Below are 57,671 nucleotides of genomic sequence, written 5' to 3'. Positions count from 1 at the left end.
AGTTGGTCACCACGCTGACCGAGGAAAGCCCCATCGCCGCACCGGCAACCACTGGGTTCAACAGGCCGAATGCAGCCAGGGGTATCGCGGCGGTGTTGTAGCCGAAGGCCCAGCCCAGGTTTTGGTGGATCGTGCGCAGAGTCTGGCGGGACAGCTGGATCGAGCGCACGACACCGTCGAGGCGGTCCGACATCAACGTGATGTCTGAGGCTTCAATCGCCACATCGGTACCGGTACCGATCGCGATGCCCAAATCGGCTTGCACCAGCGCGGGGGCATCGTTGACGCCGTCGCCGACCATGGCCACCAGCCGCCCCTCGCCTTGCAGGCGGCGGACCTCAGACATCGAGGTCGCGCTCGCGGGCGCCGGCGACGATAGCCGCGCCGATGGGATGCTCGGAGCCGGCCTCGACCGCAGCGGCCAGCCGCACGTGCAGCGGCTGGCTGACCGAGTCAACCATCCGAGTGACTCCGGCCGACGGCCCGTGCGCCCTGGGCCTCGCGACCCCGACGGCGATGCCGGTGATGCCACAGTTGCGCGGGTATCGCAGCCGACGTGTGGTGCCAGAGCGCATTCCGCCGTCGGCCGCCTCTGCGGGAGTTGCTACCACATTGCCGGCGACGTCGTTTGTTGCCGCGCCGATCCAAAGTGTCCAGCAGCGGATGCCAATCAGGGTCGCCAGGAGACCCGGGCTCGTTCAATCACGGCCGGGAGCCAGCGACGACATCGACTGTTCTTGGACAACCATGACTGTGAGGAGTGAAGTAAATGTCTTTCGTAATCACACAGCCTGAAGCGTTGACCTTCGCGGCGAGCAAGCTGGAGGGTCTCGGTTCTTCGATGGCTGCGCAGGGCGCGGCAGCAGCAGCCGCAACCACTGATGTGATTCCTGCAGCCGCCGATCCGATATCAGCGCTGCAGGCCGAAGTATTTTCTGCCTACGGCACCCGGTACCAAGCGATCGCCGCCCAAGCCCAGGCAATCCAAGAGCTGCTGGTGAGCACCCTGGGCAGCAGCGCGGGTGCGTACGGCACAACAGAAGCCGCCAACGCGGCCGCCGCCTCGTCCGACTCTGAATTTTCCAGTGATGATGGTTATCGGATGCCGGCCCGAGGATCTGACCCCGAAATTTCCTGGCCGATCGAGTGCCTTTCGTGAGGACCTGTCGAGGGGTGTCGTCCGTCGCGTAATTCCCCAGGGGTTGCCGTCACGTAATTCCCCAGGTGTGGGCCTCGGTGTAGGTCTTACCGGCTCGCGGGGGCGGTGTCTAGTTGGCGGGTCGGCCGGGTCGTTTCCGGGGCCGGTAGCTGGGTCCGTCCATGAGGATTTGGTGGCTGGTGTTGATCAGTCGATCGAGCAGTGATTCGGCTACGACGGGGTTCGGGAACAGTGGATACCAGTCCTTGGGGGCACGGTTGCTGGTCAGGATCACGGGTTTGCTGGCGATGGCCCGATCGGAGACCAGATCGTAGAGGTCGTCGGATTGGGTGGTGGTGTGTTCGCGCATGGCGAAGTCATCGATGATGAGTACCAGTGGGCGGGTGTATTCGCGCATGCGTTGACCGATGGTGCGGTCGGCGTGGCCGCCGGCCAGGTCGGCGAGCATGCGGGCGCATTTGACGAAGCGGATGTCGCCTCCGCGGCGGGCGACGTGATGGCCGAGTGCTTGTGCGACATGGGTTTTGCCTACTCCGGGTGTTATCGAGGGTTCGAGCGCAGAATAGCCGTGTTCGCCCTGTTCAGGACGTTGTTGCGATTGATGCGACGTTGGGCGAGGGGTGGATTCCGCGGCGGGCCAGTTCGCGTCGTAGGTCGAGGTTCTCGCCGTGTGCTCGTTCGAGGGCGTCGCGGAGGGCTTGCAGTTGCTGGCGGTGCTGTTTCTTGAGTTCGGCGATCTGGCGGGTCAGGGTGATGACGAGGGTGCTGTTGGTGTTGACGGGCTGGTCGGCAGATGCTTTGCGGCGGGTGCCGCGCAGGTGCTCGATGCGTGTGCGCAGTTCGGGATGGTTGTAGAGGAAGGCGTGGGAGACGCCTGCTTCGCGTTGCACGGCTTGAAACGTGATCGGTTCGCCGCGTTTGACCAGTCGGCGGATGGCTTGTTCAGCGTCTCGGGTTTTGTTGTGAGACTTGGCTTTCGCGGCTTCGTTGAGGGCGGTGATTCGGCGTTCTCGAGAGTCGGTCATCGGGTGCTCCTGCGGTGGCGGGTGAGATCGAGAGTCAGCGGGACTGGTGCAGCGCTGGGCCGATGACAGGCGGTCGTCGCGCCGTGGGCCGCGGAGTCGGGCGCGTGGTTGAGGGCGGCTAGGAGCCGGGTCAGGGCGTGGTGTTCAGCGCGGCGCCGAATGAGCCATACGTTGTCCTCGGGCATGGGATGGCCGTGTCGTTGCTCGAATTCTGTTGTGGCCCGGTCGATCAGGTCGGTGGTTTCGCGGAGTTGACGTTGCAGCACGTCTCGGTGGGTGTGGTCGGTGACGAACACCGAGCAGGTCAGGCAGGCGTTGCCTTTGTCGCAGGACTGCAGCGGTGGCAGCATGCACCATCCGTTGGGCAGGAACCGGTCTGCGCGGCGGAATAGATGCAGACTGTCGTGGTCGTCGCTGCAAAGTTGGATGCGGGTGCCATCGGATCGGAGCTTTGCGGTGGCCAGGAACGCTTGCTCGGCGTGTTCGTCGCGGGCGGCGATGTAGTGCATGGTCATAGTGGGAGTGGCGTGTCCGGCGTAGCGCTGCAGGACATGAACCGGCAGACCGAGTTCAGCCAGCCGGGTCAACCGGGTGTGGCGGAAACGGTGGGTGTGGCTTAACCGCACGACCTGACCCTTGGCGTCGGTGATTCGAACGAGGTCGCTGAGGGTGCGTAGCACCCAGTTGTAGGTGCCTGCCGGATAGGGTTTGTCGCCGCGGCGGTTGCCCAGACGCCGAGCGAACAGGAAGTGTCTGCTGCTGTCGGGGTGCTGACTTTGTATCCAACGTTGTTGTTCGGCAATGACTTCGGTGACCTCGTGGTCAACGATGATGGTGTCTGGTGCGACGTCGATCTTGCTTTGTGCGTAGCGAAACCTGCTCAACGTTTGGTCGTCGCCACCGCCAGATGCGGGGGTTCTCGGGGCGGCAAAGAGGCAGTCGAAGTCGCAGGTGCGTATCTCGCTGGCTCGGCGGCCGGTGAGGATCTGCAGCAGGATCATCCGCATCGCTTGCGGGTCATCAAGCCCACTGGCGGTGATGGTGGTGCCATCGCCGCGGGTGATGGTCATCTGCTCGGTGCGTGGCAATCCGATCAACGGCAATGCCGTGGTGATCTGAGCGAGCGCGTGATCATCGATGTAGTTCGCCTCGTTGAAACCGCGTTGATGCGGTACCCGACTGACCCGACCGAACCAGCTGGAGGCATGTGCGACGGTCACTCGTTGCCAAGGACCAGGCCCAAGAACTGCACGCGCTTCGGCGGGGTTGGCGGCGACGAAGTCCAGTAATCCAGCCACGGCCCGCAGGTCGTCATTGATACCCCGGATCGGCACCGGTCTTCCGAGGTGGCGGGTGTCGGATTCGCGGGTGACGCGGTTGGCGGCCACGGCGGTCCACCGCGCGAACGCAGCTGCCTGCTCGACCGCTGCCGTAGGTTCACCCAGGATGTCGGTCGGGTCATCGAAGCTGGTGGTCAGCCACTTGTCGAAGCGGCGGAAGCTTCGCATCCGTTCCTGGCTGACCGTGGTCCAACGCAGCACCCCCGATTCCAGCGACGTGCCCAGGTGCCACTTCATCGCGGCCCGCAGCCAGGGCAGCTGGATGTGTCCGGGTGAGCAGCCGTAGTTGGCGACCGGCTCACGGTCGGTCAGCGGAATCCGCGGATCGCAACGTGGGTGCCAGAAGTCCAGTTGCCACCACGGCCCGTCGTGACAAGCGGCGATCAGGGCGTGTCGTGCAAATCCGAACAGGCCGTGAACTCGGCCGCGGCCTCTGGGTGAGGGCAGTCGTTTGCCCCGGCTGGCATAAAACCAGCTTTGCAACGCCGCGGCGGCGTTGTAATCCATCTCCCGGACCGACGCGGGGAAAGCACGGCCCTGGGCTACGGCCCGCCGAATGATGTTGGCCAGCTGCGCCATCGCCAGCACCGACACGCGAGTGCCGTCACCGGCCTGCCAGTGCGCCATCCACGCCAGCTCTGCGGCAAAGGGGTCCGGTAATCCGCTCAGATCCAGACGGGGCCAATCATTCTCGGTAATCGATGCCCAGTTCTTGATGCCAGGCCCGAGGATCGGGCCCCGCCACTGCGCCGGCAACCCATCCCAGAGTCGCCAGATCGGGTCGAGGTGTTCGGTTCCTCGCAGGTAAAGATGCCCACGCTCGTCGATCATTCGGCCACCCGCCAGCTGCTGGCATAGGAAGCCCAGTTGGCCGCCGCTCGCAATGCCTCGTCGTCGCGGACCCACCCATACAGGTCAACAGTGGTTTGCACGTGGGCGTGCCCGAGGCGCCGAGATACCACCCACTCCGGGGTCCCCGCGAGCAACAGGGCAGTGGCATGAGTGTGGCGAAACCAGTGCGGTGTCCACCCGGGCGGCCCGAAACCGCGACGACGCAGCGCCGCGACTTTTTCCCGTACCGTCGTCTCACGCAGCGCGGCCAACAATGGTGGTCGCGCGACGTTCACTAGCAGCGGACGCGTGTTGGTCAGAGCGATACCGGATTCGGCTGCCCGGCAGGCGATATCGGTGAGATAGTCGGCGAAAAGCCGCTCAAGGTCAGCACCGACATAGACCCGCCGCGGTCGCATCATCTTCACCCGCGCCCCGTTGGGGTTATCTGAGCGCGGCACGATCTCCACATATGCGGTGCCGCCGCGTCCGAGCACGAACTCGCCGATCCGCAGGCCCAGCGCCTCCCCGAGACGCATCCCGGTCTCGGCCAGCAGGGCGAACACGAACCGGTCTCGCAGGTTTCCTTGCCACGATCTGGACTCGGTATCGAAGACCGCGCAGCCATCCAAGATCGCCTGGATCTGTTCGGGCAGCAGCAACGGAGGTCTGTCCCTGCGTCGGTCGCGTCGCACGCGCACCAATGACGATGCCGCCGGATCCGAACGCGCATCAAGATGAGCCAGCAAGCCTCGTGCTGGTCGGCGGCGCGGTGTTCCTCGCAGTAGCCGTCCCGCCAACGAAACCCCGGACACAGCCTGATACCAGCGGTAAAACGAAATCAACGCTGCCAGGCGAACTTCCAATGTTGCAGCAGTCGGGGCCTGGTCCGACTCAGCCAGTCGATGTTCAACCGTGCGGCCGTTGCGCTGCCAGGACAGGAACCCTGTGAAAGCTGGGACACCGACATCGCGCCAATCGTCGGCTTGTCCGCGTTGCTCGAGGAAGCTCCACCACTGGGCCAACGAGGTCGCATAGCCACGCACCGTGTTGGGCGACCACAGGTGTCGGTGAGCTTCTATCCATTCCTCAATGGGACCGACCGTTGCGTAGTCCTCACCCAGCACGGTCCATGTCCGCTGCCCACCCGTGGGAGACACTGCCACTGGATACGCCATCGTTGCCGTTCCTTCACGTCGAAGAACACCCGCCGATTAATCGGCAACAACGATGACTTGCCCAGCATCAACCCCCCTGTCGCATACATAGATTCGAGCGTGTTGCTACCCGTTGATAACGACTGGGCCGTAGAGGATGACTGATTCGCCGGCGTCCAGCCATCGCAACGCGGCCAGGTCGCGCAGCATCGCGGCGGGTAGTTTGGGGTTGGCGGTGAAGTCGAAGTCTTCGAAGGTGGCTTGTTCTTCGAATTTGGCGCGGCGCAGTCGTTTTGTCAGCGCGGCCGATTCGCGGCGAGCGATCTCGTCCTCGCACAGGGTTTGCAGGAATTCGAGGTGACCGAGCCCGCCGTCTCGGGTTTGGGCCAGTCGAGCGTCGAGGGTGTCGAGCATGCCGGACAGTTTCAGGGTGCGCAGGGCATTGCGCAGCGCCGGGTCGCAGATAGTCATGAGTTACTCCGTAAGGGTGGATTAGCTTGTGGCAATCGGTGAATGGGTTGATCGGGCGACCGGGGTGTCGAACTGTTCGGGGCCGCGCAGATACGCCCCAGTGGCAGCGGCGGCACCGCCGCCGACTGGTGCGTCGGCGCTTTGTTCAGTGCCGGCGATAAGGATGCCCTTGATGGTGCGATAGGACGGGTCGCCGGCGGCGATGGCGCGGGCGCAGGCGGCCTCGAGCCGCTCACAGCCGTGCTTGTCGCGCAGCCCGAGTACTCCTTGCGCCGAGCGCAGATGGTGGATGGCGTTGTCGGCCATGAAATCGGTGATCACCTGCTCACACGCCGGGCCGATCAGCTCGGCGGTGCGCCGACACCAAGCCGGGGTTTTCATGTGGAAGGCGATCTTTTCCGGCGGATAGTGACTGAAGTCGGTCGAGCGCCCACTGGGGCGGCGTAGGTGGGTGGCCACCACATCGGCGCCGGTGAAGATCTGCACCACATCGCCGGCGGTGCGGGCGTGTAGGCGTTGTCCGATCAGCCGCCACGGGACCGAATACAGCGCCTTGCCGACCTTGAGGTGGGCATCGACTCCGACGGTGCCAACCGACCAAGTGGTGAGTTCGAAAGCGGTGCGGGGCAGAGCGATCAACGCATCTGCTTCGACCGCCTCAAAGACCCGCACGGGCGCGGCGCCCTCCAGAGCGCGGCAGTGCCGGCCGCCGGCCACCTCGGTGCTCCAGCGCGCCGCGTCGACCTGCATCACCGCCAGCGAGGTGAAGTCGCGGCCCTTCCAGAACGAGTCCCGGACGTAGCTCATGGGCCGTTCCACTCGGGGCTTATCTTTCGGTTTGAAGGCCCGCGCCGGGTCGACCAACGTGCCGTAGTGCACCGCCAACTCAGCGTAGCTGCGGTTGATCTGCGGATCGTAGAGGTCGGGTTTGTCCACCCCGGTCTTGAGGTTGTCACACACCAGCCGGGCCGGTACGCCACCGAAGTACTCGAATGCCGCGACATGACAAGTGCACCAGGTGGTTTGGTCCATCCGGATCACTGGCCGGACAAACAGGTGCCGCGAGCACGCCAGCACCATCACGAACGCCCACACCGCCACCCGCCGGCCCGTCGAGGGATCGAACCACATGCCCAGCTTGCCGTAGTCGATCTGAGCCTCGCTACCAGGATCCACCGGACCACGCGGCACGGTGACCTTCTCGCGAGCCGCTTCCTCGGCGAAATGCGTTGCGATCCAACGCCGCACCGATGATTCCGAGGCTGCGAGCTGATGATCATCACGCAGCCGCTGGGCGATCGTGGCGACCGTGACATCGGCGTCCAACCAGACTTTGATCTGATCGCGATACGCTGCGATCAACGGCCACGTGTGCGCCCGCAACCCCGGGTCATTGAGTTCTGGGAACCAGCCCTCGATCAGCTCCGCCCACGATTCGGCGCTCAACGGCGGCCCGCCCGGCTCGATTCCCGCCGCGATCGCCGGTGCCAAATATTTGCGGATAGTTTTGCGGTCGATCTTCAATGAGTCCGACAACTGGACCTGTGAGCGGCCCGCGTGCCAGTGGGTGAACAGCTCGACCAAATCGAGCATCACGATGTTTCTCCTCGCCATCAGCGCCCTTCCATCCGTCAGCCAACGGATGCCGAGCGAACCTTGCTGCGAGGCCCACACCGGGCAGACACACCGCCCAGGGTGGGGAATTACGTGACAGCCAGGGTGGGGAATTGCGTGACGGACGACCCCTCAAACCTGGGGAAATACGCGACCGCTGACATTGGGGCGGCATCCACCACATGAGAACTCGGGCTTCGGCGCGAAGCGGTGTGACCTGATAGCGCCTCTGTGTGTCAAGCGGCTTCGGGAAGGAGTTTCCGTTGATCACGCTTGAGCGTGCGGTAGACGGCGTTGGAGAGCCTGCGTTTGAGGGCGCGGCGTGCTTCAGCGGGTGTTTTTCCTTCTGCGATTTTGCGTCGGTAGTAGTTCTGTCCGATTCCGGGGTCGCGGATTTGGCAGGTGGCGATGATGTGCAGCACGCTGTTGAGGGCACGATTGCCTCCAGTGTTGAGTCGGTGGCGGACCGTGTTGCCGCTCGAGGCTTCCAGCGGGGCACTGCCGGTGTAGCTGGCGAAGTGATGTTCGGTCGGGAAGCGGTCAATGTTTCCGACGTGACCGAGGACTTTGGCGGCAAGGACGATGCCCATTCCCGGCAGTTCGGTGAGCGTAGTTCCGGTGGCGTTCAAAGCACACGCATCTGCGTTTCGCTGCCTTTGATCAACCGGTCGAAGCGCCGCAGGTCGGCGACAAGGTCACGGACGAGGTCGCGCCGACAGCAGTCGGTCGCGGTCATCGGCCTGATCCGCTTGAGAATGTCGGCGGCCTTGTCAGTAGACAGCGCGGTGGGCGCTCCTCCGGGGACCAGGTCGCGCAGCAGGACGTGGAGCCGATTGAGCAGGCGGGTGCGCTCGCTGACCAGGTCATCGCGACGTTCGGTAAGCAGCCGCAAGATGGTGGTCTGGTCTTCAGAGCAGACGCGGCGCAAATCCGGGCGGAACAACGCGACATGGGCGACGTGCAGCGCGTCGGCAGCGTCGGTCTTGCGGTTGCCGCCGGTGGCAAGCATCCGGGCTCGCGCCGACAACGTGGAGGGAACATCGACGACGTGCTCGCCGGCCGCAGCGAGCTGCTGGGCGATACCGCGGCCCAACCCGGCGGCGCCCTCTACGGCGAACCTTCTCTGCGGCCAGTGCTGGCACCAGGAAATCAACTGCCGGAAAGTCCCGGCGTTGACCGGGAGGCGGCGTTGAGCAATCTTTTTGCCCGAGCTGTCGATTGCGACTGCGGTATGGGTGGACTTGTGCGGATCAATACCGATCAGAATCACGGGTTAGCGGCCTTGCGCTCGTTGGGATGGGACGTGCGCGGTGGGCACCCTGACTTCAAGTCGATCTACTTGCATGCCTCTGTCGAGCCACACCGCACGGGTGCCAGACGGCGGCGGCACGCTATCAATGAGCCAGCCCTCAGGCGGCAAGGAGCAGTGCGAGCCAATGCCGTCCGGCACCCTCGGACACTGCGAAAAACAAAGATCTTCGCGGTATCCGGTTGTCATTCAACAAGTCAGGAGCGTGCTCGCCCGCGGCCCATCACTGGCTGTCCACCCCTTTCCGCACGGCCCAACTTACGGAAAGGGGCTACCGCGCACATGGCCGGCAGCAAACGACTCGTTAGCGGCGGCGTGGACACACACTGCGCCACCCATCACGCCGCGGTCATCGATCGCAACGGGCGGCTGATCGCTGATGCCGAATTCTCCGCCACACCAGCAGGTTACGCATCGATGCTCACATGGATGCGGTCGAAGGGGAAACTCGGCCAGGTCGGTGTCGAAGGAACCGGCGCCTACGGGGCCGGGCTTGCCCGCTACCTGCACCAGCAGTCCATCGAGGTACTCGAAGTTCCCCGACCTGACCGACGACTCCGCCGCCAACGCGGTAAGAGCGATCCGATCGACGCCGAAGCAGCAGCAAGAACCGTACTGGCAGGCAAAGCGAGCGGAGCGCCGAAGCTCGCCGACGGCCCCATCGAAGCCATCCGGATGTTGCGCGTCGCCCGCAACGGCGCCGTCAAAGCCCGCACCGCCGCCCTCAACACCCTGCGCTCGATAGTCATCACCGCACCCGAACCCCTGCGCACCCAGCTACGTTCTCTGTCCTCGGCGCAGCTCGTCACCGCCTGCGCACGTCTGCGACCCGACCCGACCAACCTCCTCGACCCCGCCCAGTCGGCCAAACAAGCCCTACGCTCGATCGCCCAAACGGCTCAGCATCTCGACACCGAAACACGTTCCCTACGAAAGCAACTGGACGAACTCACCCAGACCGCCGCACCGGCCACCACCGCCATATTCGGGCTCGGCCCAGAGACCGTGTCGGCACTGCTGGTCACCATCGGCGACAACCCAGACAGGCTGCGCAGCGAAGCCGCATTTGCCCACCTCTGCGGCGTCGCCCCAATCCCAGCGTCCTCAGGCAAAACCCACCGCCACCGGCTACACCGCGGCGGCGACCGCGCCAGCAACAGCGCGCTGCACATCGCCACCGTCGTGCGACTGCGCTACGACCCCCGCAGCCGCGCCTACGCCGACCGCCGCACCACCGAAGGTCTGTCCATGCCCGAAATCATCCGCTGCCAAAAGCGCTACCTGGCCCGCGAGATCTTCCACGCACTCCGCGCCGACTACGCCCAACTCAGCACTTGACATCTATAGGAGCGTCATCATCGATCAGTTGACCCAGTTTGGACAGTTTGGTCTCATCCCGGGAGCGCTGAATAACGGCAGCCTCATCGGAATACAGCAGATGAATACGTTTGGGAGCGGTGCGTCGGGTCTGTTCTCCTGGACATCGCTGGGGGGCAACGGTTCCGTGGCTGACGGCGCCGAGACTTTGGGCGCCGGAGGGCTCGCTTCGGGCGGGCTGGGCGGACTTTCTCCGGCCGCCGGTGCGGCGGGGCCGGTCGGCGCATCCGGCGCCGGTGGGGCGCCATTGCTCGCGGGTGTTGCGAGCCAAGCATCGTCGGTCGGCGGGTTGGCTGCGCCCGCCAGTTGGGCCGCTGAAACCGCACCAGCGGGAGGCGCGGCCCCCGGCGGCGGGGCAGGCGCGGCTTCGGCCAGCGCGGCGCCAGGGGCTGCAGCGGTGACAACTTTGCCAGCCGGCATGTGCCGTCGGTGGCAAGGGCAGGGACGTCCGGCGGCTTGGGTGCGCCGCGCTATGGCGTTAAGCCCACCGTGATGCCCAAGCCGGCAGCCGTTTAGGGCGCCTGGCGGGCGACGCCGGCACTGAACGGAACGCAATCGTTCAATGAGCAAGAGTTAGGTGAAAGAAATGCTTGTCGATTTCGGAGCGCTACCCCCGGAGATCAACTCAACATGGATGTATACCGGCCCGGGGCCTGGGCCGATGATGGCCGCTGCGGCGGCTTGGAACAACCTGGCCGCCGAGTTGACTACCACAGCCTCCGCCTACGAGTCGGTGATCTCTGAGCTGACGGGCGGGCCGTGGGTGGGCCCGTCGTCGGCAGTCATGGCCGCCGCGACCGAGCCCTACATCGGGTGGATGAACATCACCGCCGCGGCAGTTGAACACGCAGCCAGTCAGGCCATGGCATCCGCGGCTGCCTACGAGGCAGCGTTTGCGATGACGGTGCCCCCGGCCCAGATAGCGGCCAACCGGGCTCAGCTGGCAGCCCTTGTCGCCACGAATTTCCTGGGGGTGAACACGCCGGCGATCATGGCGACCGAGGCCTCCTACGCCCAGATGTGGGTCCAAGATGCCGTCGCCATGTACGGCTACCAGGTATCCTCGGCAAGCGCCGCATCGTTGAACCCGCTGACCTCGCCGACACAGACCACCAACCCGGTCGGGCCGGGCGCCCAAGCCGCAGCAGTCAGCCAAGCCGCGGTGCAACCGGTGGCGTCCCCCCTGGCGGGCTCTGCCGAGTCTTCTTCTGCGGGACTCGTTTCCAGCACCAACGGTTTCTTGAACGACCTTGTTGGCTCGGGATCGAACATTGGTATCTGGAACGACGCCTATAGCATCACCGGCCTGATAGGAGGCGTCGGTTCTTCGGGCATGTTCCAAGCGGTTGCCGGTGGGGTCAGTCATGGTGTGTCGCAGAGCGCTTCGGCCGCTGCCGGTGCTGTCGTTCCGCCGAGTTTCGGAACGATTCTGGCGGGCACGGCGGGGCCGGCAGCCGCAGTTTCCGGCGGGTCGCCGGTATCTGTGGTTATGGGCTCGGCGTCCTCGGTCGGGAAATTGTCCGTGCCGACAGCGTGGACGACGGTCACCTCGGCTGCGCCTGGTGGCGCCACCCTGGTCGGCTCGGGATGGACGGCCCCCGTGGAAGGGGGCACGGCGACGACGGTCGCAGCCGGTATGCCGGCCTTGGCCGCGGCCGATCGCGCAGGCTATGGCGTCGCGCCACGCTATGGTGTCAAGCCCAGGGTGATGCCCACGCAGTTGCTGGGCTAAAGAACTGCGAGTGAGTCTTATTCAGCGAGTGTCGCCGCCGAGTGCGGCCTCGCACTGGCCCGGCCGAGAAACGCGCTTGTGCCCAAGCATTCATAGTGGCGGCGCCCCGCGAGGTCGAGTACCCTCGAGGGGTATGGGGGCAGTGCGGATGCGAACGGACGCGGGTCGCGTCGGCGTCTTTGGGCGGCCTCGGTGGCGGGCTGCCGCCGGTGTGGCGGTCGTGGCGGTCGGCGTCGCGATGTGGGTGCTTGTCTTCGGTGGGCACTCCGTGTTGCGGTCGCAGGTTCCTGCCTCCCACCCGCCGCATGCTCTGGTTGCCTCGTTCGGCAGTCAATTTGCCGTCAACGTCGACCATCCGCATGTGTCGAAGGGGTCGCCGACGGTAGATCACCACGAAGCGTTTGCGGTTGGCGTGCTGCCTAACTCGCCGGGCGCTGCCATTGCCGCTTTGGGTGTTGTCGTGGCGGCGGCTGCCGGTGCGAGTCCGGGGTGGCAGCAGAACATACTGGCGGGGCGGGGCCCGCCGCGCGGGCTTCGCGCTGTTTTGACCGGTCAAGATCTCTTGATTCGGTTGCGCCTAATTCGTCGCTGATTGGTCAGCGCCAGGCCGTTTGTGCATGTCACGACGGCCGGTGGCCGCTGCCCCTTGCCAATGGCCGCGTCTGTGGCCTGTTGCCAGAAAGCGACGATCAGATGGACAACAACTTCTCCCGCTCACCATTGAAATCTTTGGAATCTCGCCTTTCGTGCACTCCACGGTCAACGGCGTTGGCGAAACGCCAGAGCAGCCCCGTACAGTGCCAGCCCGCCGCCGAAAGTCACCGCCAGCCCGCCGGGTTGGTGGGCAATACTCCGGTGTTGCGGATCTCGGAGCCGTTGACTCCGGCCGATCGGGGGTTCTGGGCCAAGCTCGAGGGATTCAATCCCGGCGGCAGCATGAAAGACCGACCCGCAGTACACATGGTGGAACGCGCCCGCGCCCGCGGTGACCTGCGCCCGGGAGCGCGCATCGTGGAATCCACCAGCGGATCGTTGGGTTTGGGACTGGCACTGGCCGGCATGGTCTATCGCCACCCGGTCACCGTGGTCACCGACCCGGGCATGGAACCGATCGTGCAGAACATGCTGCACGCCTACGGCGCCGAGGTGGACCTGGTCACCGAGCCCCACCCGCTCGGCGGATGGCAACAAGCCCGCAAGGACCGCATTGCGGAACTACTGGCCGCTGACCCCGACGCCTGGTCCCCTGATCAGTACAGCAACCCCGACAACGTTGACGCCTACCGACCGCTGGCTTTGGAGTTGCTCGATCAGCTCGGCGGTGTCGATGTGCTGGTGTGCTCGGTGGGCACCGGTGGTCATTCGGCCGGGGTGGCCCGGGTGCTGCGCCAGGCCAACCCCGGCCTGAAGGTGATCGGGGTGGACACCGTCGGCTCGACGATCTTCGGTCAACCCGCGGCCAGCCGGTTGATGCGGGGTCTGGGCTCGAGCATCTACCCGCGCAACGTCGACTATGCGGCGTTTGACGAGGTGCACTGGGTGGCACCGGCCGAAGCGGTGTGGGCGGCGCGTGCCCTGGCGGCCACCCACCACGCCAGCGGCGGCTGGAGCGTGGGCGCGGTCGGGTTGGTGGCCGGGTGGGCCGCACGCACCATGCCCGCCGAGACCACCATCGCCGCGGTCTTCCCCGACGGACCACAACGGTATTTCGACACCATCTACAACGACGACTACTGCCGCAAGCACGGCCTGCTCGACCACCTGCCCCCCGCCGAGCCGGCCCTCATCGAGGACCCCACCCGACAGGTGGTGCAGTCTTGGACCCGATGCACCAGTGTCGTCGACCCGACCGCACTGACGCCCCAGCCCGCAGCCAAAGCACAAGGCGTCCTGAAGGTTTCGGGCGGGCACAACGAAGAGGAGTTCCCTGGAAAAGGCGGGCGGCCATGACGTGGGCGTGGAGTCGATTGATTAGGCAAAGCACTCCATCGGTTGCATTTGGCCGTGCCAGCGCAGCGACAGATGGTGCACAGCATGGGGATGCCCCGGTGACGCGGGTTGTGGAGCTACACCGCGCGGACAGCGCTCGCGGGCAGTTACCGAACGAGTGCAGCGAATACGTGATGTGGGACGCCGCCTATGTGCTGGATTCGCTGTCGGAAGATGACCGCCGCGAATTCGAAGCCCATCTGGGCGGCTGCACGGTGTGCCGGAAGGCTGTTGTTGAACTCAGCGATATGCCAGCACTTCTGGCAGTCCTTAACCGTGGCGAGGTGGCGGCGATCGTCGGAGGCTCGCGTTCCGCGGAGAGTCGCACCGGCACGGGCCGGACCTGATGACGTGAATGCTCGGCCAGGCACATGCGTGCGCTCCTGCGTCGAACGGCAGGCGGCGCGGGCGTGTCCGGTGAGCCAAGTCCACGGCTGGGCGTATAAGGGTCCAACGGCAAGGTTTCAGGGCCCAAGGCCACTACAGCCAGTCGCCGAGTGGTCGTACGTTTGATTTGGGGGCGTTGATTTGCACCTTTCGTGGAATTGCGGTCAATGGAAAGAGTTATAAAAATGTTCGTTACATCACCCAAGGTCCCGCGTTACTTGCGTAGCGGGCAGGAAATGCGTTGCCATGATGACGGCGCTATGCGTTTCCTGCTCGCCGATCGCAGTATGGTCACTGAATTCCAAGCCGCGGCAACCGTTTTGACAGTTACGACCGCGAGCCGACCAGCTCGGGGCAACACCAATCACATCGATGCCGCAGAAGCACAGGTTAGTGGCAACGGCGCAGTGTGGCTGTCGCATCGTAGGCCGCATGCCACTGCTGGCTGGCAACAGAGTTTGGAGCAGTGATGGATACCGTACTTGGTGTTTCCATGGCACCCTCGAAGGTTCAGATGGTGCTGGTAGAAGGCGAAAACGCTGACGGTGTCACGGTCGACCAAGACAACTTCGAGATCGAATCAACCGACGACGCGGCACCCTCCGCGGGCGTCGACCAGGTTATCTCGGCCATCCTCGGTACCAGAGAAGGCGCCGCCGAGAGTGGCTACCAGTTGCTCACGACCGGGGTCAGCTATAGGGACCAATTCGACGCAGCGGCGCTGCGCGATGCGCTGGCCAGTCGCAAGATCGAGAACGTCATGTTGGTATCGGCGTTTCTGGCTGCGGCCGCTTTGGCGCAGACGGTCGGCAATGCAACCGGCTACACCCAAACCGCGCTGCTCTTCGTCGAGCCCGATACCGCGACGTTGGCTGTGGTCGATACCGCCGACGGTTCCATAGCCGATGTGCACCGACGACCGCTGCCCGACGATGATGACGAGGCCATGGCCGAGCTGGTTCAGCTGGTTTCGGACGCTGAGGCGCTGGACGAACATCCGGATGGTGTGTTCCTGGTCGGTTCTGGGGTGGATGTCCCGCTGATCAAACCGGTACTGCAGACCGCGACCTCACTTCCGTTGTACGCACCCGAGGAGCCGGAAACGGCGCTCGCCCGCGGCGCGGCGCTGGCGTCGGCGAACGCACCGTTGTTCGCGTCGTCCACTGCAGCGATGGCTTATGCCCAGGATCCTGATTCCGGTATGTTGGACCCGAATGCGATTGCGCCTCCGCCGATTTCCGTCGCGGACACCCTGGGGCCGGTTGACGAGGGCGTCGCCTACAATGCGGGCGCCGACGACGAAGCCGACACACATACGGCCGTCCGGGGCCAGCAAAACTCGATCACCGGCCCGGTGGCCGACACCGGTGCTGATGCCGATGAGCAAGGGCGCAAGTTGTTTTGGCTGCCTGGGAGCGCTTTCATAGCGGTCTTCGTGGTCGGGGTCGTCGCGCTGGTGATGGCGCTGGCGATCAGCGTCCGGCCGATGAACAATCAGCACCCCAGCCCCGGCCAGAACATGGTTACCCCAACGAAGCAGGCCCCGCCAGTGCCGGCAGCTCCGGCCCCTGCGGCCCCGGCTCCGGCTGTTCCAGCCCCAGCGGCTCCGGCTCCTGAGGTTCCGGTCCCCGCTGCTCCTGCTCCCGCTCCCGTGCCGGTAGCGCCTGCTCCAGAGGTCCAGGTGCCGGCGGCTCCGGTTCCCGCTCCGGCCCCGGTGGCTCCGGTTCCCGCTCCGGTGCCGGTGGCTCCGGTGCCGGTAGCGCCGGTTCCTGCTCCGGTGCCGGTGGCTCCCGCAGCTCCGCCCCCCTTACCCGTACCGCCCATCATCGTCCCGCTGCCACCGATCTTTGGTCCTCCTGGGCATGGAGGTGGGGGACGCGGCGGTGGGGATCGCGGTGGCGAAGGTCACGGCGGTGAAGGCCGTGGGGGAGGCGGATTGATCCCGGGAATTCCGGGTCTGCCGGGATTCACGCATTGATTTGTGACCAGCTAGGAGAAGGTGGGTAAGCTCTCTATCTTTGAGAAGGCCACGCCCGCAGCTGAATCCGGCGTGCGGGCGGGCCCGGGAGTCGATGCTAGGCCATTGCGCGGCATTGTTCAGCGCAGGCTCGACAGGCTTTCGCGCAGGCGCGGCAATGCTCTGTATCGAATTTCTCGCACTCGGCCGCGCACGCGTCGCAGATTTCCGCGCACAGTTGGCACAGCTTGGCTGCCCAACTGGAGCCGCGGGCGAGCAGGCTGGTGCAGGTCTGGCAGATGGCGGCGCAATCGAGGCACAGTCGGGCGCAGTCCGCCATGGCGGCTTCGCCGACACAACACGTGTACGCACATGCCTCACACGCCTGGCTGCAGTCGCTGCACGCGTCGATACAGGCGCGGTTTGATTGGTCAACGAGGTTGTTAGCCATCAGGATCGTTTCCTCTCGGATCGGTATTCTCTGTTTCTCTCCCCCCTGGCAGTAGGTGCCGGGGAAGCTTCGGTTGCTCACCAGTCTCATCGTCCGTGGAGGTATCACGGCGTCGACTGGCACTCGTGGGAAGCCGGTTCAGACCAGGCTGCCGATAACCGACCCCGCACACTGCAACCAGTCGGACGTGTCCTTGCAGCGTCGGGAGGAATGCCAGGCCACTGAAGTTCCAAGCGTTGTGTGCTTCCGTCGCCACCGCCATCGCCACATCCTTGCTCGCGGGCTATCGAATCGACAGCCGATTCCCGCCGTAGATATGGCTCTCGGACTCCATCGCCGGCGGTCGATCTTCAACGTAAGGGCTGCCCTTAGGGCAGGGTCAAGCGCTGCATCAGCTAGTGTCGCGCGTCTGAAGTTTGTTGACGGGTGTGGGGTAGGACTTCGTCTGCGCTCTTGGTCCATGAGAACGGGTGGCAGCGTTGGTTCCAGCCGTTGATGAAGGCACTGATGGCAGCCATGAGTTCTTTGACGCTGTTGAATGAACCTCGCCGGATGGCTTGGCGGGTGATGATCGAGAAGAACACCTCGACCAGGTTCAGCCATGATCCTGAGGTCGGGGTGAAATGCAGTGTCACGCGTGGGTTCTTGGCGAGCCACGCGGTGATGTCGGCGTGTTTATGGGTGTGGTAGTTGTCGCACACCACATGCAGTCGCCGCCGCGGGTAGGCCCGGGCGACCGCCTTGAGGAAGTCCAGGAACTCGGCCTTGCCATGCCGCTCATAGCAGCGGTCGGTGACCTTCCCGGTCGCGATCTCCAACGCGGCGAACAAGGTGGCGGTGCCGTTGCGCTGGTAGTCGTGGGTGGCTTTTTCCGGCAGGCCCGGGCGTATCGGCAGGATGGGTTGGGTGCGGTTGAGCGCTTGAATTTGGCTCTTTTCGTCAACGCAGAGCACGACCGCCTTCTCGGGAGGGTTCAGATACAGCCCGACCACATCGCGCACCTTGGCCTCCAGCTCGGGGTCGGTGGAGAACTTGAACGTCTCACGACGCCAGGGCTTGACACCGTAGCGCCGCCACGCGCGGGCCACCGTGGCGTCCCCGATACCCAGGTAGCGGCCTAGTAACCGACTCGACCAGTGCGTGACCGCCAAGGCATCCGGCGGTGGTTCCAGCGTCGCGGCGATGATCGCCGCGTCATCGACCGTTTTGGGCCGCCCACTGCGGGCTTCGTCGTCGAGTCCCGCAATTCCGTTGGCGGCGAACCGGTCCCGCCACTTAATCACCGTGGGGCGCGACACCCCCAACATCCGCGCCACGCTCGAGGTACCGGCGCCATCAGCCACCGCCAAGACGATTCTCGCGCGCTCGACATGGCCGGCAGACACCGTCGAGGACCGAGTCCACGACTCCAACGTCACACGATCTTCAGGACTGATTAGCAGTGCAGATGACGGCATACACCATCATCCCACACTGTAAATTTATTAATGACGCGCGACACTAGTCCCGCAAGTCCGTCATCGCCGGCGCCGCCGAGACGAGCGGTTCGATCACGGAGCGAGAGGGCTCAATTTGGGGCGGCAGCCTTCTTGATGATCTGACCCACCACCCTGTCCTCCGATTGGTGGTTGCACTCGTGTGCGGTGGCGAGTGCATCCGCCAGCCAGCGACGTCGGCGGTGCAATTCCATGATCGCGTGGTCCACCTTGGCGATATGTGCATCAAGGATGGCCGCTACACGCCCGCAGGGGGCACAGTAGCCGCGGCGCATATCCAAAATTTCCCTGATTTCGTCGAGCGAGAAGTTCAGTAATTTCGCGTGGCGGATAAAACGGAGTAGTTCTACGTCGTCTTCGGTGAAGAGCCGGTAGCCGGCCTCAGTGCGCGGCACTGGTGGCACCAAACCTTTGGCCTCCCATAGCCGAATCGCCTTGATGCTTACTCCGGCTGCCTGTGCGGCGGCGCTCACTGTCATAACCATTTAAGGTTTCCATTCTTGTCTGCGATTCCCCGCCATAGTCGCTGGTGACGGGTATGCGGTTGCTGCGCGCCGCTGTGCGTTCGGCGAGAATTCCCCCAGAGGTCGAGGAGTTCCGGCGAGGCGGGATCAGCTCGCCGATTGCGGGCCGTCCTTCATTCGCACTGCCACGGCGTAGTTCAGTACCCTCGCGGGCTTTTGCGGCTAAGTGGGGGAGGCCCGACGATCCTCTGTGGTGACTTGTCGCGAAGTTGTTCCCCGGCCGTGGACCGCATCTCATCCGCCGAGGCGAGAACCTCTCTGTACCAGTGCATTCTGATTGAGCGCAGTTCGCCTGCGGGTGGCTCGCGATCGGTACCTGCCGGCGAAAGAGCGCATTATTGACACGGGTGATGCCCGAACTCTTGGGGGCCTCGGCAGCACCGCGGACACGCACTGTTCGCGGGTGATGCCGGGGCGCGGTCACGCTGATCGCGCTCGTGCATTGCACTTTCGCAAGAGTTTGCATGTGCGCCTAGCTGTCGTTCCGAGATATGAAATGCCCCACCCGGGTATACTATCCCATGCCGCGGCGGTGCTACTGAAAGGCGAAGACCCATGTGATCGCTACTGTAGCCGCAGGCAAGTCGGCTGCGCCCGCATTGGCACCGAAACCCGTTGCCCTTCAGAGTGAAACCACGTTGTCCCGCCCCACTGGGTGCGTGGCGGCCGCATGCCTTCGCGGCGAGGCGACAGCACTGTCGACGATGGTATTGGACGACGTCGGCCGACGCTGGTTGGCCGTGAGACTCGGCACAGACACTTGCCGACCGCGGCCGCCTCCGCCCCGGCACCTGGCAAGCCTGGCGCAACGCCAACGACGCTAACTGACCGCACAGGAGCGTCCAGGCACTACGCACACCATCAGGTCGGAGAATGACCTCCGTCGCACAACACAATTCCTGCATGGAGCCTGAGATGCTCCAGTTCAGGACTTAGTGCCCTAGTTGAGTCGTGGAGATCGCGCAAGGCTGAAGACGTTGCTCTGTCAGCAATTTGCTCATCGAATCGACTGGAGGGGTGATCACGGTGGGAACGTTGAAGGACGAATTGACCGCGAAGGTCGTGGATTACGAGCATTGGGCCAAGCGGCGTCGGTTCGGCCGCTTCGGGTACACCGACCGCAGACTCTGGGTGCTGGCCTGCATGGATGAGCGCCTGCCAATCAACGAAGCACTGGGCATCCAGGTTGATTCACCCATAGGCCACGGAGACGCGCACTGTTTCCGCAACGCCGGCGGGATCGTCAGTGACGACGCGATTCGATCAGCGATGCTGTCGACGAACTTTTTCGGCACCACTGAGATCGTCATCGTCCAGCACACCCAGTGTGGGATGTTGTCAGCCAACGCCGAAGACGTCGAGGCCTACTTCAAAGACAAGGGCATCGACACCGGCCATCCCGTATTGGACCCGACGCTGCCCGAGCTCAGGCTTGACGAGGGGGCTTTCGCCAAGTGGCTCGGGATGATGGACGACGTTGACGAGACGCTGTTGAAGACGATCGAAGTGTTTGACAACCATCCGCTGATTCCCGACCACGTGACCGTCAGCGGTTGGGTATGGGAGGTGGAGACCCGCCGCTTGCGGCCTCCGACGCGTGATCCCGCGCGGCGCGCGCGCACCGACGCGACGGCGTCCGACTACGGCGTCAACCAGCCACAGCCTGCGCGGTGGCAGTTGGGCGACAGCGAAACCGACGTCGTCACGGCAGCCGACCCGGTCTGCGGAATGGAGCTGCTGATCGACCGCGCCGCGGGGCACCGCGACGTCGACGGGCAGACGCTGTACTTCTGCTCCCAGCTGTGCCTCGACAGCTACGACGCCGAACCCGACCGGTATCTGCCGTCCAGCACGTGAAGGTCGGCTCCGATTTCTCCGGAGCACCGTCGAGGTCGCGCTCATAGCGTCCGTTCACGCACCGCCTTGGCGACGTCCATTCGCCCGATCACGCGAAACGCCGGGATGGCCGTCAACAGTGCGGCCGTCAAGACGGCCGCGGCGACGAGTAGCGGAGTTGTGGTGTGCATCATCAGGTGCCATCGATAGCCCTGCGTCACGTAATTGGACATGAACCATTCAGCGAGCCACGTCCCGGCGATCAGGCCGGCCGGCACACCGATCGCGACGAGCGTCATATTCTCGACCGCCACCAGTCGGCCCAGCAGAGGGGCACCCATTCCGGCGGCCTGCAACGTGCTCAGCTCGCCGGTGCGCTCACTGACGTTGGCCGACATCGCGTTATAGAGGAGCGCCATGGCCATCACACCCGCTGACAACAAGGTCAGCGCAACCAGCACGTTGTACAGGGCGAACGCCTTGCGGATGGTGGCTGAGATCGACTCGGTGGGCACGTAGGCGGCCACGCCATGCAACGCCATCACATCCTGGCGCTTCACGTTCTGGTTGACGCCGGGAGCCAGCTTGAGCAAAACGCCCGACGGCGCAAGAGCGGGCACTTGGGTGGACGAGACATATACGACCGGGTTCATCGGCTCGTCGACGAAGCCGGCGACGGGTAGGTCAAGACGAATTTGGTTCTGGGCGTTCGTTATTGAGATCCGGTCACCGACGGCGACGCCGAGAATCGCCCGCAGGCCCTCTCCCAGCAACACGCCGTCGGGCGGAAGACTGCGGCCCGACGGGCCCGATGTGAAGCGGTGCATCTGGGTTGCCGACGCCAAGCCGATCAGCAGGGTGTCGGAACGGTTGTCGCGGTGTTGCACCGTGACATCCAGCCGGGTGAACGGTTCTGCGGCAGCGACTTGCGGGTCGGCTCGTAGAGCACTCGCGACGGCGTCGGCCCTGCCTGCGGCGGTAATGACTTGCGCGTCTTGAAGTTCGACCTCTCCGTACTGTCGGTCGATGACGCCGTTGACGGTGTCGCGTAATCCGGCGAACACCATTACGAGGCATACCGAACTGATGACCCCGGCGACGGTAAGGATGGTGCGGCGACGGTTGCGGGTGATGCCGCGCAATGTCATTCGCCAGCGAGTAGGCATACGCCCCAGCGGCGGCAGCAGTCGTTCCGCGACGCTCACGCCGCCGCGCACGCGTGGCGGCAAAATCCTCATCGCTTCCGCCGGGCTCATCCGCGATGCGGCGCGCGCCGGGGCCCAGGCGGCAAGCGCGGATGCTGCAGCGCCGGCCACGGTTCCGACGATCAGACTGCTCGGGTACACCGACGTCGCCCGCAGCGGCAGTCCCATCGTCTGGGTGTATTGGGCGGTATACCAGCCACCGAGAAGGTAGCCGCCGATCATCCCGGCCATGGCCCCTGCCAGGCCGACGGCCACACCGTACGTCAGGTAGTGGCCGAGTATCTTTCGGCCGGACACTCCGTTGGCCGACAGTGTGCCGATCACGGCTCGTTGAGCGGCGACTAGTCGAGACAAGAGCACATGCGTCCCAACCACCGCTGCCACGAGGAACACCCACGGCATAAATCTTGCGAACTTGCGTACCGATTCCATGCCGTCGCGCAAGGAACTGTAGGACGGCAGCTCGTCGCGCGACGTCACGATGACTCCATGCGAGCGACCCAGTTCCGTTGCCGCGCTGACCAAAGCGGCTGCTTGGTTGCGATCGTGTGCATACACCTGCAGCTGGTCCGCCGGCTGGGCCGCGAATTCAACCATGTCTGGTGCCGGCACGAACACCACGCCGAAGTACTCCGGCGTGGTCACGGTCTCCGCCCGGGAGCGGGCCGGCCACAAATATTCTGTCGACACGGCGGATCCGGAAACGGACACGGGATGCCAGCCGGACGGCCCGAGGAGTTCGACGGTGCTCGCCGGGTGCAGACCGTAATGCGCGGCGAGGTGCTCTTCCACTAGAACCGAGCCGCGGGGCGGCAGAACACCGGATCGCAGTGCCAACTTCGATACCGGGGGTTGGGTCTCAACGGGCACGCCGACCGCGCGGCCGAACAGGGTGCGCCCGTTGATGCGGATACTCACGTCGGCCTGTTGTCGAAGGCCAACCTCCGGATGGCCGGGAAGTTTTAGGGCACTCTCGTACAACCCCGACACACCGGTTCCGGTGATGACCACATCTGGCAGCAGTTGCGTCGCGTATACCCGGGCGAACGACTGCTTCAAGTTGGCATAGGCGTCTGTGGCCCCGACGAAGACCGCCACACCGATGCCCATCACCAATGCCGCGGCAAGGAACTGTGAACGTTGCCGCCCCAGGTCCCGACGCACCTTGCGGAGCAAGATACGGTTCACCAGTCGAGTTCCTGCGCCGGCAGTGGGGCACCAACCCGCTCCTGACGGGCGACCCTTCCCGAGCGCAACCACACCACGCGATCGGCGATCTGGGCGATCGCGGAATTGTGCGTCACCAAAAGGACGGTGTTACCGCCTTCCCGGGCCAACTCGTGCAGCACCGCCAGCACCTGCCGCCCCGTGGCCAGGTCGAGGCTGCCGGTCGGTTCGTCACACAGCAACAGCGGCGGCCCTTTGACGATGGCGCGGGCGATCGCTACTCGTTGCTGCTGACCACCGGACATTTGCCCGGGAAACCGGTCGGCGAGGTCGGCCAGGCCGACTTTCGCAAGCGCCTCACGACTGCGCCGAGCACAATGTCCGCCGGCGAGTTCGGCAATGATCTCCACGTTCTCCTGCGCCGTCAGAGTCCCCACCAGGTTGGATATCGTTGCCTGACAACAAGATCCGTCCATCAGTGGGCGCTTCGATGCCGCCGATCAGATTGAGTAGCGTGGTCTTGCCCGAACCGGACGGACCCAGGATCACGACGAACTCGCCGCACTGAAACTCGAGGTCGATGTCCTTGAGCGCCTCCACCGCTGCGGGTCCGGAGCCATAGGTTCGGCTCACCGCCTCAAGCCTTAACACGGGAGGCGCAGAGGCTACCGCTGCCTCAGCCGATGCGGTGTCGTCCGACGACGGGGAATGTCCGCTCATAACGCATGCCCGGAACATTCGCTTGACGAGTGCGTCGCCCCTTGGCGTTGGCCCTCGTGGACATGCCTCCCGGCAGTCCAGAGACCGGCACGCGACCACCTGACGTCGGGCGTCGTGCAGGCAACAAACTGGTCCGACACGCACACGGGATCGGAAACGTCGGATGCGCCACCTCGCGTCAATGAATCCTTCAGTTTTTCGCCGTACATATCCAGCGATCCGTGAGTCAGCATTTCTTGATGTGTAGCGTCGACCGAATACACGGTGATATTGCCGGCAACGTACGGCCGCCACCTTCGCTGAAGAGACGCGCCCCGATCGCTTGCCTCCCGCGCAGCGGAAATAATGAGCACATCACCGTCGAAGACCGCGGGTTCGTGAGTTCGATACAACGACATACCACTCGTGACGTTTTGGACGAACATATCCAGCAGCTGTCTATAGCGAGGGTATTCTGCCGGGCCCTGTTCTCGGGCAAACTCGTCGATCTGCTCGTAGGTAAGCGGTTCGTTCACCTCCGGAAGCCCTATGTCGTAGAGCCGCAAGGCTTCTAGCTGCTTCCGCCAGTCGTCTAAACTGTGGTTTTGGAGGCTGTCGATAGTGGGATCGGCGTCGAGAAGGATGAGGTATGCGACGACATATCCGCGCCGCCGCAGCTCGATCGCCACTTCGTGGGCGATGACGCCTCCAAACGACCAGCCGAGAAGATTGTAGGGACCGGTCGGATAAACCGCTTGCAGCCCGTTGGCATAGTTTCTCGCCATATCGCGAAGTGACCGGGGTGCGGCTTCCTCGGGCTGCAATATTTGCTGTATCCCGATGATCGGACAGTCCAAATAGCTGCCAAGAGCGTGATATGGCCAACTTATCCCGCCCCCTGGATGAATGCAGAACAGCGGAACGCCGGAACCCTTCTTCAGGGTCTGGACCGGAACGACTTCTTGCACAGAGGTGAAATCTGTACGCCGGTGTAGGTGGTTGGCGAGGTCGGTGACGGTGGGGGTGTCGAAGAGGGTGCGGATGGGGATTTCGGTGTTGAGGGCGAGTTGGAGGCGGGTGGTGGCGCGGGTGGCCAGCAGTGAGTCTCCGCCGAGGGTGAAGAAGTTGTCGTCGAGGCCGACGCGGTCGAGGCCCAGGACCTCGGCGAAGGTGTCGGCGATGATGTGTTCGGTGGGGGTGTGTGGTGGCCGGTATCTGGTGGGGGTGAACACCGGTGGGGGCAGGGCGTTGCGGTCGAGCTTGCCCGAGGGGGTGTGGGGGAATTCGTCGAGCACTATCACGTGGGTGGGGGTCAGGTAGGCGGGTAGCCGCCGGCTGAGTTGGTGGCGGATCGTGGTGGGGTCCAGGGGTGCGGGGCCGCTGATGTAGGCGATGAGGTGGTCGGTGCCGGTGGGGGTGTGGTGGATGGTGGCGGCGGCTTGGGTGACGTGGGGGCAGGCCAGTAGGGCGTTTTCGATTTCGCCGAGTTCGATGCGTTGGCCGCGCAGTTTGATTTGGGTGTCGGTGCGGCCCAGGCATTGCAGGGTGCCCTGGGGGGTCCAGCGGGCCAGGTCCCCGGTGCGGTACAGGCGCGCCCCGGGCGCGCCGTGGGGGTTGGCGATGAACCGCTCGGCGGTCAATTCCGGTTGGCGCACATAGCCCGTGGGCCAGGGCGGGTCCGGCCAGGTACAGTTCGCCGACCACCCCGATGGGGGCCGGGTGCAGGCGGGTGTCGAGGACCAGCGCGCACACTCCGGGGATCGGGGTGCCGATGGTGATGGGTTGTCCGGGGGACAGGGCGGTGGTGCAGGTGGCCCAGATGGTGGCTTCGGTGGGGCCGTAGGCGTTGAACATGCGCCGCCCCGGCGCCCAGGTGGTGACCAGCTCCGGCGGGCAGGGTTCGGCGCCGGCGATCAGGGTGTGCAGTTCGGTCAGTGGGGTCGGGTCCAGGGAGGCCAGCACGGTGGGGGTCAGGATGGCGGCGTTGACCCGCTGCTGGTGCAGCAGGTGGGTCAGCGCGTGGCCGGCGTAGGCCTGGGGTGGGGCCACCACCAGGGTGGCCGCTGATCCGGCGGCCCACAGCCATTCGAAGATCGACAGGTCGAAGGTGGGTGCGGCCACCATCAGGATCCGCGCCCGGGGGCCGGCCGCGAACAGTTCGCGTTGGGCGGCGGCCACCCCCAGCAGGCCGGCGTGAGCGTGTCAAGTTGTCTGTGTAAGTCGTTGTGCGTGATGGTGTTTGGGTTGGTGTGCTTATAGGTAGGGTTCGATGCGGTCTGGGTAGACCAGCGCGAGTTGTTCGAGTGCTTTGTTCCAGTTGGTGACCACCAGTCCTTCCACGAGTCGTCCGGGGGCTGTTTGGCAGCGTTTCTGGGCGCGTTGCTTGGCGCGCTCGGCGGCGCGTCGGTCTTCGATGTTGCAGATCGCCAGCCACAGCAGTTTCACCACGGCCGCGTCATTGGGGAACTGGCCGCGACTTTTGATGATCTTGCGCATCTGATAATTCAGCGACTCGATCGAGTTGGTTGTGTAGATCACCCGGCGCAACTCTGGCGGGAAGGCCAAAAAAGGAATGAACTGGCCCCATACCCGGTCAAAGGTCTTGGTCACGTTGGGGTTCTTTTGGCCAAGCTCGCTGTTGGCGAACGCGTCGAGCTCGGCACGGGCGGCCTTGGCATTGGGGGCGGTGTACACCGTTTTGAGTGCCACGGCGACGGCTTTACGGTCGTTGTAGGACACGAACCGCAGCGCGTTGCGGATCAGATGCACCACGCAGGTCTGGACAGCGGCCTGAGACCAGGTGGCCGCGATCGCCTCGGGAAACCCGGTCAACCCGTCGCAGCACACGACCAGAACGTCCTTGATGCCCCGGTTAGCCAGATCAGCGCACACCTAGGCCCAAAACGACGCTCCTTCTTTCTGCTGGACCCAGATGCCCAAGACGTGCTTGATGCCGGCCATATCGACGCCCACGGCGATGTGAGCGGCCTTGTTGCGGGTGTGACCGCCGTCTTTGACCTTCACGATCATCGCGTCGAGGTAGATCACCGGATATAGCGGCTCCAGCGGCCGGTGCTGCCAGGTCAGCACCGCCTCGGAGATCTCATCGACGATCTTGGAGATCGTTTCATGCGAAATCTCCGTGCCGATCGTCGATGCCAGGTGAAATTGGATGTCGCGCAACGTCATTCCACCGGCATACAAGGAGATGATCATGTCATCGAGGCCGCCCAGGCGCCGCTGGCCCTTGGGCACGAGCCGCGGGGTGAACGAACCCTCCCGGTCGCGCGGCACGTCCAGGGGTACCGGCCCGGCCTCGGTCTGCACCGTCTTGGGCGTGCTGCCGTTGCGGGCATTCGGCAGCGCCCGGCCGGCCGGGTCGCCCTTCTCATAGCCCAAGTGATCGGTCAGCTCCGCAGCCAGTCCCCGCTCCAACGCCAGCTTGATCAGCCCCGGCAACAACCCGCCCTGGCCGGTCAACACCACCTCGCCGGTGTCGATCTGGGCCAGCAGATCATCAACCGCCCCCGAAGCCCCAAGCGCCTCAGCCATCTCCGCCGTCGACCCAGCCTCAGCCAGCCGCCGATTCAAGTCCATGTCCGTCATGTCCTGAGATCCTTCCGCTTCCAGGACCTACACAGACCATCTGACACCTCCGGGCGGCGGCCACCCCCAGCAGGCCGGCGTGGCCGACCGCCACCCCTTTGGGGGTGCCGGTGGAGCCGGAGGTGAACAGCACATAGGCGGTGTCGCCCACGCGCAGCGGCGCCAGCCGCTCGGCGTCGGTGATCGCCTCGGCGCGGCGATCGGCGAGGTCGAGGGTGTCCAGGGACAGCACCGGGCGCCCCCCGGCGCCGGCCACGGTGTCCGCGCCGCGGGTCAGCACGCACACCGCCTCGACCGCGTCCAGCACCGTGGTGAGGCGCTGCACGGGGTGGGCCGAGTCCACCGGCACATAGATCCCGCCGGCCTTGATTACCGCCCACCACGCCACCACCAGCTCCGCGCACCGATCCAGGGCCACGCCCACCGCCCGCTGCGGGCCCACCCCGGCCTCGATCAGCACCCGCGCCAACCGGGTCGACCACTCATCGAGCTGGCGATAAGACACCTGCCGGTCCCCGTCGATGACCGCGACCGCCTCCGGATCGGCGGCCACCGCCGCCGCCAACACCTGCCCCACCAGCCCCACCGGCGCCCCCACCGTGGCCCCCGACCACCCCGAGAGCACCAACTCACGCTCCCCGCCATCCAGCAACGACACCTCACCCACCACCACCGACGCATCCACCACCAGCAGCCGGTCGAAGAGTGACTCCAGACGGGTTATGTGCAAGGTGATGTCGTCGGCGCTGTAGCGATCGGGATTCCAGGCCAACTGAATTCGCGGCGCGCCGTGACCCAGCCGCGGATAGATGTTGACCGCTATGTCGTGTATCGGCCCGTTGGTCAAGATGTTGTACACCGGTTCGGAAGGCCCGAATTCGAACGGGGTCGCGAAATCGAGGATGTTGATGATCGGGCCAAAATCGAGATTGTCGAGATGGGTGGCCCCGGCGATGACGTCCGGCCAGCGCCGAAACTGTTGATGCCGAAGCGCACCGACCAAGGCCTTGGCGACCTGATCGGTCAGTTCGCCGATGGTGTCGCCATCCTCGACGCAGATGCGCAGCGGCACCACATTGGCCACCATGCCCGCAGCCTTTTTCAAGGCCGCAGTCGTGCGCGCCGAGACCGGCAGCGACATGGAGACATCTTGTCGCCCGGTGGTTTTCGCGATGAACACTGCCATCGTCGCGATAACCCTGGCGACATCGAGTTGGTTGTTCTCGGAAAGATGCCGGCACGCCAGTTCGCGCATCTGCGGGTGGCGGGGTGCCACTGACGTCCGCGTCCCGCCCAAGTCGGTGACATCGACGGTACCGCGCAGGATGTTTTGCCAATACTCGGCATCGGCGTGGCTGCGTGAAGACTGCTGATATTTCTGGTCGGCGTCGCGGATCAACGCAAACTCGGATAAGTCGACGTCGGAGGTGTCCGCGACCGATCCCGAGTAGGCGGCCGCGATGTGCCGGATGAAATTGTAGGCGCCATACCCGTCGAAGAGGACATGGTGCGCGCGCAAATAGAAGTACGACAGGTTGTCGGTGATTCGCAACAGCGCCAGATCGGTCAGCTGGTCACCGAGCAGATCGATCGGCCGGTGGTAGTTGTCGTTCATCCAGCGGTGAGCAGCTTCGACCGGGTCCGGTTCGGCACGCAGATCGATGCAACGTAGGGACTGCAACTTCTGCGGGAGTTGGCGGTCGACGATGAAGACCGGTTCGCCGTCGACGAGGGACAGTCGCGCGCATTGCGTGCCGAAGTGCGCCGCCGCCGATTCGCACGCCACCGTGAGCCGCTCGACCTCCACGTGGTGACCGATGGCGAGAAAACCGGCGATGTCGTAAGGGACTTCGGGCCTGAGTTGCTGGACTGCCCACATCGACCGCTGGCCGGCGGTCAATGATCCCAGACTGTCGGGTTGAGTGCGGTAGTTGAGCATGATGGGACGAACTCTCTATTGCGACCAACAGCCAGCAATCGATGGGTTCACACCGTTGAGCTGGCTTGTCAGACAGTCCGGCTGGGCTCGCCGCACAGACACTGGCAGGACGGCCAATGCCCGACTTGTGCTGCCGGCCGGCACCGCGATAGGTGGCCTCCGAACTCGAGTACTGCAGAGGAGGTTCCCAATCAGCGGGTTTCCGTCCGCGTGACCGCTGCGGCGAGGCCATGGGCTTCGACGACTACCGTTGCCGCGTACTAAGGCGCTGATTGGCCGAGGACGCGGGAAAAAAGAAATGATAGCAATAACCCCCTGCCCGCATTAACCTGGCGAGACCTATCGTCCGCATCGACCGGTGCAACCGGTAGAGACTTTTGCCCTCGTCCGCGGTGGCTAAGGTCCCTACCCCCGTTTGGTATCTATGGAGGGAATCCGGCGATGGCACGATCGATGGTCGTCATTCCGAACCAGGCAGCAGACCCGCCCGAGCCGCCGCCAACTGTCGAGACATGGCTGACCGGATCGCATCCTCGGTGCCGACACCCCCGCCATTGCGCATCCCTATGTGCGACAGGCGAATCGACATTTATCCCAGTGCTTCATTGATCGGCAGGCGCTCGACCATGCAGGCCAGCACCCATAATCTGCGGGCGGTGGGGCCGAAGCAGCCGAGCGGCGGCGCTTGGCCCAGTGCTCGTCGTCGATGACCTTGGCTGTCAGTTCATCCTTCAATGTGGCCACCGTGACCTCCATTTCGGAGTCTGCACAAGCTCGGATCCCGACGACCGCTTCGACGCGGCAACGCGTCGACAGACGTCTAAAGCCTCATGGCGGGTCTGCGACAGATCTAGTGTCGCGCGTCTGAAGTTTGTTGACGGGTGTGGGGTAGGACTTCGTCTGCGCTCTTGGTCCATGAGAACGGGTGGCAGCGTTGGTTCCAGCCGTTGATGAAGGCACTGATGGCAGCCATGAGTTCTTTGACGCTGTTGAATGAACCTCGCCGGATGGCTTGGCGGGTGATGATCGAGAAGAACACCTCGACCAGGTTCAGCCATGATCCTGAGGTCGGGGTGAAATGCAGTGTCACGCGTGGGTTCTTGGCGAGCCACGCGGTGATGTCGGCGTGTTTATGGGTGTGGTAGTTGTCGCACACCACATGCAGTCGCCGCCGCGGGTAGGCCCGGGCGACCGCCTTGAGGAAGTCCAGGAACTCGGCCTTGCCATGCCGCTCATAGCAGCGGTCGGTGACCTTCCCGGTCGCGATCTCCAACGCGGCGAACAAGGTGGCGGTGCCGTTGCGCTGGTAGTCGTGGGTGGCTTTTTCCGGCAGGCCCGGGCGTATCGGCAGGATGGGTTGGGTGCGGTTGAGCGCTTGAATTTGGCTCTTTTCGTCAACGCAGAGCACGACCGCCTTCTCGGGAGGGTTCAGATACAGCCCGACCACATCGCGCACCTTGGCCTCCAGCTCGGGGTCGGTGGAGAACTTGAACGTCTCACGACGCCAGGGCTTGACACCGTAGCGCCGCCACGCGCGGGCCACCGTGGCGTCCCCGATACCCAGGTAGCGGCCTAGTAACCGACTCGACCAGTGCGTGACCGCCAAGGCATCCGGCGGTGGTTCCAGCGTCGCGGCGATGATCGCCGCGTCATCGACCGTTTTGGGCCGCCCACTGCGGGCTTCGTCGTCGAGTCCCGCAATTCCGTTGGCGGCGAACCGGTCCCGCCACTTAATCACCGTGGGGCGCGACACCCCCAACATCCGCGCCACGCTCGAGGTACCGGCGCCATCAGCCACCGCCAAGACGATTCTCGCGCGCTCGACATGGCCGGCAGACACCGTCGAGGACCGAGTCCACGACTCCAACGTCACACGATCTTCAGGACTGATTAGCAGTGCAGATGACGGCATACACCATCATCCCACACTGTAAATTTATTAATGACGCGCGACACTAGTGTCGCGCGTCTGAAGTTTGTTGACGGGTGTGGGGTAGGACTTCGTCTGCGCTCTTGGTCCATGAGAACGGGTGGCAGCGTTGGTTCCAGCCGTTGATGAAGGCACTGATGGCAGCCATGAGTTCTTTGACGCTGTTGAATGAACCTCGCCGGATGGCTTGGCGGGTGATGATCGAGAAGAACACCTCGACCAGGTTCAGCCATGATCCTGAGGTCGGGGTGAAATGCAGTGTCACGCGTGGGTTCTTGGCGAGCCACGCGGTGATGTCGGCGTGTTTATGGGTGTGGTAGTTGTCGCACACCACATGCAGTCGCCGCCGCGGGTAGGCCCGGGCGACCGCCTTGAGGAAGTCCAGGAACTCGGCCTTGCCATGCCGCTCATAGCAGCGGTCGGTGACCTTCCCGGTCGCGATCTCCAACGCGGCGAACAAGGTGGCGGTGCCGTTGCGCTGGTAGTCGTGGGTGGCTTTTTCCGGCAGGCCCGGGCGTATCGGCAGGATGGGTTGGGTGCGGTTGAGCGCTTGAATTTGGCTCTTTTCGTCAACGCAGAGCACGACCGCCTTCTCGGGAGGGTTCAGATACAGCCCGACCACATCGCGCACCTTGGCCTCCAGCTCGGGGTCGGTGGAGAACTTGAACGTCTCACGACGCCAGGGCTTGACACCGTAGCGCCGCCACGCGCGGGCCACCGTGGCGTCCCCGATACCCAGGTAGCGGCCTAGTAACCGACTCGACCAGTGCGTGACCGCCAAGGCATCCGGCGGTGGTTCCAGCGTCGCGGCGATGATCGCCGCGTCATCGACCGTTTTGGGCCGCCCACTGCGGGCTTCGTCGTCGAGTCCCGCAATTCCGTTGGCGGCGAACCGGTCCCGCCACTTAATCACCGTGGGGCGCGACACCCCCAACATCCGCGCCACGCTCGAGGTACCGGCGCCATCAGCCACCGCCAAGACGATTCTCGCGCGCTCGACATGGCCGGCAGACACCGTCGAGGACCGAGTCCACGACTCCAACGTCACACGATCTTCAGGACTGATTAGCAGTGCAGATGACGGCATACACCATCATCCCACACTGTAAATTTATTAATGACGCGCGACACTAGGGCACAGAGTCCTCAACCGACTACGGCCAGGTCCGCATGGCAACTTTCTGTTGCGTTGATCAAGCCGGCGCGCATGATCACGTTGCGGCCGTCGCAGCCATGGCCATGCACCCGCCCCCTCCGCCATCGCCGATTTTCTCGCCATCGATCACCATCCGACGTCAAGCGGCTCGTGGTTGCGTGCGACGCAGAGGCGTCTCGGTTCGGCACGCAATGCGCGCGACTGTCCCTCGTCGACGGCGAACCGGTCTTCATCGTCGACCGCCAACTCCCGCAGAAGTTGCAGTCCCTACGTTGCATCGATCTGCGTGCCGAACCGGACCCGGTCGAAGCTGCTCACCGCTGGATGAACGACAACTACCACCGGCCGATCGATCTGCTCGGTGACCAGCTGACCGATCTGGCGCTGTTGCGAATCACCGACAACCTGTCGTACTTCTATTTGCGCGCGCACCATGTCCTCTTCGACGGGTATGGCGCCTACAATTTCATCCGGCACATCGCGGCCGCCTACTCGGGATCGGTCGGGGGACACCACCGACGTCAACTTCTCCGAATGCCCTGAGCCGCAACGCTGATCGCCAGCATCAGCAGTCTCGCGTTGTCATGCCGATGCCGCGTGACAACAGATAATCGTGCGCGGCGCCCCGACCGATCGAATTTCAGAGAGCGGCGAACCAGCGCTGTTGGCGGGTGCGGGCGAATTCAGCTTTCTCGGCGACAAATTCGGTCGAGGGGCCTCGCAATACCCCGGTCGGCGTCGGACCGCTGAGGAAGTCCGCGTGCATCTTAGCGACTTCTCCGCGGCCAAACTCCATAAAGCAGTCCCCCGCTCCGTCGTAGGGGCCGGGTGGGGGAGTGCCGCGCAAGTCGGCAATGATATTGTCAGCGACGAATTGAGCGGCACGCTCGGCGAACGTGCCGGCTTTTGCAGTAAACGCCGCAGCGACATCGCCCAAGGCATAAACACCGGAAAACCGAGTGGCCAGGTTGGTCTTCTCGACGGGAATCCATCCGTCTGGTGCCAGCTTGGAGTCTGCCACGACCTTCGGAGCCCGGTGCACCGGGATACCGATGAATAAGTCATAAGGAAGTCCTCCGCCCTCGGCAAACTGGGCGACTTTGTCTGCTGTGTTCAGCTGGCACACCGTCCGCTTTCCGACGAAGGCGATTCCTCGCGCGGTCAGGTGCTGCAGAATCGGTTCGGAAACCTCCTTGGCGACCGGCACTGGGGCGCCCATAAAGCCCGTTACGGTAATGCTCACCTGCTCACCTAAGCCCCGGGTGGCGAAATAATCCTCAAGCAGGAAGGCCGCCTCGAAGGGTGCGGGTGGGCACTTGTACGGCTCGCCGAGGACGCTGATCACAATATTGCCGCCCTGAAAAGTCGGTAAGGCGGCACACAGGCGTTCCGCACCGGCCAGTGAATAGTACTCGTAACCATCCTCGGCGAATCCCGGGGTCGCCGCTGGATCATATTGCGCCCCCAAGGCCACAACAAGGATGTCCGCCTGATAGGAACCAGCTTCGGTACGTACGTAGCGGTTTTCTGGGTCAATCGCGGTGATGACTTCCTGCCGGAACTCAACACCTGGGCTGGCGAACGACGCGTATGGCATCCGCACCTCGTCTTGACTGCGTTTGCCGAGTAGCACGTCGAGCTTGGAGAAACCGAACGAGAAGCAATCGTTGCTATCGATCAGTGTCAACCGCACGTGGTCGGCCAGCGACTCGGATAGTCTGGTAGCGAGTTCAAGCCCGCCGAACCCGGCTCCTAGGATCACTACATGCGGCGTCATCGGTTCCCTTCCCGCTGCGGTCGTGTGTTGTCGTTACCGGTGTTACCCCAATGGGCGCGCATAAACAGGCTCTTCGCAATTCAGAGCGCTTGACGAATTGATGGAGCGCTGCTCCCGCGCTAGCAGGGGCTATGCGGATCGCAGAAGCAGATCGGCATGCCGGTGGCCTCGGTGATCTCGGTGTATTGCGCCATCCCCTGCTGGGTCCCCGATCGGCGAGCGACGCCAGCTCTCCGGGATCTCGGGGACTTTGGCCGACATCGCTTCGGCCAGTGTCTGCCGTGTGTTCGCCGCGCAGGTGCAGCAGCACAACAAAAGCGGTGCTGCGCTCGACGAAGGGGGCGATCGCGGAGCCCCGAGGCGGTGCTGCCCGGCACCGAATCCCCTCCGTAAGACTGTTGAGGGCCCACGAGGGGCCGGATAGGGCCGAGATCGCCCTGCGCTGTGGAAGTGACCGTTGCGGCGTCTGGTGGCGTCGGTGTTGCTGGCGCAGTCGAGGAAGTAGGTGGCGCCGAGGTCGTGGTAGGGCATGGCGATGCTGAGCATGTGCCAGATGCGCGATACCTTGCATCAGAGAATTCGCGCTGACGGCTCGCGATTCGAGAGGAAGCCGCTGCGAGCCGCATTACAGCTTCAGGGTGTGTGGCAACCCCGCTAGGCTTGGCCCCCCACCGGCTGCCGCGGATCGCCTTCGGCCGGGTCGTTTAAGTGGCATGCGGCCCTGGTGCGGAACGGCTCGATCAGCTGGGCAAGATATGCCACGGGGTAATTGGGTTTCGCCGCCATTCCGAGGTCGTCGGTACGAAACCGGCGGTGGGGGTCGAATGAGAAGGTGCGCAGGGCGTGATCCCAGGTCAGTGTGAATAACCCGAAGTTGACGTCGCCCACACCAGCCCATTTCAGGTGGTGAAATCGGTGGCCTTCATTGAGCGCCAGAATTAAACGTAGCGGGCCGATCTGGTAGTCGGCATTGGAGTGTTGTAGCAATAATTGGACAGCGATACATACCGCCAGCGCCTCGGCCACCGACGTGGGCATTCCCATAATGACTAAAGGCGCTGTGCCTGCGGCTAGTTCGACTGCGCCGTGCGCGGGATGCTTCATCAGGCCATTGAAGCCGTAGAACCGTTTCACGCTGTGGTGTACCGCATGCAGTCGCCACAGCCAGCCCACTCTGTGACTGACCATATGCGCCAGCGTGATGCCGAGATCGGACACCAACACCGCCAGCAGCACCTGCAGCGCGAACGGCGTCGATGCCGGCCACCAGTGATGAAAAGGGCTCAATAGCGCCGTCACCGGGATGACCAGGACAGTCACCAGGGTCGCGGTCTCGTTGATGAACGCATGCGCCGCGTCGCGGCGCACATCACCGAGTGAGTCGTTCCATTCCTGGTCGTAGGGCAGGGCGCGCTCCACCGCAAACGATAATCCAATTGCCGCGGTGATCAGCACGACCATCCACAATCCGGCCCAGGGTGTGCGGGCTACCGCGATCGCAACACCGTTGATCCCGACGAGCATCAGCGGCACGTACCCGTACCGCGCCAATGTTTTGACCATGGATGGAAGTCTTGAGGCTGGGCGGGGGGTGAGGCATGTACAGATCCGTCGACTTGCACGGTTGAGCACCGGTGGATACTCGAGTGTGTGATGTGGTCTGGCGCGGCGGTCATTGAACCGGGCCGCCTTATCTACGGTGGGCAACTGGGAGCCGCGCACATGCATGCCCACGCCGCTGTCCAGATCGCCGCAACCACCTCAGGGGCTATCGCCTTCATCGACGGCGCCGGGCGGCGGGCGCGGGGGCTTGCCGGGGTCATCCCAGCCGGTGCAGCCCACGCCCTCGACGCCGGCCCCGCTACGGGGCTGATGATCTATCTCGAGCCCACTAGCGCTACCGGTCGCAGGCTGGCCGCGTTGTTGGCTCCGGGTGCCCGTGAGGATGCACGAGCCTGGCTGGCGGCGGCGAGGCGGGTTATCAATCCGACGGAACAACAGGACCTTTGCTCCGCAGCCGGTGCGGTAGTAGAGCAACTATGCGGTTCCGGTTCGGTAGTGTCGAATGAGGGCGCACCGCACTCCAGCGTGCGCGAGGCGATCGACCTTCTGCCCAATTTGCTGTGCGGGCCGGTGCGGCTCACCGACGTGGCGCGTGCGGTGCACCTCTCGGCTGACCGGCTTGGTCGTCTGTTCGCCCGCGACGTCGGCCTGTCATTTCCCGCCTATGTGCGGTGGGCGCGGCTCATCCGGACGATGGAAGTGGCCCGCAGCGGGGGGACCCTGACCGACGCGGCTCACGCCGCCGGATTCACCGACAGCTCACACGCCAACCGGGCGTTTCACGAGATGTTCGGTATCGCCCCGTCCGCCGCGTATAGCAGTGTGCGCCTGCAGTGATCGGCCGCCGCGCGATGCCCGCGCAAGTTGACCGATCAGGCGCTGGGGTGTGACCGCAATAATGTTTTTTTAAAACAGGACCGGATGGCTTCCGGGCAACACGGCGCCGTGGGCCGGGGTCGAGGATCGTTTTGCACTAGGTTGTGCTGAGGCTCGCTCTGGGGGCGCTTGGCGCAAACGTCGGCATCCTCTCTGATCACTTGCGTCCCGGGAGGTGCCTTATCGCGCGGCAGAGCTTTGGTGTTCCCACAGACGTCGCCAGTCCTGTTCTTCTTGTTGTTTGTCGTGATGCAGTTCGTTCGACGGCGCGGTGAGGTGGATGGCGGGGTGGGGCAGGGTGAAGAAGTCTCCTTTGCCCTGGGCGGAGGTGTGTGCGCCGGTGTCGATGTAGCAGTACCCTTCCCCCGAGAGAATGCCGGTGTTATTGGTCAGCTCGAGGTAATGAAGTGCGTTCTCGGCGGCGGCCTTCGCTCCGTTTCTGGCGAAGATCGCTGCTTTGGGCAGGGGTCGGCCGGATGGTGAGGTGACCGTAGTGATGTCACCGATGGCAAAGATGCCGGGGTGCCGGGTTTGCATTGTGGTGGTGTCGACACTGATCCAGCCGGGCCGGTCGAGAGCGACAGCCGGTTCGTGCGGGGGTATGAACATGAGCAGGTCAAAGTCCACGGCGGCGCCGTTTTGGAATGCGATCAACTGATGGTCAGCGTCGACGTGCGAGACGCTGTGTTCGCCGTAGAAATCGATGCCGTCGGCGTTGAGTAGTGCTACGAGTTCGGGGCCAGCATAGGGGCCTGCCGAGGGCATGGGCTGGGCCTCCGGGCTGTAGATCGAAATTTGAGTCGCGGCGCGAGAGCCGTTCTCGGTGAGGAGATCTGCAGCCAGGAGAGCGCCTTCGTAGGGGGCGACTGGACATCGGTAAGGCTGGGAGGTGACCAGGAAGACTAACTTGCCGCCGGTGAAGGTCTGCAGTGCGCGGTGCGCGTCAGCGGCCGCGTCGGCGCTGTAGTAGTGCACCGCCACGCCGGCGGCTACAGCGGCTTGCAATCCAGGGACTTGGTCGATGGCGTTGCGAGCACCAGCGGCGATGATCAAGGCGTCGAAGGCGATCGTGGTGGCGTCGGCCAAGGTGATGGTGCGCGCGCCGGGGTCGATGCGGTGGACCGAGCCGGTAATGGTCGTGACTTCGGACAGTGCGTCGGCAGCGGGGCGGATGGGCACGCTGTCCTGGTCGCGCCAGCCGCGCATCACCCACGGTAGGGTGAATCCGAGAAAATGCGAGAAGTCTTCGTCGATAACGGTGATGTCGAGGGCGTCAAAAGTGACGTTGGACTCGGTGAGTTCGTGGATGACACTGAGTCCACCGATGCCGGCGCCGACGATAACAAGCTTTTGCTTGGTGTGCATTTGTTTCCCCATCTTTCTTCTGTCTGGACCGAGTGTGCGAACTGAGTGTCAAGAGGGTTGTCGCAGCACTGGATCGGCGGGTACCCGGCCTTTGACGGCAATGACGTGACGGCTCGCAGCTGGCGCCGGTGGTCGTGGCGAAGACGCGGCATTGCACGGCATGCACACACGCTGGTGACGCATTAATCACGGCGCGCCGCCGGTGCAGCGGGATGAATTGAGCTGCGGTCCAGCTCGCACCGCATCAGACAACGATGCCGATGCCGGACGACCGCGTCGAGCGATGTGTCTGAGATTGCCGCGGGGTGGTTTGGCGGGCGCCCACCGCGCCCAGGACGTGCGCCACGGCGCCTCCCTCGGACGGGGTCCGCCGCGGTAGTGCTTATTACTTACCGCCGGCGAGGCAGCTTGCGTGCGGCGGCGCCCTGTACCGCATTGACAGCGGCCTTTAGCCGGCGGACTTGCTGGGAGTTGCGCACTTCGCCCGGTTTGGGCCGATGATTCTCGTCCCTCGTTGAGGATGGCCAAGCTCATCGGCTGCCTATCAGCGGCCGACCCAGTCGTCTCGGGGACGTCGCCGAGCCGAAGTTCGTAGATTTCAGGGCATCGGACACACCGGGTCAACCCCATCCGCACCGCCAAATCAGCGTGAAGTGAGCTTGCCATAACCCTTTTATACCATACCCCCTACGGTATTACGGCGACAGGGTTGATGCGTCGAACGCCGCGGCGGACGCCCGCGGCCCGGTATCAGAAGCGCGCACGGAGAACCCGAAGGCTGTACGGATTATGTTGGTGCGCATCGCAATCTAGCCCGAATCCATCGGGTTAGAGTTGGCGGGAGACCTTAAGAGGTGTTAAGGCACTGGTTCCTCGCGTACACCTTCTCCTCATGCTTGCCGGAACCAGACCATCCGGTAGTACTGGCCTGTCCCGTCGTTGTCGGGGCTGCTTGCCACCCTTACCGGCGTCTCCCGGTTCGGGCTGCCCGCAGCTTCGCTATGCTTCTGCGACAGCACAACGGCGCGGGTCTCTCACTTCCGCGCGATATCAAGATCGGCCCAGACCGGCCGCGGGTCGTGTGGATTCCATGCGGATCACGGAAGTCAGTACACCTCAAGGGCTTTCGCGAAACTCTGCAATGATCGTGGTGTCATCCAATCGATGGGTGGGGTCAAGTGCCGATAACGCGCTCGCCGAATCCTTCAACGCCTCACTCAAACGCGAGATCCTGCAGGACCGCACCTGTTGGCCGAACACGGCGTCCTGCCGTCGCGAAGTCTCCGCTGGCTGGCCCGCTACAACACCAAACGACGCCACTCCCGATGCCGTCATTCCAGTCCGGCCACCTACGAAAACAACCACACAACCACTACGCTGCCACAAGCGGCGTAACCATAAATCCCGTGTCCACCACATGGGGTCAAGGCCCGATCAGACGTGCCCCGCGATGCGTGGGCAAGAGGCGCCGTCTAGCCCGCTTTGGTCAAGGTGAACAGTTGGTGGTGTTCAACGATATAGCAGGTCGGTGGGGTGTGTGGGAAGTCCACTTGCCCCGCGGGCGTAAAGTGCACTTCACCCTTGAGTGTAATAGGGTCCCACCACTGTACGACGCTCACCGGATGGGATCCGGGATCCCATAAGCTGTCGGCCATTTGGTATAGCGGACAGTCAAGACCATCCGGGATGGTCCGTGAATTGACATATCGGCCGTCTATGAATGGGGCGTCAAAACTTCGCCCTAACGCAGTTGTCACGTGAGCGATGCAGTCCGGGCTGCAGGTCGTATTGACAGTCCACGTCCCCGTACCGCCGTCGGCGTCCGCGTAGAGATAGACCCTGAGGGGGACCCTGTTGGTGGTCCAGTCGCTATGCGACTTGGGTGGGTGGGTCGTGGTCCACTGTAGAGCGAATTCGGCTGGGGTGAGTTCGCCGTGGGCGGAGTGGGGCCGGTTGGCGTTGTAGTCGCAGCGCCAGTCGTCGATCAAATAACGAATTAGGACAGTCTCAGCGATCTCTCAGCGTGCGATACCTACGCTCAATCTGCGCGGCGATCACGCCCAATAAGCGCCGATCACGCCCAATAATGAGGATGGTAATCGTGGTATACCCGCACGCGGATGCGCAGTGGCGGAGGGGTTTCGCTGGCGGATCGTTTCAACGCCGAGTAGCTCTGGCGGCCAACGTAACTCGGCGCTGCAGCGACGTCAGCTTCCGGTTTAGCGCGGGAGCGGTGCGCAACACTGCTGCGGCCGCGCCGATGGTAGCGCCCCGCTGATGCGAATGGCGGGTTTCTACCTAGAGCAGGTCACGGTTACCCGCGGCACGGCTCCGCTGTTAGCGGAGGTCAGTGCGAGCATTCCGGCTGGCTTCTGCACCGCTGTGATCGGTGCCAGCGGGGCCGGGAAGTCGACCCTGATGCGACTGCTGAATCGGCTCGCTGAACCCACGACTGGCCGAATCATGCTCGATGATGGAGTGCCGCTTGCCGATATGGACGTCATAGCTTTGAGGCGTCGGGTTGGGCTGGTGGCGCAAACCCCTGTATTGCTGACCGGCCGAGTGCTTGAGGAGGTCCGCGTTGGCCGTCCGGGCTTGTCCGAGGCCGAGGTGGTTGAGTTGCTCGAGCGTGTGGGGCTGGGGCCGAGGTTCATTGTCCGCGCGACCGCGGAACTGTCGGGCGGGGAGGTGCAACGGGTGTGTCTGGCGCGGACGTTGGCCGTTGAACCAGACACGCTGCTCCTTGACGAGCCGACATCTGCGCTCGACAGCGCCTCGGCCGAGATGATCGGCGCGTTGGTGAATGACTATGTGCGCGAGGGCGGAAGCGTGGTGTTGGTCAGCCATGACCACGGCCTGATTGACAGCGTCGCCGCGCAGGTCTTAGTGCTCGAGGATGGCCGTCTGGTCGCGTGCGCGCGGCCCGGCGGCATCGATACGCATTCGACTTTCAGATCGCAATCAAAACCGTCGGCGATGAGTCGCAGCAGTTGCGGTCTAACGAGGTAGCGCCAAGTGCGCCCGCTAGTAGCGATGTAGAGAACCAAGGAATTATCCGGAAAACAATGTAAAGGGAGTGTCCGTGATGGTGTGGTACGGGGTCGTGACGAAGGCGGCACCAGCAGTGGTTACTGGCCTGGTCGGAGCGGTTGCGTATGACGGCCTGCGCAGGGTGGCGAGGAAGCCGCTGCGAGCTGCAGCCGTTTCTGTGACGGCGTGGGGTCTACGTGCTGCGCGCGAAGCCGAGGAAGGCGCCGAGCGGGCTCGATTAGCGGTCGCCGATGTGGTCGCCGAGGCCGCGGAGAGAGTGGGAAACGAGACGTCACCGCCAACGGCTCACTCCGCAAACGACCCCGCGGAGACTGACGATGCCGTGCGCTGATGCCGGCGTCCGACCGACCTTGGTCTCCGCCGCGGCAGGGCGCATGCGTGTGCACGCCGTCAGCTTCCGTCATGATGCAGAGCGGGCCGCAGCAATCGAGGAGATGGTCGTCGAGGTCGTCGGGGTGCGCGCCGTACGTGCATATCCGCGAACTGCATCCGTCGTGGTTTGGTATGCGCCCGAAGCCTGCGACACTGCTGAGATCCTGTCGGCGATCGCTCGCACTGAGCACATTGATGCCACGTCAGCGGGCGAACGCCAGTTTCGCCATCCGGATGCTCGCAGCCGCACCAGTGTGGTGAGCAAGATCGTCGGTGGACTAGTCCGATCATTGTCGAATCCGCGCGCTGACGCGTTAGACACTCCACCGGAGATCAAGAGGCTGCATGCGGCGCTGGACCGTATCGGTGGCAATTACCTGGGGCCTGTCATCGCCGGCCATAAGGCGCCGAGCAAGGACATTCAGCACGAAATTCCCACCCGCTCGCGGTGGATGTGGCTGGCCCTACCGCCGGGAATCGTAGCCATGGGATTCACAGGCGTCGCCATTCGCCGGCTACTGCGGTGGACGGCGCATTTCGGGACTCATTCAGCACGATCGCGTGCGGTGCGGATCCGGCGGCCCACATCACCCCTTTCCGCGCTGGCAACATCGGCGTTGGCCGTACCGAGCTGGGGCGGGGTAGGCGTATCACTGTTGTTAGTCACCGTAGCCGGGGCCATCGCCTATCGGCAGCGGCTGAGTCTCACGCGGGAGCTTGTCGTCTCTTGCGCGCGCGCTGCAGTGCAGCTGGTAACCGCGGGTGCCCTTCTTCGGATCTTGTTCCAGCGGACAAGTCTGCTCGGCGCCGCGGGGTGGATCATCCTGATGACGACTGTTGCAGGGCAGGTCGCCGGCCGTCGCGCTCCGGGACTCCGGAACGCCCGGGTTTTCGCTACGGGCGGAGTTGCCGCCAGCACTGGCGTCACGCTCGCCGCTCTGCTGGCGGGGCGGGTGATTACCGCCGAGACCCGAGTGATTGTTCCGGTCGGCGGCATGATTGTCTCGTCCGCCATGCTGGCCGCCGGAAGTGCGTTGCGCCGACTCGGCGACGAAGTTCGCCAGTCTCGGCCGGCCATCGAGACTCGACTATCCCTTGGCCAATCCGGACCACAGGCGATATCGCCTTATCGGCGGTCCGCCCTGCGGACTGCGCTGATTCCGGCGATCGATTCCACGAAGGTGGTTGGGTTAATCAGCCTGCCGGGTGCCATGACCGGACTGATCCTGGCCGGAACCAGTCCGCTTACCGCGATCCGGTACCAGATCGTGGTGATGTACATGCAGCTCGCTGCTATCGCACTAGCCGCGCGCGTAACGCTCTTCCTCGCAGAAGGGTCGCTCTTCGACGACGCGGTACGCCTGAATTACATGAATCTGCCTGACGACAGCTGACCGCACCGGATCTCGAACCACGTTGCGCAGGTTGTCAGCGTCGAATTGTTCAGGCATGCATTCGGCCGCGTCAGCCACCTTAGCGTCGATAGACATCGCTCACTTTGTGCACTCGATAGGGAAGGATCACCAGAGTGACGACTCCGCAGGGACCACGGAATGAAGGGCGCCCACCGGGTTGGCAGCGTCCTGGCGACCAGCGACCCCCGGCGCCCGGAAATCCGTACGGCGGCAGGCAGCATCCAATCGATCCCTGGGCCGGACGGGACCAGCAGCCGCCGGGTTCGTCACAGCCGACCAAGAGTTTCTCCCCGGGCAACGCAAGTGCACGACGGCCGAACCAGCCGCCACCCGAAAGCCCGATGCATGGCCGGTCGACGCCTGGGGCAACTCCGAAATATGAGTCCGGCGGTGTCCCGAAGGCGAAGAAGCGCAGGCTTCGCAGTCCGCTGTCCATCGCGCTGATCGTTCTTGTGATCGTCATCGGCGCATTGATCGGCGTCGAGCTTTATGCCCGCAACACCGCGAACAGCAAGATCGCCACGGCGACGGCGTGCAAGGTGAAAGACCAGGCCACCGCGTCGTTCAATTTGACCCCGCCGGTGACGTGGCAGTATCTAACCGATCACTACACCAATATCACCATCAACACCGCGGGTAATCAGCTGCAGGACGCCAGGGGCATGAAATTGAACCTGAGCTTGACAGACGTCAAACTTGACAGCACGCCCGACTCCAAAGGCACAATCGGTGCGATCGATGCCACGATCACCTGGACGGCTGACGGCATCAAGCAGACTGTGCAAAACGCTATTCCGACGGTAGGCGAGTTCGTCACTCGAAGTGTCACCACTCACCCTGCCGACAAAACCGTCGAGCTCAAAGGTATTTTGAACCAGATTGTCGCCAAGCCGACGGTGGAGAAAGGCGGGCTACGATTGGAGATCGTTAGTTTTAATGCGGTGGGCTTCAAGTTGCCGAAAGAATCGGTGCAGTCGTCGCTCGACGAATACACGACGGACCTGACCACGAAACTGCCATTAGGAATCAAAGCGGATCGGGTGGATGTGACCGACAACGACGTCATCGTTCACTTATCCTCACGTAATGCCACTATTCCCGCTGGCGAAAATGGCCCGAGTGATCCTTGCTTCGCAAACTTGTGAGCTAACGCCACGCTGGAAATTCGAATCGTATCTCATCGAGTTCAACAGATTGTCGGTATAACAACATTCAAGCCGATTCTCAATTCGAGTCGATGCGCTCAGCGCTGACGGGAACCAAGGGTATTGCTGCCAGAGCACACACTGCGCATGCCCCGAATGCGAACGGATACCCTGCCACGGTGATGAGCGCACCGAACGCCGGCGGCGTGACTGCCGCGGTCAACCGCTGACAGGTGTTCTGAACGCCAAGAGCTCGCCCGCTCCAAAACGGCCCCCCGTATTCGGTGATCGCAGTGGCCGCCAGCCCGTTATAACCCACTGCTGTTACGGCCGCGAACACCATGATCGCTGCGGTGAATGGCGAATTCAGATAGTCGTTCAATGCCAGCAGCGCCAGGGCAAAGAAACAACCTACGGCGATCAACCTTTTCGGTTGCATCCGAGAACCCGCGCGATCTGACCACCGGCCAACAACGATGCGCCCCAGCGCGCCGAGCAACTGCGCGACGGTCACTAGCGCACTTGCCGCCGGAATCGACCAACGATGCTCGGTGATCAGCCAGACGAGCATGAACGTAATCGTCACCTGTTGGGGCACCATCAACAGGGCTGAAACTAGGTGGATTCGCTGCAGTGTCCTTGACCTCCGGTAGGGATTGGCCACCTCCTCGGAAGCGTTTGCGTGGGAAGGGCGCGGTGGGTCGGTCAAGCAGACCCGGCAGGCCAGTGCGGCTACAGCGCACGCGATCGCCGGATACAGCAGGGCGGCAAAGAAGCCGTTTTCGATCTCGATCAGCTCGGGCAATGCCACCGCGCCGATCGCAACGCCCAGCGGCTGCGCGGTCTGGCGAATTCCCATGGCTAGGCCGCGTTGGTCAGCCGGGAACGAGCCGGCTACCAACCGCCCGCCGGCGGTGTTGGCGCTGGCAGCGGCCATCCCACCGACGAACATCAACGCGCCGATCGCCACAAGGGAGCGTTGAGGCGCGGCCGCGAACGCCGCCGCGGCAGTCAACCCCAGGCCCGCGGTGAGCACCCATCGCTCACCGACGCGATCCACCAGATATCCCCAGCCGATCAGGGTCACCACCATCCCAAAGCTCGGCATGGCCGACAGCAGTCCGGCCTGCGCGAGCGAGGTGTGACGTTCGGTCTGCAACGCGGGAATCAGAAACACTCCACAGTTGATGAACAGAAACGCGCACGAGGTAGCCGCCACCGATATTGCCAGCGTCAACCAACGTCGAGGTGTGCCGATAGCGGGGGCGAGCTCCGACTGCTGCTTCGGCATCGGTGTCCTTTGTGCGCGAGTTGTTGGCTTCGATTGCGCCACCGCATAAGTCGCGTGGCCGCAGGGTGGCCGTCAGTGCGGGCGGCACGTCCTAACGTGTACAGCCGATTACGCTAGGAGGCGGTCGCTGAGAAGCCGCTGAGAGGCCACGACCACTTCACCAGGATGACCAACTAACGCGGTATTGGGTCGTCGCCGGTCCGGGTGAAGACCTCGTCGTAGTGCCCACCAGTACATGCGCTACCCGTAACAGTCGACAGGCCGCCTCCCGAGAGCTGCGTGATGGGGTCTGGGACGGGGTTGGGCAGTGGGAACACAGCGGTCAACCTGGTGTGACTGGTCCCGCCGGCCGGGCAAGGCGTGTTTTCCTCTGTGTTTCGCGTCCAAGCTCCGTTCTCAAAGATGAAGAGTTCATGCCGACCACTGCCGTCGGTCTGCAGAAACCGGCTCAGGCATCGGTCCCCGTCGCGGAGGCAGATCGTGTCCACGCTGTAGTCCGCCTCCTCTGGCGGCTTGGATGACGGTCCGGTGACCGCAACTTTCGACCGGTATATGCCATGCAGGTACAGTGCCTTGGATAGCTTGCGGGGCGGCAGCTTGGCCGGGTCGGGCACGCTGGAAAGATCAGCGTCGCCGGTGCGGGTGAACGTCGCTGTACGTTTGATATAGCAGCCGATGGAGTCCTCTATCCATTCGCCGGACAGTGTCCCGTTCGGCTGTTCCCGCAGGTAGATCCAGTGCCACTCGCGTTCAGCTTTGCCGTTGCATGATTCAGGTGCGTCGATGATGGTGGTGCCGTACCAGCGGTTGCCGATCAGGTCGAATATTAGACTCGGCTCGTCGAAGGCATCCCCCGACGTTCGCGCTGCGGTGGCCACGCACCCTTTGGTCCCGCACATGGACCGCAACTGCCAGACCTCGGTCTCTGCCGGCTCGCCCCCGGCCAACTCTTTGCCGGTTACGTCGAGTTGCGGGCCGTAGGCCACCTTGTAGGTGCCCGTGAACGGGCCGGAGTTAGGTGCGGCGACAGGCGTCGAACTTTGTTCAGAACTGCTCACCACGATCGTGATGACGATGCCGAGTATTGCGATCAACGCCGTGATGCTTGTCGCGAAGATGATGGTGCGTTTCCGATTCCGTTGTGGTTCATTCGCAATGCCGCCGCCCGGCGAAGTCCCGGCGCCTTGCCTCTGAGGTCCTGTCGGAGGATGGCCAGACACGTTGGGTTCGCCAGCATTTCTGTACCCCGCAGTCGCGTACGGAGTGATTTGGGTTGCGTCCGTGTGTGAGACCTGACCGCCGATCGTGGCCGGGTAGTAGTTTCGCGGCACGTTGCCGGGCATCGCTATCCGGGTGTCGAGGTGAACTGGCACCGGCACCTGCATCGCTGCGGTCCGCGTCAGCGGCCCGACCTCTCCCAATGCCGCACGGGCCGCCCCGGCCATCTCGAGCGCAGTGGAATAGCGGTCGTCGGGATTCTTCGCCATTCCGGTCGCAACGACCGTGTCGAGTTCGGGAGGCAATCCACGTTTTAACGCTGATGGCCGGGGTGGGGGCAGGCCTAGGTGACCTCCGATTTGCTGTTCAACGCTCTTCCCGGGGAACGGTTGGCTGCCGGTCAGACACTCGTGCAGGACGCATGCCAGCGCATAGATATCACCGCGAGGGTCATTGTGCCCGGTGTTTATTCGTTCTGGCGCCATGTAGGCCCAGGTCCCGATCACGCTGCCAGCACCGGTGATTGAACTGTCCGAGGCCGCGCGGGCGATGCCGAAATCGATCAAGTACGCAAAGTCGTGTTCGGCGACCAGAATGTTAGATGGCTTGACGTCGCGGTGCACCAATCCGATCCGGTGGGCGGCGGTTAGCGCCGATGCGATCTGCTCGATGATTCCCACCGCCGCTCGGGGTTCTATCGGACCTTGGGCGATGATGGACTGCAGGTCTCGACCGTCGATCAGCCGCATGTCGACGTAGAGCCGGCCGTCGATTTCACCGAAGTTGTGGATCGGAACCACATGCGGTTCGGTGAGACCCGCCGCTGCCAGTGCCTCCCGACGGAATCGCTGTGTGAACATCGGATCGTTCCCCAGGTTCGCGGGCAGCACTTTGACTGCGACCACGCGATGGGTTTCGGTGTCGAGTGCACGCCAAACATCACCCATGCCTCCGCGACCAATCAGCTGAATCAGCCGGTATCGGCCAAACGGCGTTCCTTCCGATTCCACCACGCCCCCTCATTTCTTCCGGACGCAAACCTCGGGATGAAATGCTTATGGCTGGTCGCAGCACCTGGCAAATCGCTCTCAGCGTTATCTCAGCGTTGCTGTTTTTCGGTGTAGCGATCGAGAGCCGATGCCCGTTCGGCTCGGACGAATCCTGTTCCTTTGCAACGAATCTTCTGGACGCCGGGTGGTGGGCATACGGGCCTGGATACGACCCGGATGTGGCCGAGTGGTGCGTCGTACTTCAGTTGTTGTGAATTTCTCAGCGCCTTCTCAGCGGCCCGTTCATACGCTGACACTCCCACGGACAGGAAATCTTGCATTGCTTTTCGGTCACGCGGGTCGTGTAATCCCGAATTCGTTCGCTTAGCGATTTCGGGCGGCATTCAACCGAAATCCCGTCGCAAGTATGGAGCAAACGATGACCCATCAGACCGATTCGGTCTCCCGGCCCCACTATCTCAGTCAGGTCGCCGCTGGCGACGACGCCGTTGACGACCATCTCACTGAACGATGCGCCCGCGGTGCTGCCGATGCGCTGGCCAGGCCGTTGTTGCGCGGCTGGATACACCTTTATTGCGCCATCGCGGCTCTGTTCGGCGGGACCGCATTGGTGGTGGTGTCCTGGGCTTTGGTATCCAATCGTGCCGGACATGCCACGTTGGCATACGCGTTGGCGATCGTTGCGATGTTTGCCGTGAGTGCGATCTATCACCGCGTCCACTGGGAGTCCGCGGAAGCCCGGCAGTGGATGCGACGCCTCGACCACTCGATGATCTTTGTGTTCATCGCCGGCACCTATACCCCGTTCGCGAGGCTGGCTATGCCCCACTCGACTGGGCTCGTGGCGCTGGCCATCGTGTGGGGTGGTGCCGCGGCCGGAATAGCGCTGACTCTGTGCTGGCCGTCAGCTCCGCGCTGGGTAGGCGTGATGCTTTATCTGCTGCTGGGTTGGGTCGCGGTTTGGTACATGGGAATGATCCTGAATAACGCCGGAGCGATGGCGACGGCGCTGCTGATTGTGGGCGGGGTGCTGTACAGCATCGGCGGGGTGTTCTACGCGCTGCGCTGGCCTGACCCCTGGCCGGCGACCTTCGGTTATCACGAGTTCTTCCACGCGTTCACTGCGCTCGCGGCGGTCTGCCAGTACATCGCTATCTGGTATGCGGTCTTCTGACCCAATCCCACTCATCGAGTCGAATCGCGTGACCGAAAAGCCCAGCGGGGAAAGGAAATAGGAGATGCAGGGTACATACGGCGCGTTCATCGGAGTTTTCCTGATCGGCTTGCGGGAAGGCTTAGAGGTGACGCTCATCGTGAGCATCGCCGCGGCATTCCTCAAGCGGAACGGCCAATCAACCCGTGCCATGTTTGCTGCAGTTGGGGTGGCCATACTCGTTTGTGTCGGTGTCGGCGTCGGCCTGAACATCCTGTCTGAAGATCTGCCACAGGCGCAGCAGGAGATGCTGGAAACGATCATCGGTGTCGTTGCCGTGGCGTTTGTCACCACCATGGTCATCTGGATGAACCGCAACGCCGGCCGGCTGCAAGGGGAATTGGAGCACGAGGCCGAGGAGGCGGTGACACGAGGTGGGTCGATGGCGCTGGTCGTCATGGCTTTTCTCGCTGTTCTCAAGGAAGGCTTCGAACTGTCGGTGTTCCTGCTGGCGGCTGCGCAGAACTCGCACGGCAGCCGCTGGCCGGCAGTTGTGGGCGGCGTGTCGGGCATCGCAGTGGCGATCGCGGTAGGCGTCGCAATCTACTACGGCGGCTTGAAACTCAACCTGAACCGTTTCTTCCGGATCACCGCCGGTTTTCTAGTGCTGATTGCCGCTGGATTGGCGCTGAACGTGGTGCGCACAGCGCACGAGGCAGGATGGCTGGACGTCGGCCAGCAACAGCTTGTCGACTTGTCATCCTGGATTCCTGAAAACTCCGTGCAAGGCGCGCTGATCACCGGCATGTTCGGCATACCCACCGATCCCCGGCTCATCGAAGTGCTCACCTGGGCGTTCTATGTAGTCGCGGTGCTGGTGGCCTTTCTCTGGGAGAGCAGGAAAGTACGCGATCGTGAAGCCGCGTTCGAGTCGTGCTAAGCACACCGTCATCGAGGGGCGAAAAAGCGGCCCGATACCGTGCCTAGTGAATCTCGGGAGAGGGCTGGCGGGGCAGTTGCGTGTCGTGAGCGACTGGGCAGCTAGCGGGCAAGGCTGATGGAACCTGCCTGACCGCACGCACTTGGATCAGTGCGCCCCGGCCGGGAACGTGGATGACGTGTTTCGAATTCTGCGCCTCGTCTTTGGCGGTAGTGGAGCTCAATTCGGTCCGGCGCAGAACTTCCCGCAAGACGACTCGCATCTCGACCATGGCGAAGGTGCTTCCGAGGCAGCGCCGGTTGCCACCGCCGAAGGGCAGCCAGGTTGTGGGACTCAGGTTTGCGCCGAGCATGCGGTCGGGGTCGAAGCGTTCCGGATCGGAATAGATGGCGTCGCTGGCGTGGACCAGCCCAATCGCAGGGACCACCATGGTGCCGGCCTCGAGGTGGTAGCCGGCGACCGTTGCCGGCCTGGTCAGCATCCGCCCGATGCCGGACAGTATTGGACGAACCCGCAGCGTCTCTTTGGCCACCGCGTCGAGGTACTCATCACCGGCCGGGTCGCCTCCGCGCTCGCGTCGGCCGCATGGACCGCTTTGACCAAAGCGGCTGGATGACGAGTCAGGCGCTCCAGCGCCCACGCCAGCGCCGTCGCGGTGGTGTCGTGGCCGGCTACCAGCAGTGTCATCAGCTGGTCACGCAGTTGTCGGTCGGTCATTAAGCGTGCGTCTTGGTCGGCCGCCCGCACCAGCATGGCCAGCGTGTCAGTCCGTGCGGCGAGGTCGGGGTCGGCGCGACGATCGGCGATCTCGGCATAGAGAAGGTCGTCGGCTTCTGCGATGCGGCGCTGCAACCCGCGCCAGGGGCGGGCGGCGCATCAGTCGCGGGTTCGCGAGCGCCAGTACCTCCCAGGGCCCTATATTGAGCAGACGTGGCATCACCTTGCGTAGCGCTGCCAGCCGCGTCGGTTGGGTAGCGCCAATCACTGTCCGCAGGATCACTTCAAGCGTGATTTCCGACATCTTGGGCGCCACGGCGAAGCGCGTGCCGACCGGCCATGTTGCCACGTTCGCCGCGGCAATCTGGGCGATCAGGTCAGCTTGCCGGGCGACGGCGGCGTGGTGGAAAGGCGGCATCATCAGGTGGCGCCGGTCCCGATGGACTTCGTCGTCGATCACCAACAGGGAGCTGTCCCCGAGTAGCCCGCGCAATCTCGTGTTTGCCTCGCCGGCATGGAAGACGCTGGGATCCCCGGCGAACACCGTCTTGATGTCGGCCGGGTCGGCGAGATAGACCAGTGTGCCTCTCAGCGGGACTCGTACCGTGAAAACGTTGCCGTAGCGGCGTTGACAGGCGGAGAGGAACCTCAGGCCCCGACTCGGCAGGAATGCGGCTCGCATCGGCAGGCGACGTCCCGGCGGAACCGCAACGGGCGTCGCAGCTCGTCGTTTCGGTCATCGGCGGTCACCTGACATGTTGTCGAAGTGTCCACTGCGGCAACATTGTTCACGCCTTGGATGCACGGGCATCAGCCTCTCGTCAGCGAACTCAACGCCACCACCGCTGCCGTCGGACATCGGGTGGTCGTTCTTGGGTCTCCGGTCCGGATGGCACCAAGTCGGCCGGCACCAGCGGGATTGCCAGTAACGGGAACAGCCCGCACAGCGCCCGCGCCAGGCAGATAGACGAAAGCAGTCATCACCCTGCCGGACATCGGAGCTCATGCGCTGCGTGGTGTTCTGAAAACCTAGTGCACGTCCACTCTAGAGCGGCCCGGCGAGTTCGGTGATTGCTGTCGCCTCCAAGCCCTTGTTGAGTTGCGGTGGGGTCCAGAGAGAAGATTCGGCGCAGCAGAACGCCCTGTTCCTCAGCGAATCCACAGCCCGGCAGAATCAGACTGTGCCAATGTCTGCGATCTGGCCGTTTCGGCGCAACGGCCCGGTGGCGCGATCAATGTGGCCCTTGCACTTGGGCATCTCAGCTCGCTCAGCCGCCGCATCGGCTGCGGTGGTGTTCGTTGCGTTCGCGCTGGCAGGTGCGGTACTGGACTTGATTCTGTACCGGACTCTGTTGGCCGGCGTCGACGATGCCACTGCCGGCCGAGTGCGGCATATCACGGGGGCGCTGCAGTCCAACTCTTGGAATGACCTTGATAGCGCCCTTTTTGGTACAGACCTGCATGTGGTCGCGATCCAGCTGATCGACCACGATGGCAAGGTCGTCGAGCGGTCGGGAGCCGCGCCCACAACACCGCTGGTACCCATCACCGAGTTCGACCACACTTTGCGCCGCGGCATGACCGACGATGCGGTGGCCAACGACGACATGCGAGTCAGTGGGCAGCGGGTCATGACACCGTCAGGTGACTACACGGTGATCGTGGGAGGAGACAGCGAGGCAGTCGAACGGACCGCGCGGACCGTCGCGCTGTTGCTGGTCGTCAGTGCTCCGATCATCGTCGCGGTCGCAGCGGCGGCAACCTACCGACTCGTCGGACGATCGCTGCAATCCGTGGACGCGATCCGCAGCCGAGTGGCCGAAATCTCCATGTCCGGCTTGGCTGAACGCGTACCTGTTCCCAGCAGTCGCGACGAGATTGCGGCGTTGGCCGTCACCATGAACGAAATGCTTGTACGCCTCGAGGCCGGTCACCGCGCTCAGCAGCGGTTCGTCGGCGACGCTTCCCATGAACTGCGCAGCCCGCTCGCCACAATCATCTCGGGGCTGGAAGTTGCTGAGGCTCACCCTGAGTTGCTCGATGCGGAGTTGGCATTCAACACACTTCTGCCAGAGGCGCAACGCATGCGCACTCTGATCGAAGATCTGCTGTTGCTGGCGCGAGCCGACGAGCAAAGTGTGGTGCTGCGCAGAGTCGAGACCTCGCTGGATGAGATTGCTGAGACCGAGGCCGCTCGTGCGCGACGGGAAGGCGGATGCGCGGTTGATACCGAAATATCACCGGCCCGCCTGGTCGCGGACCCGGACGGCATATCCAGAGTTGTCCGCAATATCGTGGATAACGCTGTCCGTCATGCGAATTCGCGCGTCGTCATCGAAGTCAGCAGTCGAGACGGTGCCGCAACGGTCGCGGTCAGTGATGACGGTCCAGGCATTGCACCGGCCGATCGTCGCCGGGTGTTCGAACGTTTTGTGCGGCTCGATTCACATCGCGCCCGCACCGGGGGCGGAGCCGGATTGGGTTTGGCGATCGTCGCTGAAGTCGTGGCGGCCCACGGTGGTAATGTCACCATCGACGACCGACCCGGCGGTGGGACCACAATGAGCGTGTCACTGCCTCAGCACGTCAACCGATAACCGACGCCACGAACTGTCTCAATCGTGTTGGTACCGAACGGAACGTCGATCTTGCGCCGTAGATATCCCACGTAAACCTCGACCACGTTGTCGGGTCCCTCGTAGTGCGCGTCCCAGACGTTGCGCAAGATCTCGGCTTTGGTCACTACTGCGTCTTTGTTGCGCATCAGGAACTCCAGCAACCCATACTCGCGGGGAGTCAGCGATATCGCGGTTGACTCTCGATGCACAGTGTGTCGCGCGGGATCCAATGTCAGCGATCCCGCCGCCAGCACCACCGGTCGTTCTGGTGCTCCGCGACGCACCAGCGCGCGCAGACGCGCCACCAGCACCCGAAACGAAAATGGTTTCGTCAGATAATCATCGGCCCCCAGGTCGAACGCATCGGTCTGGTCGTACTCGCCATCTTTAGCCGTCAACATCAGTACCGGGGTCCACACGTTCTGCGCGCGCATGCGGCGCAACACTTCATATCCACTGTGACCGGGCAGCATGATGTCCAGTACCACTACATCGAAGGTGTTCTCGACCGCCTCGTGCAGTCCGTCGACACCTGTGGCGACAGCTACAACGACGCAGCCTTCGGCGGTCAGCCCTCTCACCAGCATCGTCGATAGCCGGGCCTCATCCTCAACGAGCAGAACCCGCATATCAGCAAGCTACGTCGTGCACCGGATGCGCGGAGAAATCACGCATTACAACCGTGGAGCCGAGTGACCACGGACAAGGGTGTCAGAATAAGAAGGCGAGATTCTCTAAACATGGAACGCCAGGGTAGGAAGTCGTTGCTGAGAACCCGCTGAGAACCTGTGTGCCACTTTCCCTGACCTTGCCGCAGCTCCCCTACCAGCGGTTCTGCGGGAGGTCAGGCATCTTCGCGGACTACTTTTTGCCCACTTGATGGCGGATCCCCCGACCAAACGGCTGTGCCGATTTCCACGGCAACCCGATACCGAGTTTCAATCGCGAAGTGGTCATGATCCGGATTGCGCCACCAAATAACTCGCGGCCGCAAAGGTATTCACCCGGATGCTGTTCCACTGTAGAGCGAATTCGGCTGGGGTGAGTTGGCCGTGGGCGGTGTGGGGCCGGTTGGCGTTGTAGTCGCAACGCCAGTCTTCGATGATGACGCGGGCTTCCAGTAGTGAGTCGAAGCGCCATGAGTTGAGTAGTTCATCACGAAGTCTGCCGTTGAACGATTCGATCCAAGCGTTCTGCCACGGCGAGCCGGGATCGATGAAAAGCGAACCGGCACTGTTGAATCGGCACCAATCACGCACGACGTGCGCGACGAACTCGGGACCGTTGTCAAAGCGTACATAGACCGGGGCCCCCCGGGTGATTGCCAAGTGGTCCAAGACATCGACGACGCCGTCGGCGTCGATGCGGCGATCAACCTCGATCGCGAGTGCTTCGCGGGTGAACTCGTCGATGACGTTGAGCATCTTGAGGGTGCGGCCATCGGCGGTGGTGTCGAACTGAAAGTCCATCGCCCAGATCACATTCGGACGGATCGGTGACATCGCACCCACGGTGACACCGATGCCGGTCAGCCGCTTCTTGCGGCGACGCTGCGGGACCCGCAGGCACTCCTCGCGCCATAGTCGGCGGATCCGTTTGTTGTTGGCGGTCCAGCCTGCTCGGCGCGCCATCTTGGCCGCCCGGCGCCACCCCCAGCGGGGCCGGTCAGTGGAGAACTGGCGAAGCCAGGCACGCAACTCGGCCTCCTCGGTAGTGATCGGCGGCGGGACCAGACGCATCGTGGAGCGGTGCAGACCTACCACCGAGCAAGCGCGGCGCTCAGACACCCCGAACCGCTCACGCAACACCCCAACGGCACTGCGCTTGCGGTTCGGGGTCAGAAGTTTCCCGCCGAGATCTCCTTGAGCATGTCGATGTCGAGAGCCTGGTTGGCGACCAGCTTCTTGAGCCGGGCGTTCTCGGCCTCGAGTTCTTTGAGCCGTTTGGCCTCGTTGGCCTTCATGCCGCCGTACTGGGCCACCCAGCGATGCCACGTCGACTCGGTGATCTCCAGGTGCCGGCACACCTGCGCGAGGTCCTGACCCGTCCCGAGGAGCTTGTTTCCCTCTGCCAGCTTGCGGATGATCTGATCCGGCGTGTGCCGCCGGCGCTTACTCGTTGCCATGTCGTCGTCGATTCTTCCCTGCCCGCAGACCGGGCAACAGAGTCGCACAACGACTGGACCACTACGACGGGCTCACCTCAACCCCATCCATCATCGGAGATTCCGCCCTGGCTTGCGGTGCGACCACACCGGGCGCCACTCCGAGCAGCAGCCCAATAGCTGCGACTAAGACTTTGATCCTCATGCGTGTTCCATTCTCGTCTTTCGAGCATCGAGAAGCCAAATTGTATCTCCGCGGGGGCAAGCTGGCCTCGGCTTAATCACAAAAACAATTTCTTGATCATCTGCGCCTGGCGCGGACCATCGGATGGGCGCGATCTCGTCGAATTGCACAGATTCGCAGCGATGAGAACGATAATTTGCGCGAGTCTGCGATCACTGGCGGCCGTCGCGTGTAGGTTATCGCAATGGTGTAGGAGAGCAACCGTATTTCGATGTGCCTGCTCTGGGGCGGACGTCGTGAACAACGGTCTGCCCCGCACACCGGATAGCTCGAAGTCGAACACCGGCGAATTGCTATCCGGAGAAGCACTTGCGGCGTCATCTGCGTTGTCAACCGTGTCAGGTCGTGAATTCGGTGTAGTTGAGGGCGGTCATCATGCCGGCTTCCAGGTGGTAGCCGTGATGGCAGTGGATCATCCAGGTGCCGGGGTTGTCGGCGATCAGCACGGCCTTGAGTTTCTGGTGAGGCTGCACGATGACAGTGTCTTTGCGAGCGCCCAGGCTGCCGTCGGATTTGATGACCTGGAAGGTGTGACCGTGCAGGTGCATGGGGTGGTACATCATGGTCGAGTTGGTGAAAGCCAGGGTGGCGCGCTGGCTTTGTTTGACGCTTACCGGCGGACTGTCGGGGTAGGGCTTTCCGTTAATGGACCAGTCGTATTTCGTCATGGAGCCGGTGAGTTCCAGGGCCAGGTTCACCTCTGATTCCGCTGACCCCAAGCTGACGGACGATGGGGCGGTGAAGGTGTCGACGGTGCCGATTCTGCCGTTGAGCTCGGGAGGCGCGAAGTTGACCTCTGGTGGGCTGCCGCCGGCGGTCTTCAGCAGCGCGCGCCCGGGTGTCGCCGATTTGCCTTCAGGCATGGCTACCAGCGGGAAGACGCCGTCGCTGACGGTGACGACGACGTCGTAGCGTTCGGCCATACCGACCAGCAAAGCGTCGGTCTCGGTCGGCGCAACCGGGAAACCATCGGTGTGGGTGACCGTCATGACGTGGCCTGCCAACGCCACGCGGAATGCGGTGTCGGCGCCGGCGTTGATGATGCGAATGCGTATGCGCTGACCCGGTTTCGCGTCGAAGGTGGTCGGCGCCGCCGCGACCCGGCCATTGATCAGATAGTACGGGTAAGCGATGTCGCCGGAGTCGCCGCCCAGCAATGCACTGCTTCCCACCGCTGGCATCCCGGGCATCTCCTGCTGGCTGGGTTCGTGAGCCATTCGAGAGCTCTTGAGCTCATCAAATATCTGCTGAGGATTTCTACCGACGCCGTCGGTCCAGTCGTCGAGGACGACGATCCATTCAGCGTCGTAGCGGCCAGGTTCTGCGGGGTCATCAATGATCACCGGCAGGTACAGCCCATAATCGGTCTGCAGGCCCACGTGCGGGTGAGCCCAATAGGTGCCGGGATGCGGCGAGGAAAACCGATAGGTGAACTCGCTGTTGGCGCCGATATTGGGCGTGGAAGGGAAAACGCCGTCCATGTCGTTGCGCAACGCGATGCCGTGCCAGTGCACCGAGGTGGCGTCGCCGAGCCGGTTCCTGACCGTAACGGCCAGTTCGTCCCCAACATTGGCGCGGATCAGCGGGCCGGGCAGAACGTCGCCGTAAGCCAGTGTTCTCGCGACCGGACCGCCGAGGTCCACGGACACCGGTTGGGCGGTCAGTGTGGCGGCGACGGTCCGTCGCGTGTGTGGGCGGGCTTTTTCCGCTGCATTAATGGCCTGCTGCAAGTCGAGTGCGCGATCGCTTCGCCCGCATGCCCCGAGCGCCAGTCCGGCCGCGCCGGCAATCGACGCGGTCACAAACGTGCGCCGATCGAGTCGGACGTCATTTCGCATTGTTTGCATCAACCTTCCTTCGTCGACTTCTCGTTTGGCGTGCCGCTGCCGGGGGATGGATTCGTCGCAACTACGACACCCTTGAGGACCGGCCGTGGCGACGGGCATTCCGTTGTCATAACGCACCCCGATACGCTGCGCTCATGACTCGCTGAAAGGGGCTACCCATCCAGTGCGGAGCTAAGCAACGGCGCGCTCACGATCGTTTCCGAACAGTGTCGGAGCATTGTCTGATGCCAGAAGATGCGGCTGCGTCTTCATTGCCTGGACGGGTCTGTAGATGCTGGTTGCGGTCGAGCAGGTGTAAAGCAAGAGCTGCGAGGACACCGATGACGAAGAGCCCTGCCCAGACCAGTTCACCGGCTCCTGCCTGCCGCGCTGCACCCATGGCCCAACCGGTCGCCAGGTTGCCGGCCAGGATTCCCACTCCGACGATGGTGTTGTAGAAGCCGTAATGCGTAGCGACCAGCCGGCCTTCAGCCAGAGCCATGACCGTATCCATTTCGAACGGGAAGACCGCGGCCGAACCGACAGCCAGCATGGCGGCGGTCACCAGCAGCGCGGCGGCAGCCGCGACGATCCCGAGTCGAGAGTCGTCGGGGATGGCCACCAGCGGC

At 63.6% G+C, this 57,671-nt stretch carries 39 protein-coding genes and 12 pseudogenes (2 of these 51 cut by a window edge); 18 read left to right on the top strand and 33 right to left on the bottom strand.

Annotation, left to right across the window (positions count from 1 at the left end):
• Together ACNQS7_RS01010 and ACNQS7_RS01005 are read right to left on the bottom strand one after the other, a co-directional pair.
• Positions 1 to 346, bottom strand: a pseudogene (locus ACNQS7_RS01010) (HAD-IC family P-type ATPase) (its annotated part extends 35 nt beyond the left edge of the window); the annotation flags it as partial.
• A complete protein-coding gene (locus tag ACNQS7_RS01005; protein ID WP_256101373.1) occupies positions 339 to 461 on the bottom strand; it encodes a hypothetical protein in 123 nt (40 codons plus the stop codon). The pseudogene ACNQS7_RS01010 and the gene ACNQS7_RS01005, both read right to left, overlap by 8 nt.
• A gap of 308 nt (positions 462 to 769) precedes the next feature.
• Here ACNQS7_RS01005 and ACNQS7_RS01000 point away from each other — a divergent pair.
• Positions 770 to 1,063: pseudogene (locus tag ACNQS7_RS01000) on the top strand (PE family protein); the annotation flags it as partial.
• Positions 1,064 to 1,268: 205 nt separating this feature from the next.
• Here ACNQS7_RS01000 and ACNQS7_RS00995 read toward each other — a convergent pair.
• The 8 genes and pseudogenes from ACNQS7_RS00995 to ACNQS7_RS00960 all read right to left on the bottom strand — a co-directional run.
• A pseudogene (locus ACNQS7_RS00995) lies at positions 1,269 to 1,694 on the bottom strand (ATP-binding protein); the annotation flags it as partial.
• 46 nt (positions 1,695 to 1,740) lie between these two features.
• Positions 1,741 to 2,184 (bottom strand): DUF6262 family protein, encoded by a 444-nt coding sequence (locus ACNQS7_RS00990; RefSeq protein ID WP_133450214.1) that lies wholly within the window; start codon positions 2,182 to 2,184, stop codon positions 1,741 to 1,743.
• A complete protein-coding gene (locus tag ACNQS7_RS00985) occupies positions 2,181 to 4,355 on the bottom strand; it encodes a tyrosine-type recombinase/integrase (protein ID WP_133450213.1) in 2,175 nt (724 codons plus the stop codon). Before ACNQS7_RS00985 ends, ACNQS7_RS00990 begins: the two co-directional genes overlap by 4 nt.
• Entirely contained in the window at positions 4,352 to 5,533 is a 1,182-nt protein-coding gene (locus ACNQS7_RS00980; RefSeq protein WP_133450212.1) for a tyrosine-type recombinase/integrase, read from the bottom strand. Before ACNQS7_RS00980 ends, ACNQS7_RS00985 begins: the two co-directional genes overlap by 4 nt.
• Before the next feature lie 120 nt (positions 5,534 to 5,653).
• A pseudogene (locus tag ACNQS7_RS00975) lies at positions 5,654 to 5,983 on the bottom strand (ATP-binding protein); the annotation flags it as partial.
• A 21-nt stretch (positions 5,984 to 6,004) separates the two neighbouring features.
• Positions 6,005 to 7,576, bottom strand: coding sequence for an IS21 family transposase (gene istA / locus ACNQS7_RS00970; RefSeq protein ID WP_418011125.1), 1,572 nt, complete (start codon positions 7,574 to 7,576; stop codon positions 6,005 to 6,007).
• Positions 7,577 to 7,833: 257 nt separating this feature from the next.
• On the bottom strand, positions 7,834 to 8,226 hold the full coding sequence (locus ACNQS7_RS00965; protein ID WP_418011113.1) for a transposase: 393 nt from the start codon (positions 8,224 to 8,226) through the stop codon (positions 7,834 to 7,836).
• The gene (locus tag ACNQS7_RS00960; RefSeq protein WP_418011112.1) at positions 8,223 to 8,867 is read right to left on the bottom strand and encodes an IS110 family transposase; all 645 of its coding nucleotides are present in this window, start codon (positions 8,865 to 8,867) and stop codon (positions 8,223 to 8,225) included. Before ACNQS7_RS00960 ends, ACNQS7_RS00965 begins: the two co-directional genes overlap by 4 nt.
• Positions 8,868 to 9,188: 321 nt before the next feature.
• On the opposite strand from ACNQS7_RS00960, the gene ACNQS7_RS00955 reads away from it, so the two are divergent.
• The 6 genes and pseudogenes from ACNQS7_RS00955 to ACNQS7_RS00930 all read left to right on the top strand — a co-directional run bounded on the left by ACNQS7_RS00955 (position 9,189) and on the right by ACNQS7_RS00930 (position 16,369).
• Positions 9,189 to 10,244, top strand: coding sequence for an IS110 family transposase (locus ACNQS7_RS00955; RefSeq protein ID WP_418011111.1), 1,056 nt, complete (start codon positions 9,189 to 9,191; stop codon positions 10,242 to 10,244).
• 100 nt (positions 10,245 to 10,344) lie between these two features.
• Complete coding sequence (locus ACNQS7_RS00950) at positions 10,345 to 10,776, top strand: hypothetical protein (protein ID WP_142283478.1); 432 nt, start codon at positions 10,345 to 10,347, stop codon at positions 10,774 to 10,776.
• Between the two features lie 93 nt (positions 10,777 to 10,869).
• Entirely contained in the window at positions 10,870 to 12,015 is a 1,146-nt protein-coding gene (locus ACNQS7_RS00945) for a PPE family protein (protein ID WP_133450211.1), read from the top strand.
• 768 nt (positions 12,016 to 12,783) lie between these two features.
• A pseudogene (locus tag ACNQS7_RS00940) lies at positions 12,784 to 13,866 on the top strand (PLP-dependent cysteine synthase family protein); the annotation flags it as partial.
• Between the two features lie 197 nt (positions 13,867 to 14,063).
• Positions 14,064 to 14,351, top strand: a complete 288-nt coding sequence (locus ACNQS7_RS00935) for an anti-sigma factor family protein (protein WP_371934623.1) — start codon at positions 14,064 to 14,066, stop codon at positions 14,349 to 14,351.
• Between the two features lie 509 nt (positions 14,352 to 14,860).
• Positions 14,861 to 16,369 (top strand): DUF7159 family protein, encoded by a 1,509-nt coding sequence (locus ACNQS7_RS00930; protein ID WP_055577116.1) that lies wholly within the window; start codon positions 14,861 to 14,863, stop codon positions 16,367 to 16,369.
• A 97-nt stretch (positions 16,370 to 16,466) separates the two neighbouring features.
• On the opposite strand, the gene ACNQS7_RS00925 is transcribed toward ACNQS7_RS00930, so the two are convergent.
• The 3 genes from ACNQS7_RS00925 to ACNQS7_RS00915 all read right to left on the bottom strand — a co-directional run bounded on the left by ACNQS7_RS00925 (position 16,467) and on the right by ACNQS7_RS00915 (position 18,774).
• Entirely contained in the window at positions 16,467 to 16,880 is a 414-nt protein-coding gene (locus ACNQS7_RS00925; RefSeq protein ID WP_231752376.1) for a four-helix bundle copper-binding protein, read from the bottom strand.
• A 314-nt stretch (positions 16,881 to 17,194) separates the two neighbouring features.
• A complete protein-coding gene (locus tag ACNQS7_RS00920) occupies positions 17,195 to 18,256 on the bottom strand; it encodes an IS630 family transposase (protein ID WP_065140309.1) in 1,062 nt (353 codons plus the stop codon).
• Between the two features lie 110 nt (positions 18,257 to 18,366).
• Positions 18,367 to 18,774: a MerR family transcriptional regulator gene (locus tag ACNQS7_RS00915; RefSeq protein ID WP_263861982.1), complete on the bottom strand. Its 408-nt coding sequence runs from the start codon at positions 18,772 to 18,774 to the stop codon at positions 18,367 to 18,369.
• A gap of 1,071 nt (positions 18,775 to 19,845) precedes the next feature.
• On the opposite strand from ACNQS7_RS00915, the gene ACNQS7_RS00910 reads away from it, so the two are divergent.
• Positions 19,846 to 20,676, top strand: a complete 831-nt coding sequence (locus ACNQS7_RS00910; protein WP_069435279.1) for a YHS domain-containing protein — start codon at positions 19,846 to 19,848, stop codon at positions 20,674 to 20,676.
• 41 nt (positions 20,677 to 20,717) lie between these two features.
• On the opposite strand, the gene ACNQS7_RS00905 is transcribed toward ACNQS7_RS00910, so the two are convergent.
• The 8 genes and pseudogenes from ACNQS7_RS00905 to ACNQS7_RS00870 form a co-directional block, all read right to left on the bottom strand.
• The gene (locus tag ACNQS7_RS00905; RefSeq protein ID WP_133450400.1) at positions 20,718 to 23,048 is read right to left on the bottom strand and encodes an ABC transporter permease; all 2,331 of its coding nucleotides are present in this window, start codon (positions 23,046 to 23,048) and stop codon (positions 20,718 to 20,720) included.
• Positions 23,045 to 23,747 (bottom strand): annotated as a pseudogene (locus ACNQS7_RS00900) (ABC transporter ATP-binding protein). Before ACNQS7_RS00900 ends, ACNQS7_RS00905 begins: the two are co-directional and overlap by 4 nt.
• Entirely contained in the window at positions 23,744 to 24,958 is a 1,215-nt protein-coding gene (locus tag ACNQS7_RS00895) for a thioesterase domain-containing protein (protein ID WP_418011124.1), read from the bottom strand. The pseudogene ACNQS7_RS00900 and the gene ACNQS7_RS00895 overlap by 4 nt, the downstream one beginning before the upstream one ends.
• 87 nt (positions 24,959 to 25,045) lie before the next feature.
• Positions 25,046 to 25,922: pseudogene (locus ACNQS7_RS00890) on the bottom strand (AMP-binding protein); the annotation flags it as partial.
• A 57-nt stretch (positions 25,923 to 25,979) separates the two neighbouring features.
• Positions 25,980 to 27,332: pseudogene (locus tag ACNQS7_RS00885) on the bottom strand (IS256 family transposase).
• Entirely contained in the window at positions 27,298 to 29,271 is a 1,974-nt protein-coding gene (locus ACNQS7_RS00880; protein WP_133450398.1) for an AMP-binding protein, read from the bottom strand. The pseudogene ACNQS7_RS00885 and the gene ACNQS7_RS00880 overlap by 35 nt, the downstream one beginning before the upstream one ends.
• A gap of 850 nt (positions 29,272 to 30,121) precedes the next feature.
• Entirely contained in the window at positions 30,122 to 31,183 is a 1,062-nt protein-coding gene (locus ACNQS7_RS00875) for an IS630 family transposase (RefSeq protein WP_065140309.1), read from the bottom strand.
• A gap of 43 nt (positions 31,184 to 31,226) precedes the next feature.
• The gene (locus tag ACNQS7_RS00870) at positions 31,227 to 32,288 is read right to left on the bottom strand and encodes an IS630 family transposase (RefSeq protein WP_065140309.1); all 1,062 of its coding nucleotides are present in this window, start codon (positions 32,286 to 32,288) and stop codon (positions 31,227 to 31,229) included.
• Positions 32,289 to 32,507: 219 nt separating this feature from the next.
• Between ACNQS7_RS00870 and ACNQS7_RS00865 the strand changes: the two genes are divergently transcribed.
• The gene (locus tag ACNQS7_RS00865; protein ID WP_418011110.1) at positions 32,508 to 32,900 is read left to right on the top strand and encodes a condensation domain-containing protein; all 393 of its coding nucleotides are present in this window, start codon (positions 32,508 to 32,510) and stop codon (positions 32,898 to 32,900) included.
• A 97-nt stretch (positions 32,901 to 32,997) separates the two neighbouring features.
• Here ACNQS7_RS00865 and ACNQS7_RS00860 read toward each other — a convergent pair whose 3' ends face one another.
• Complete coding sequence (locus ACNQS7_RS00860; RefSeq protein WP_418011109.1) at positions 32,998 to 34,134, bottom strand: NAD(P)/FAD-dependent oxidoreductase; 1,137 nt, start codon at positions 34,132 to 34,134, stop codon at positions 32,998 to 33,000.
• A gap of 654 nt (positions 34,135 to 34,788) precedes the next feature.
• Positions 34,789 to 35,697, bottom strand: coding sequence for a sterol desaturase family protein (locus ACNQS7_RS00855; RefSeq protein WP_055576573.1), 909 nt, complete (start codon positions 35,695 to 35,697; stop codon positions 34,789 to 34,791).
• 90 nt (positions 35,698 to 35,787) lie between these two features.
• On the opposite strand from ACNQS7_RS00855, the gene ACNQS7_RS00850 reads away from it, so the two are divergent.
• Complete coding sequence (locus ACNQS7_RS00850) at positions 35,788 to 36,534, top strand: helix-turn-helix transcriptional regulator (RefSeq protein ID WP_055576574.1); 747 nt, start codon at positions 35,788 to 35,790, stop codon at positions 36,532 to 36,534.
• Between the two features lie 219 nt (positions 36,535 to 36,753).
• On the opposite strand, the gene ACNQS7_RS00845 is transcribed toward ACNQS7_RS00850, so the two are convergent.
• Entirely contained in the window at positions 36,754 to 37,938 is a 1,185-nt protein-coding gene (locus tag ACNQS7_RS00845; RefSeq protein WP_133450394.1) for an NAD(P)/FAD-dependent oxidoreductase, read from the bottom strand.
• A 1,086-nt stretch (positions 37,939 to 39,024) separates the two neighbouring features.
• On the opposite strand from ACNQS7_RS00845, the pseudogene ACNQS7_RS00840 reads away from it, so the two are divergent.
• Positions 39,025 to 39,333 (top strand): annotated as a pseudogene (locus tag ACNQS7_RS00840) (integrase core domain-containing protein); the annotation flags it as partial.
• Between the two features lie 479 nt (positions 39,334 to 39,812).
• Here the strand turns inward: ACNQS7_RS00840 and ACNQS7_RS00835 are convergent.
• Positions 39,813 to 39,932 (bottom strand): annotated as a pseudogene (locus tag ACNQS7_RS00835) (integrase core domain-containing protein); the annotation flags it as partial.
• Positions 39,933 to 40,221: 289 nt separating this feature from the next.
• Between ACNQS7_RS00835 and ACNQS7_RS00830 the strand changes: the two are divergent.
• From ACNQS7_RS00830 to ACNQS7_RS00815, 4 genes are all read left to right on the top strand, one after another.
• Positions 40,222 to 40,947 carry an ABC transporter ATP-binding protein gene (locus ACNQS7_RS00830; RefSeq protein ID WP_256100815.1) on the top strand — a complete coding sequence of 242 codons (726 nt, stop codon included), beginning with the start codon at positions 40,222 to 40,224 and terminating at the stop codon, positions 40,945 to 40,947.
• A 76-nt stretch (positions 40,948 to 41,023) separates the two neighbouring features.
• Positions 41,024 to 41,320, top strand: coding sequence for a DUF1490 family protein (locus tag ACNQS7_RS00825; RefSeq protein WP_256100816.1), 297 nt, complete (start codon positions 41,024 to 41,026; stop codon positions 41,318 to 41,320).
• Between the two features lie 643 nt (positions 41,321 to 41,963).
• Positions 41,964 to 42,755 (top strand): ABC transporter permease, encoded by a 792-nt coding sequence (locus tag ACNQS7_RS00820; RefSeq protein WP_306420358.1) that lies wholly within the window; start codon positions 41,964 to 41,966, stop codon positions 42,753 to 42,755.
• Positions 42,756 to 42,889: 134 nt separating this feature from the next.
• Positions 42,890 to 43,921, top strand: a complete 1,032-nt coding sequence (locus ACNQS7_RS00815) for a DUF2993 domain-containing protein (RefSeq protein ID WP_256100818.1) — start codon at positions 42,890 to 42,892, stop codon at positions 43,919 to 43,921.
• Positions 43,922 to 44,000: 79 nt separating this feature from the next.
• On the opposite strand, the gene ACNQS7_RS00810 is transcribed toward ACNQS7_RS00815, so the two are convergent.
• Positions 44,001 to 45,212, bottom strand: a complete 1,212-nt coding sequence (locus tag ACNQS7_RS00810) for an MFS transporter (protein WP_256100819.1) — start codon at positions 45,210 to 45,212, stop codon at positions 44,001 to 44,003.
• 173 nt (positions 45,213 to 45,385) lie between these two features.
• Complete coding sequence (locus ACNQS7_RS00805) at positions 45,386 to 47,440, bottom strand: serine/threonine-protein kinase (protein WP_256100830.1); 2,055 nt, start codon at positions 47,438 to 47,440, stop codon at positions 45,386 to 45,388.
• Between the two features lie 418 nt (positions 47,441 to 47,858).
• On the opposite strand from ACNQS7_RS00805, the gene trhA reads away from it, so the two are divergent.
• Positions 47,859 to 48,614 carry a PAQR family membrane homeostasis protein TrhA gene (gene trhA / locus ACNQS7_RS00800; RefSeq protein ID WP_256100820.1) on the top strand — a complete coding sequence of 252 codons (756 nt, stop codon included), beginning with the start codon at positions 47,859 to 47,861 and terminating at the stop codon, positions 48,612 to 48,614.
• Positions 48,615 to 48,678: 64 nt separating this feature from the next.
• Positions 48,679 to 49,533 (top strand): iron uptake transporter permease EfeU, encoded by an 855-nt coding sequence (gene efeU, locus ACNQS7_RS00795; RefSeq protein WP_256100821.1) that lies wholly within the window; start codon positions 48,679 to 48,681, stop codon positions 49,531 to 49,533.
• Positions 49,534 to 49,576: 43 nt separating this feature from the next.
• Here efeU and ACNQS7_RS00790 read toward each other — a convergent pair.
• Together ACNQS7_RS00790 and ACNQS7_RS00785 are read right to left on the bottom strand one after the other, a co-directional pair.
• Positions 49,577 to 50,932: pseudogene (locus ACNQS7_RS00790) on the bottom strand (cytochrome P450).
• Positions 50,933 to 51,080: 148 nt separating this feature from the next.
• Positions 51,081 to 51,349, bottom strand: a pseudogene (locus tag ACNQS7_RS00785) (MFS transporter); the annotation flags it as partial.
• 88 nt (positions 51,350 to 51,437) lie between these two features.
• Here ACNQS7_RS00785 and ACNQS7_RS00780 point away from each other — a divergent pair.
• On the top strand, positions 51,438 to 52,847 hold the full coding sequence (locus tag ACNQS7_RS00780; RefSeq protein ID WP_256100822.1) for a sensor histidine kinase: 1,410 nt from the start codon (positions 51,438 to 51,440) through the stop codon (positions 52,845 to 52,847).
• Here the strand turns inward: ACNQS7_RS00780 and ACNQS7_RS00775 are convergent.
• From ACNQS7_RS00775 to ACNQS7_RS00760, 4 genes are all read right to left on the bottom strand, one after another.
• Positions 52,829 to 53,497, bottom strand: a complete 669-nt coding sequence (locus ACNQS7_RS00775; protein WP_256100823.1) for a response regulator transcription factor — start codon at positions 53,495 to 53,497, stop codon at positions 52,829 to 52,831. The two genes, ACNQS7_RS00780 and ACNQS7_RS00775, sit on opposite strands and share 19 nt — an antisense overlap.
• A 324-nt stretch (positions 53,498 to 53,821) precedes the next feature.
• Positions 53,822 to 54,993 (bottom strand): IS3 family transposase gene (locus tag ACNQS7_RS00770; RefSeq protein WP_256100824.1). Its coding sequence is split into 2 segments (ribosomal slippage): positions 53,822 to 54,723 and positions 54,723 to 54,993, totalling 1,173 coding nucleotides; the frame shifts between segments, so codons are not numbered across the junction.
• A 561-nt stretch (positions 54,994 to 55,554) separates the two neighbouring features.
• Positions 55,555 to 57,063 (bottom strand): multicopper oxidase family protein, encoded by a 1,509-nt coding sequence (locus ACNQS7_RS00765; protein ID WP_055576575.1) that lies wholly within the window; start codon positions 57,061 to 57,063, stop codon positions 55,555 to 55,557.
• A 187-nt stretch (positions 57,064 to 57,250) separates the two neighbouring features.
• On the bottom strand, positions 57,251 to 57,671 hold the end of the coding sequence (locus tag ACNQS7_RS00760) for an MFS transporter (RefSeq protein ID WP_133438223.1). Its footprint extends 881 nt past the window's final position; only the last 421 of its 1,302 coding nucleotides appear in the window; the start codon falls outside the window, past its right edge — the gene reads right to left on this strand; the stop codon is at positions 57,251 to 57,253.

Source organism: Mycobacterium sp. 23, assembly GCF_048287075.1.
Taxonomy (GTDB): domain Bacteria; phylum Actinomycetota; class Actinomycetes; order Mycobacteriales; family Mycobacteriaceae; genus Mycobacterium; species Mycobacterium gordonae_B.
Note: the sequence above shows the minus strand (reverse complement) of the source record. Positions and strands in the feature narration are given on the sequence as shown.

Bases quoted from the DNA above. Each gene is read 5' to 3' on its own strand.
- ACNQS7_RS00950 (WP_142283478.1), top strand. From the start codon at position 10,345: ATGAATACGTTTGGGAGCGGTGCGTCGGGTCTGTTCTCCTGGACATCG.
- ACNQS7_RS00765 (WP_055576575.1), bottom strand. From the start codon at position 57,063: ATGCAAACAATGCGAAATGACGTCCGACTCGATCGGCGCACGTTTGTG.
- ACNQS7_RS00880 (WP_133450398.1), bottom strand. From the start codon at position 29,271: ATGCTCAACTACCGCACTCAACCCGACAGTCTGGGATCATTGACCGCC.
- trhA (WP_256100820.1), top strand. From the start codon at position 47,859: ATGACCCATCAGACCGATTCGGTCTCCCGGCCCCACTATCTCAGTCAG.
- istA (WP_418011125.1), bottom strand. From the start codon at position 7,576: ATGCTCGATTTGGTCGAGCTGTTCACCCACTGGCACGCGGGCCGCTCA.
- ACNQS7_RS01005 (WP_256101373.1), bottom strand. From the start codon at position 461: ATGGTTGACTCGGTCAGCCAGCCGCTGCACGTGCGGCTGGCCGCTGCG.
- ACNQS7_RS00985 (WP_133450213.1), bottom strand. From the start codon at position 4,355: ATGATCGACGAGCGTGGGCATCTTTACCTGCGAGGAACCGAACACCTC.
- ACNQS7_RS00990 (WP_133450214.1), bottom strand. From the start codon at position 2,184: ATGACCGACTCTCGAGAACGCCGAATCACCGCCCTCAACGAAGCCGCG.
- ACNQS7_RS00775 (WP_256100823.1), bottom strand. From the start codon at position 53,497: ATGCGGGTTCTGCTCGTTGAGGATGAGGCCCGGCTATCGACGATGCTG.
- ACNQS7_RS00870 (WP_065140309.1), bottom strand. From the start codon at position 32,288: ATGCCGTCATCTGCACTGCTAATCAGTCCTGAAGATCGTGTGACGTTG.
- ACNQS7_RS00825 (WP_256100816.1), top strand. From the start codon at position 41,024: ATGGTGTGGTACGGGGTCGTGACGAAGGCGGCACCAGCAGTGGTTACT.
- ACNQS7_RS00920 (WP_065140309.1), bottom strand. From the start codon at position 18,256: ATGCCGTCATCTGCACTGCTAATCAGTCCTGAAGATCGTGTGACGTTG.
- ACNQS7_RS00930 (WP_055577116.1), top strand. From the start codon at position 14,861: ATGGATACCGTACTTGGTGTTTCCATGGCACCCTCGAAGGTTCAGATG.
- ACNQS7_RS00955 (WP_418011111.1), top strand. From the start codon at position 9,189: ATGGCCGGCAGCAAACGACTCGTTAGCGGCGGCGTGGACACACACTGC.
- ACNQS7_RS00830 (WP_256100815.1), top strand. From the start codon at position 40,222: ATGGCGGGTTTCTACCTAGAGCAGGTCACGGTTACCCGCGGCACGGCT.
- ACNQS7_RS00875 (WP_065140309.1), bottom strand. From the start codon at position 31,183: ATGCCGTCATCTGCACTGCTAATCAGTCCTGAAGATCGTGTGACGTTG.
- ACNQS7_RS00850 (WP_055576574.1), top strand. From the start codon at position 35,788: ATGTGGTCTGGCGCGGCGGTCATTGAACCGGGCCGCCTTATCTACGGT.
- ACNQS7_RS00945 (WP_133450211.1), top strand. From the start codon at position 10,870: ATGCTTGTCGATTTCGGAGCGCTACCCCCGGAGATCAACTCAACATGG.
- efeU (WP_256100821.1), top strand. From the start codon at position 48,679: ATGCAGGGTACATACGGCGCGTTCATCGGAGTTTTCCTGATCGGCTTG.
- ACNQS7_RS00980 (WP_133450212.1), bottom strand. From the start codon at position 5,533: ATGGCGTATCCAGTGGCAGTGTCTCCCACGGGTGGGCAGCGGACATGG.
- ACNQS7_RS00810 (WP_256100819.1), bottom strand. From the start codon at position 45,212: ATGCCGAAGCAGCAGTCGGAGCTCGCCCCCGCTATCGGCACACCTCGA.
- ACNQS7_RS00845 (WP_133450394.1), bottom strand. From the start codon at position 37,938: ATGCACACCAAGCAAAAGCTTGTTATCGTCGGCGCCGGCATCGGTGGA.
- ACNQS7_RS00915 (WP_263861982.1), bottom strand. From the start codon at position 18,774: ATGACAGTGAGCGCCGCCGCACAGGCAGCCGGAGTAAGCATCAAGGCG.
- ACNQS7_RS00855 (WP_055576573.1), bottom strand. From the start codon at position 35,697: ATGGTCAAAACATTGGCGCGGTACGGGTACGTGCCGCTGATGCTCGTC.
- ACNQS7_RS00860 (WP_418011109.1), bottom strand. From the start codon at position 34,134: ATGACGCCGCATGTAGTGATCCTAGGAGCCGGGTTCGGCGGGCTTGAA.
- ACNQS7_RS00780 (WP_256100822.1), top strand. From the start codon at position 51,438: ATGTCTGCGATCTGGCCGTTTCGGCGCAACGGCCCGGTGGCGCGATCA.